The organism is Shimia sp. R9_2 (assembly GCF_017743735.1).
Lineage (GTDB): Bacteria > Pseudomonadota > Alphaproteobacteria > Rhodobacterales > Rhodobacteraceae > Shimia.
The window spans coordinates 1-54,913 of record NZ_JAGHRO010000012.1 but is presented as its reverse complement, the minus strand read 5'-3'; the positions used below and the strand labels follow the sequence as shown (position 1 = coordinate 54,913).

The window sequence follows — 54,913 nt, the reverse complement described above, 5'->3', positions numbered from 1 at the left end:
GGCAAACAGCGCATTGGCCACCGGCTGCAGCGCCAGCGCCACGCGCAGCTTCTGCACCATGTCCGCTTCGCTTGAGAAATCGAGGTTCACCTGCACAGTACAAGTGCGATACATCATGACCTTGCCCATGGTGCCCACACGGTCCATGTAATCGGTCATCAGCTTGTAACGCCCTTTGGGCATCACCGGCATCTCGTTATGGCTCCAGATCGGGGCCGAGCCCAACCCGATGAAGCCCACGCCAATCTTGTCGGCGATGTCTTTCACATCTTTGAGGTGCTGATTCACCTCGTCACAGGTCTGGTGGATGTTCTCCAAAGGCGCGCCGGACAGCTCCAGCTGCCCACCGGGCTCAAGGCTCACATTGGCGCCGTCTTTTTCCAGACCGATCAGCTTGCCGACCTCTTCCAGAGGGGCCCAGCCATGGCCGTCGCGCAGCCCTTCCAGCACCGCCAGAATGGAGCGTTCGCCCTCATATGGCAGGGGTTTCAGGCTGTCCTTGCAGTAGCCGAATTTCTCATGCTCGGTGCCGATCCGCCAGTCTTCGCGCGGCTTGCAGCCGGAGCTGAGGTATTCAGCCAACTGGTCATGATGCTCGATCGGGCCGCCGCCGGACTGGGGAATGGACATGGCGTTTGCTCTGCTCCTGAGACTGGTTTCAGGCGTCTGTGGTGGGGTTTTTTGCAGGCCGTGTCAATGCAGCCTGCGATCCTCTTTTGCCCAGATCACAACCGGGTGATCAGGCGCGGCCTTCAGCTGCGCCAGCATATGTTCGGTCTTGATGCCGTCCAGACTGGCAAAGGCATCAAACAGCGCGTCGCTCCCCGCCGCATTCACCGGGATGTGCAGCGGAGCCTGCCCGGGTTGGTAAAGCGCCCAGACCGGCGGCTGGCTGCGGCCATCCAGCACCACGCGGCTGAGGCTGCGCATCGCCACGCTGCCGCCGTTGAGCGGACCGAAATAGGCGACCTCACCCTCATCCACCTGCACCACGCCAGGCCCACCCTGCCCAATCCGAAACCGCGCTCGCTGAATGCCGCTGACGATCAGCACAGCCCCCACAGCCACAAGCCCGATGCCCAGCCATTTCAGAAGGCCAAAGCCGCTGGCCCACCACAGCCCAAGCAGCAAAACCGCCGCGCCTACCAAGGTCTCGCGCCACTGCACCAAAGCCGCCCGCGCCTCCGGTCGAAAGAAACTCATCGTGTACTCCTCATAGCCCTAGCCCGGCGGCACGCCGGGCAGCGCCCAACCGCCCCCATGGGCGGGCGCTTCGCTTCCCACCCGCGGCTGGGCCCTGCCCTCTCGATGGGAACGACTCAAATGAAACCTCACCCCGCATGCGCTTCCACATCCGCAAACAAAGCCATCGTAAACTGCCCGTTGAGTTCAAACCCTATGGCCTCATAAGCCCGCGCCGCAGCCGCACTGGCGGCAAACAGGATCGCCTGTGTCACGCCCTGCGCCTTGGCTTCCTCCAGATGCAACGCCACCGCCCGCCGCGCCAGCCCCTGCCCGCGCTGCTCCGGCGGCGTGTAGACACCGCCGATCTGCACCACATCCGGCAGGCTGGCGTTAAAGCCGGTCATCGCCACAGGCACGCCTTCACGCAACAGAATGCGGTGACTGTCGCGCGCCATATAGGCGGCAATATCCTGTTTTGCCGTCTGCTCCGCCGCCAATCGGCTCAGCCCCATCACCGCCGCGTTGTAATCCGCGCGCCAATCTTCGGCCAGATGCTGCAGATCCGGCGAGATCGGGCACAGCGCAAACCCGGCGCAATCCGGCATCCGCATAGCGCCCAGCGCCAGCCGGTATCCCGGTTCCGGTCGGCTGATCGTGGTGGGCCGCGTGCTCAGGCCCGACGCCTCAAGAAACAGCGCCGCCTGCTGCGTCTCACCAAGCACGCCCAAGACCGCACGGCCCTGCCACAACGGCTCCACTGCCTGCCAGTCAACCGCACCGGCATCAGGCGCCTGCAACAGAATCATGCCTTCATTGGTGCGCGCAAACAGCGCCGGCCCGCCCTCGGTGCGCGCCCAGATCTGCAACCCACGTGGCGCGGCGCTGCCAAGACCATAGTCGCGGAGATTGCCCAGAAAAAACATCGAGCTCTGGATGTGCTCTCTCAGGAAAGCTTCCACCCACGCAAGATCACTCTGGTCAATCTCCCGCCAGCTCATCCCCAGTCCCCCAAGGATTGCTGCCAGAGCGTCATTGCCGCCACCGCCGCTGTATCCGCGCGCAAGATCCGTGGCCCAAGGCTCACCACATGGGCAAAGGGCAGCGCCTTGAGCTTGGCCCGCTCCGCCTCGCTAAACCCGCCTTCTGGCCCAATCAGAATAGCCCAGGGTCCACCCTCTGAGGCCGCAAGGCGCTTTGCGCTGCCCACCTCAGCCTCATCACAAAACATCAGCTGCCGCCCATCAGGCCAATCGGCCAACAGCCGCTCGAGCTTGGTCAGCTCCGCAACCTCCGGCACATAGGTGCCGCCACATTGCTCTGCGGCCTCCACCGCATGGGCCTGAAGCCGGTCCTGCCGGATGCGTTCGCTGTTGGTGAAATCCGTGTTCACCGGCACAATGCGCGCCGCGCCCATCTCGGCGGCTTTTTCGACGATGAAATCTGTACGCGCCTTTTTGATAGGCGCAAAACACAGCCACAGGTCCGGGGGCATCTGCAACGGCTTGGTCTGCAACTCACACACCAACTCGCCGTTGCGCTTATTGGCCACGGTCACAACACAGCGCCACTCGCCGTCCCGCCCGTTAAACAGCAGCACCGGATCATCCACCGCCATCCGCATCACCCCGAAAAGATAATGCGCCTGCTCTTTGGTCAGAGGAATGGTTTGCCCTTCCCCCAGCCCCTGCTCTACATACAGTCTGACTTTTGCCTGTTTCATAGGAACCTACATATGGCCGACACGCCCGCGAAGGAAGAACCAAAAGGTCAGGTCTCTGACGCCGTGCGCGGCAATTGGGTCGACCATCTTGCGCCCGCGTGGTCCCGCCCCTACCTGCGGCTGTCCCGCGCCGACCGCCCGATTGGCACCTGGCTTTTGTTGCTGCCCTGCTGGATGTCCCTGCTGCTGGCCATGCTCTGGGACGGACAGGCCTCCTGGCACGATCTCTGGATCGCTGTTGGCTGCGCGCTTGGCGCCTTTCTGATGCGCGGCGCGGGCTGCACATGGAATGACATCACCGACCGCGAGTTTGACGCACAGGTGGCGCGCACCCGCTCCCGCCCGATCCCCTCCGGTCAGGTCAGCGCCAAAAAGGCTGCTGTCTGGATGGTGGCACAGGCCGGGATCGCCGCGCTCATTCTGTTCAGCTTCAACCTCACCGCCATTCTGCTGGGCATCGCCTCGCTGATTCCCGTCGCCATCTACCCTTTTGCCAAACGCTTCACATGGTGGCCGCAGGTGTTTCTGGGGCTGGCCTTCAACTGGGGTGCGCTGCTCGCTTGGACCGCCCACACCGGCACACTCAATGCCCCCGCCGTGGTGCTCTATCTGGCGGGCATCGCATGGACACTGTTTTATGACACGATCTATGCCCATCAAGACACCGAGGATGACGCGCTGATCGGCATCAAATCCACCGCGCGGCTCTTTGGCGAGAACAGCCCGCAGTGGCTGCAGGGTTTCCTGATCGCGACCGTGGCCCTGATGGGGCTGGCCGCGCTGATGGCAGCGCTGCCGCACTCCCCGCTGGCACTGGCCGTGGCCCTGATGGGGCCGGTGGCCATGGGCTGGCACATGCAATGGCAATTGCGGATGCTGCAGACCGATGACGCCGAACGGCTGGTCATGCTGTTCCGCTCAAACCGCGACGCGGGGCTGATCCCTCTGCTGTTTTTCGCCACCGCAATTTTCCTGTGATTGCAAGCGCGCGCGCAGCGTCGTATCACCTTGGCAACCAACGGCCGGACTGCACCTCTGAATGCGACTTTCTTCCTTACTGATCCTCTTTGTCACCTTCGCAACTGCGGCCCTTCTCAGCCTCGTCGCCGCCAGCCTCTCCGCCGATCTCATAGAAGAGACCTCAAGCACCGCCGTGGAGCGTGAGCTGGCCGAGAACAATATGGACTGGGCCGAGGTCTATGCCGAAGGGCTGCAGATCTTCCTCGCCGGTGTGGCCCCCACCGAGGCCGACCGCTTCCGCGCCGTGTCTGCCGCCAGCCGCATTGTCGACGCCTCCCGCGTGATCGACAACATGCAGGTCCCGGCCACCGCCGCCATCGCCCCGCCGCGCTTTTCCGTGGAAATCCTACGCAATGATGCGGGCATCTCCCTCATCGGCCTGATCCCCAAAAACGCCAACCGCACCCAGATCATCAACGATCTGAAAGAGGCCTCCGGCGCACAGAACGTGGCCGATTTTCTGGAAACCGCAGACTACGCCACCCCCGCTGGCTGGCGCCCCGCGGTGCGCTTCGCTCTGGGCGCGTTGGAAGAACTGCCCCGCGCCAAGATCTCTGTTGAGGCAGGCCGCGTGGATGTAACCGCCATGGCCGACAGCGCCGAGGCCCGCGCCGCATTGGAACACGACCTGATGCGCCGTGCCCCCAAAACCGTGGAGGTGAACCTCGCCATCTCCGCGCCCCGTCCGGTGATCACCCCCTTCACCCTGCGCTTTGTGCTCAATGAAGACGGCGCCCGCTTTGACGCCTGCTCTGCCGACACCGAAGCCGCCCAGGCCCGCATCCTCAAAGCCGCCCGCGCCGCAGGCATGGAGGCTGAGAGCGAATGTGTGATCGGCCTCGGCGTGCCCTCCACCCGCTGGGCGGAAGCGGTGGAAGCCTCTCTCGCAGGCCTTGCCGAACTTGGCGGCGGCACGCTGACCATCTCTGATGCGGATGTGACCCTCACCGCGCCGCAGGGCACCGGTCAGTCCCTGTTTGACAAAGTCGCAGCCGAAACCGAAGCCGCTCTGCCCGAAGCCTTCGCCCTGCTCGCCATCCTGCCACCTGCCCCGCAGCAGGACGACGACGCCTCCCGCGCACAGGAGTTCACCGCAACGCTCAGCCCCGAAGGCCTGTTGCAACTGCGTGGCCGCCTGCCCAATGAAATCGCGCGTGACACAACAGAAAGCTATGCCCGCGCCCGCTTCAGCAGCGACACCGTGCATATGGCGACCCGTCTGGACGAAACCCTGCCGCGCACCTGGCCCTTCCGTGTGATGGCTGGCCTTGATGCACTCTCGCTGCTCCACAACGGCGTGCTGCAGATCACCCCTGAGGCTGTCTCTGTCTCCGGCAACACCGGCAGCACCGAGGCCAACGCCCGCATCGCCCAGCTTCTGGCGGACAAGCTCAGCCAGACAGACCACTTCGCCATCAACGTGACCTATCTAGAGGCGCTTGACCCGCTGGCCGGCATCCCCACCGCCGAGGAATGCATGGCCAATATTCAGGCGCTTCAAAACGAGACCAAGATCGCCTTTGAGCCGGGCAAAGGCACGCTCGACGCCAGCGCCGATCCGATCATCGACGAGCTGGCCCGTCAGCTCGAAGCCTGCCCCGACCTACGCATCGAAATTCAAGGCCACACCGACAGTCAGGGCCGCGAGTCCATGAACCAAGCGCTCAGCCAGACCCGCGCCCAGGCCGTTCTGACCGCGCTGCAGGACCGCCGCGTGCTCACCTCCGGCTTTGTCGCCGTGGGCCATGGCGAAAGCCAGCCCATCGCCGACAACGGCACAGAGGCTGGCCGCGAAGCCAACCGCCGCATCGAATTTGTCCGCATCCTGCCCGAAGGCGCGGAAACTGCTGAGGCCGCTGACGCAGAGGGTGAGGCAAACGAAGCTGAAGGCGCAGAGGCAACCCCGTCCGAGGCCACTTCTGAGGCAGCCACCGACGCAGCAACCGAGGCCGCGCCGGAAGCGAGCACCGAAGAAACCGCCGAACAGACAACCGAAGAATCCGAAGTTGAGGGCCAGCCAGAGGCAGCAGCAGAGGCCCCATCCACCGAAAACGCCGCGCAGAACGACGGCGAGGAGACAGAAGAGCAATGACGCGTATTGAGTTCATCCTGACCACAGCCGTGATCCTGTTTGTGGCCTTTTGCATGGGGTGGTTTGCCAATTGGCTGGTGCACCGTTTCACCCGCGTGGCCCAGTCGGATGTGGACCAGCTGGAACGCATGAGCCAGGAGCTGCACGAAGCCGAGGAAACCCGCGATCAGGCGATCACCTATCTGCAGCAGCGCGAGGCGGAGCTGACCAACCAGCTCACCCAGACCGAAGCCGAACTCTCCGCCGCCATGGACGGCCTGCGCGACGCCCGCCAAGAAGCCGAAGAGCTCCGCGGCCAGCTCGGGCGGTAAGTCCGAGGCATCAGGCCAAATAACAGATGTTGGTCGCCAAGGCGGTCTCCAAAGGCAGTTCGCCCCTTACAACCCGCATTGCTTTAAAATGATGTCGGCCCGCGCCGTCACCGACATCTTGGGCAGCACATATTGCTCATAGCCGAGCTCATCCAATGACCACGCTATGCGCATGTACTCTTGGACCGCTGCCTCAAAACTGTGCTGGCGTTCCGCGTCGTTGACAAACAGCGCCCGCCACGGCGGCGCAACGAAGACACGCCTTGCATAGGGCAGCACCTCGCCAAATGTGTCGCGCGCCTTGCGGCCACCACAATGCTCCAAGGCGACAGCTGCGTCGATCAGACCGCGATCAAAGAAGACAGGCCCCTCAAGCTTCTGGGCGGCCGCAAGGTCAGACCGCGCCACCTCGATGGCCCGACGTGCGAAAGCTTCCATATCGACCCAAGGCAACGCTTTGCCTCCGCCTGCCACTTGCTCTGCGATGATACGTCGGCCCGGCTCTGGGACGGTCGCACAACCGCGCGCGGCCAAGGCACTCAGCAGGGTCGATTTGCCTCCGCCCGAACATCCAGTCAGCAGAATAAACCTTTCAGCCATAACTCCCACTCCAACTCCCAAGAGAACGAATGCAGTGTGACAGCCATTGAACCGCCTACAATCAACCAGTCCCCCGCCGACGATCATGAGCCCAAACCCAGAAAGCAACGTTCGCCTCGTTCTCGATTTGGAAAACACACGGCTTGTGGCGCGCAATACTGTTGCCGCACGTCCCGTTGCGCAGCACGGTCAGGTCACACTTGCCCATTTGGCCGACACGGAATTTTGCACCGACGCAATACCGTAGGGATACCGACGCGATACCGACGTGCGGTTTTGGCAGAATTTTTTGGTTAACGGCCCGACAATCCGCTGTGCTCAGTGAAGGTCACCAGCGGCTCAGCGCGTCCTCATCCGCATCTTTCGCGGCCACCCATTCGGCCCCGTCTGCGGTGTATTCTTTCTTCCAGAACGGCGCGCGGGACTTCAGGTAATCCATTAGGAATTCCGCTGCCTCAAAGGCATCCACACGATGGCGCGCCGCGGTGGCCACCATCATGATCATATCGCCCTGACGCAGCTCACCATGGCGATGGATGACCAGAGCATCGCCGAGATTCCAACGGCTGACCGCCTCTTCGGCGATGGTCTCCAGCGCCTTCTGGGTCATGCCGGGATAGTGCTCAATCACCATGCGATCCATGCCGCCCTTGTCGGCATCGCGCACCACACCGGTGAAGGTGACAATGGCGCCCATATTGCTGTGGCCGCTGGCAAAATCCTGCGCTTCCTTGCCAAAGTCAAACGGCGCTTCCTGCACAACAACCCGCATGGCCTGCTCCTCTTAACCGCCTGTCATTGGTGGGAAAAATGCCACTTCACGCACGCCTTCGATGGAGGCATCAAAGTCGGTCAGCTCCTGATCCACAGCCACCCGCAGGGCACTCAGATCGGAGAAGGCCACCGCATAGCGCTCTTCGCGTGCCTTGAGTTCTTCAACCAGCTCCGCCACGGTCTTGGCTGTGGTCTCCACCTTTTCCTTGGGGATCCCGATCCGTTCACGCACCCATGCGAAATAGAGAACATCCATAGCGATCAATCCTTTAGATGCGGCTTGGCCTTGTTGAAGTAGTCAATCCCAGTGATAGCGGTCAGCGCCGCCGCAATCCAGAGCAACCAAAGTCCCATCCAGCCGGACCAGACCATGCCCGCATGTTTCCAGCGCAGCCCCTGCAGGTCTTCGATCTCGCCCAGCATGATCTGATCGACCATCGCCTGATCCATGCCCCAGGCCGACATGCCAAGGTAGTGCTCAAACACGCCCTGGCCAAAAAGGAAAGCAATCGCAACCATTTGCGTCGCTGTTTTCCACTTCGCCAGCTTGGTCACCTTCAGTGTTCCGGCCACATCGCCAAGGAACTCGCGCAGGCCGGACACAAAGACTTCGCGGAACAAGATCACGGTGGCAGGCAGCACCAGCCAGGGCGACATGGAGGAATACCCCACGATCACCATCAGCGCGATCACCACCATGGCTTTGTCCGCAATCGGGTCGATCATCGCGCCCAGCCGCGTCTCCTGCTTCCAGAGCCGCGCCAGATAGCCGTCAAACCAATCGGTGACCGAAGCCACAAGAAACAGCATCAGCGCAAACCAATCCGCATAGGGCCGTTCAAAATAGAGAAACATCACCGCAATCATGGGCGCGGCGATCAGGCGGAGAACGGAGAGAATATTGGGAATGTTCCAAGTCATAGCCACTTCCTAAGCACTTTTCTCCGCAATCAAAAGCCCTCACCTTGCACCTGCGGCAGCAAGAGCACGCCTTGCGGCGCAACACACACCGCGCGGCCGCTTCATCCCCGTTCGTGAAAAAAGTCGTAAATTGTCTCAGCCAGCTTGTCAGAGACGCCATCAACGGCTTTCAAATCCGCCAGATTGGCGCGAGAGACCGCCTTTGCGCTGCCAAAATGTGCCAACAGCGCCCGTTTTCGCGTCGCGCCGACGCCGGGCACATCGTCCAGAGGGGTCGCGCCCACGGCTTTGGCACGTTTTGCGCGGTGAGTGCCGATCGCAAATCTATGCGCCTCATCGCGCAGGCGCTGAACAAAATAGAGCACCGGATCATTGCGTCTGAGCGCCATCGGGCGTTTGCCGATCCGGTAGAATTCTTCCTTGCCGTGGTCCCGGTCAACACCCTTGGCCACGCCCACCATGGGGATGTCCTCCACGCCATATTCTTCCATGATCTCATGCACCGCACTCACCTGACCGGCTCCGCCGTCAATCAACAGCAAGTCAGGCCACATGCCTTGATCGCGATCTGGGTCTTCCTTCAGCAGCCGCTTAAACCGCCGCGTGAGCACCTCTTTCATCATGCCAAAGTCATCACCCGGCGTCAGGTCATCCCCTTTGATGTTGAACTTGCGATAGCTGTTTTTCATAAAGCCTTCCGGCCCCGCCACGATCATGCCGCCAACGGCATTGGTGCCTTGGATGTGGCTGTTATCGTAGACTTCGATGCGTTGCGGCGGCCCGTCCAGATCAAAGGCTTCCGCCATGCCCGAAAGCAGCTTGGCCTGCGTTGCGGTCTCGCTCATCTTGCGCGCAAGGCTCTCGCGGGCATTGCGCGCCGCTCCGGCCACAAGCTCTGCCTTCTCGCCCCGCTGCGGCACAAGGATCTCCACCTTACGCCCCGCTTTCGTGGCCAAGGCCTCTGCCATAAGCTCTTCATTTTCAATGGGATGAGACAGGATCAACTGACGTGGAGGTTCCTTGCCGTCATAGAACTGCCCGATAAAGGCTTCCAGCACTTCAGCCGCATCAATCTCATTGCCCACCCGCGGATAGAAATCGCGGTTGCCCCAGTTCTGATGTGCACGAATGAAAAACACCTGCACACAGGCCTGCCCGTTCTCAAGATGCAGGGCGATCACATCCGCCTCTGTCACCCCGCGCGGGTTGATCCCCTGCGCCGATTGCACGGTCGTCAACGCCCGGATCCGATCCCGCAGCGCAGCGGCCTTTTCAAACTCCATCGCATCAGAGGCTTCCTGCATCTGCGCTGCCAGCGCCTCTTGGATCTGGGTCGAGCGCCCCGACAAGAACCGCTCCGCATCCCGCACGCTCTCCGCATAATCCGCCTCACTGATCCGCCCCACACACGGCCCAGAGCAGCGCTTGATCTGATACAGCAAGCAGGGCCGCGAGCGGCTTTCAAACATCGCATCCGAGCAGTTGCGCAACAGAAAGACCTTCTGCAGCTGGCTCAACGTCCGATTGACCGCCCCGGCGCTGGCAAACGGGCCGTAGTAGCTGCCCTTCTCTTTCTTGGCGCCCCGGTGCTTTTTGATCTGGGGGAACCCATGGGCGCGGCTGACCAGAATATTGGGAAAGCTTTTGTCATCGCGCAGCAGCACATTGTATTTGGGTTTGAGCTGCTTGATCAGGTTCTGCTCCAGCAGCAGCGCCTCGGTCTCTGTCTTTGTGGTCAGAAACATCATCGACGCGGTCTCGGAAATCATCCGCGCGATCCGCCCCGAATGCCCACTGGGCCGCGCATAGTTAGACACCCGCGCCCGCAAATTCCGCGCCTTTCCAACATAGAGCACCCGCGCCTGCGCATCGAGCATCCGGTACACACCGGGGGAACCATCCAAGGTTTTGAGATAGCTCTGAATACAAGCGTGACCGGTCGGGCCGGCAGAGGGAATTTCGATGTCAGACGTCATGACCGACAAATATGATTCTTTTGGTCGGCCTGCAATCTTAAGCCCCGCGGGGCAAGAAGAATTACATCCACGGAAACTGTGGATAACTCTGGAGATATCTTTCTCAGCCGTAAAGAAATCCCTTATTTTTAACGCAACTTGTTACCGTGCCTATTTTTTAAGCATATATGCAAGCGGTTGATTTTACTTGTTTTTATTTTCTGCGATGCACAAATTATTGAAATCATTAACAAAAAGTAACGAAAACATGACAGCTCTGTGAACAGTGCACAACTCGCGCGGCTCAGAACCATTCTAAGCTACGAATGTCTTCAAAGGTGCTTTCCTAAAGTATGATCGGCTCTGCGCGCCAAAGCGTCATTCGCTGGCAAAAACATCCGGCGTCTGCCAGGCCAGATGCTGGCCGCCATCCACACAGATCAACTGCCCGGTCACGGCTTTTGCATCCAGCAGGTACCCCAGCGCGGCGCATATGTCAGACGCATCAGCCCCGCGTTGAAGAACGGTGCTCGCGCGTTGCGCAGCAAAGTCCGCCTCAGATTGCCGGCTGCCCTGCAATGTGGGTCCCGGACCAATGGCATTCACCCGCACATGAGGCGCAGCGCTTTGTGCCGCTGTCTGGGTCAGCGCCCAAAGCCCCATCTTGGCAATGGTGTAGGACGCAAACTCCGGTGTGAGCTTGCGCACGCGTTGGTCGAGCATGTTTACAATCAGACCAGCCGCGACCGGCTCTCCGGCCTCATCTGAGGCCGCTGTGAGGCCTTGCGCCACCATAGCCTGTGACAGCACAAATGGCGCCCTCAGGTTGCTTTCGATGTGGCGGTCCCAGCTTTCGCGCGTGGCGTCCTGCAGGCTGTCCTGCTCAAAAATCGAAGCGTTGTTGATCAGACAAGTAATCGGCCCACCCAGCGCCTCAGAGGCCTGCGGCAAGAGTGCTTGCGTTTGGGTCTCGTCCAGCAGGTCGGCCTGCAGCGTGACGCCGCGCCGCCCAGCTTTCACAATGGCTTCAACGGTCTCCAGCGCGCCGACACGAGAGCTGGCATAATGCACAGCCACATCATAGCCGCGCTCCGCCAGATAGACTGCCATGGCTTGTCCCAGTCGCGCCCCAGCGCCTGTCACCAATGCCCGCACTGTGCTCTCCCGCCTTAAGTCAACGTCACCGCGATGTAGATCAGATAGAGCGCGGTAAAGACAACACCCCAAATACGTGTGAGATCCTGTCGTAGGAACACAAACGGTATCAAGAGCAGCGAAGACGCCAGCATCACCCAGAAATCAAACTCAAAGAAGTCAGGATCCACGCGGATCGGATGGATGAGCGAGGTCACACCAATGATGGCCAGAAGGTTGAAGAGGTTTGAGCCGATCACATTGCCCAAAGCCACATCCGCCTGACGGCGCAGCGCGGCCATGACTGTGGTTGCAAGCTCCGGCAATGAGGTGCCAAGCGCGATCAAGGTCAGGCCGATCACAGTGTCACTCACGCCATAGCGGCGGGCGATGACTTCGGCGTTATCCACCATCAGATCCGCGCCAAGCGGCAAGCCGATCAGGCCAAGGATCAGGAACACAAAGATGCGCCACCAGGGCATATCCGGGTCTGCGCCCTCGACCTCTTCCTCGTCTTCCATTGCGCAGGCCGCCTCGGCCTTGCGGTGACAGCGGGCCTGATAAAACGCACTGCCCAAAGCGATGGTCAGGCCAGCGAGCAGGATCAAACCGCTGGTGAATGTGAAGAAGCCTGCGCTCGCCACGCCGATAAACAGGACCGTGGCGGCAATCATCAGCACATAGTTGCGCCGCGAGTTGCAATGGCTGGTCTGGATCGGCGCGAGCAGCGCCGGGATGCCCAGCACCAGCAGCACGTTGGCGATATTGGAGCCAACCACATTGCCCAGTGCGATGCCCGGTGCGTTTTTCAACGCTGCTTCAATTGAGATCAGAAGCTCAGGGGCAGAGGTGCCAAACGCCACAATCGTCAGCGAAACGATCAGCGCCGGGATCCCGATCCGCAAGGACACATTCACCGCGCCACGTACCAGCGCATCGCCTGCCAAAAGCAGGATCACGAGCCCAAGCCCAACCAGCAGCCATTCCATGTGTTACCCCATGTTCTTTCGGCAGGGGCACGGCCCTTTGCCAATTTGGAAGCGCCCGCACTTGGGGCATTTTTTTGACTGCAACCGCTTCTTTCCCAAGAGCTTCTGCCCCGGCAAGCGCAGCTTGCCAAACATGGCCAGAACCGCCATGCCGATCAGGAAAAAGGAAACGATCTTTACCAGCATTCTATAATCCGAAGCGCGCGAATTCCGCGCGTTCTTCGATCCCGGCCAGCGCATCCTGCGCCAGCGTCGCGCCGAAGCGCTGTAGAACTGAACGCTTCACGCCGTAGCGGCGGAATTTCACCTTCTCGCCAAATCGCGCCTTCAGCACCGGCACCAAATGACCGATCTCATCAATCAGGCCAACCTCTTTGGCTTTGCGGCCAATCCAGATCTCTCCGGTGTAGAGCTCCGGCTCATCCGCCAGCTTGCTGCCACGCCGCGTTTTTACATGCTCAATGAAGTTCTCGTGGATCTGCTCGAGCATTTGCTTCAGCCGCGCCACATCTTCGGGCTTCTCCGGGCGAAACGGATCCATCATCGACTTGCTTTTGCCCGCCGTATGCACACGACGTTCAAAGCCCTGGCGGGACAGGAACACACTCGCGCCAAATCCTGCGGAAATCACCCCGATTGAGCCCACCACGGAGCTGTCATCCGCGTAGATTTCATCCGCTGCGGCCGCGAGCCAATAGCCGCCGGAGGCGGCAACATCCTCGACAAAGGCGATCACGGGGATGCCCTTTTCCTCCGCCAGGCGGCGAATGCGGCTGCCAATCAACGCGCTTTGCACCGGGCTGCCACCGGGCGAGTTGATCTCAAGCGCCACAGCCGCTGGCTTGCCTTTGCTAAAGGCTTTCTCGATCACTGGCGCCAGCGTGGCATCATTCAGTTGCCCGCGCGTACCCGCAGCGATGGCGCCTTGCAGACGGATCACGGCGACCACAGGCGGTTTTTTGGCAAAAGGGTTCAAGCGTTTCATCTGATCGGATGTAGAACGCGCATCTGCCTTTCACAAGGCAAGCCCCCAAGGAAAGCGCTGTTTGATGCCAAAAAACTTACCCGCCTGCACAGCGCCGTGGCGTCAATTGCGAATGCGCCAGCCGGTTTTGAAGATCCACCAGATCGCGGCCAGACAGACCGCCGTAAACCCGCCAATCGCCAACAGGCTCAGGCCGATCGGCACATCTGCGGTGCCAAAGAACGACCAGCGGAAGCCCGAGATCAGATAGACCACCGGATTGAACAGCGTGATCTTCTGCCAGATCGGGGGCAGCATCGAAATCGAGTAGAAAGATCCGCCAAGGAACACCAATGGCGTCACCACCAGCAGCGGGATCAATTGCAACTGCTCAAAGTTTCCGGCCCAGATGCCGATGATAAAGCCAAACAGCGAGAAGCTCAGGCATGTCAGCACTAGGAACAGGATCATCGCGCCGGGGTGCTGGATCGGCACATCGACAAACAGCATGGCCGTGGCAAGGATCACCACACCGATGAAAAGCGCTTTGGTTGCCGCCGCGCCGACATAGCCAAGCACGATCTCCAGAAAATTCACCGGCGCGCTCAGCAACTCATAGATGGTGCCGATGAATTTTGGAAAATAGATGCCAAAGGAGGCGTTGGAGAGAGATTGCGTCATCACCGACAGCATGATCAGCCCCGGCACAATAAACGCGCCGTAGCTCACACCTTCCACCTGATCAATCCGGCTGCCAATGGCTGCGCCAAACACCACAAAATAGAGCGATGTGGAAATCACCGGCGAAATGAAGCTTTGCGCAATGGTGCGGAAAAACCGTGTCATTTCCGCGTAGTACATCGCCCAGACTGCTGCCCAATTCATGCTGCGCCCTCCGACACCAGACCCACAAAAATATCTTCAAGACTGGACTGCTGGGTCTGCAGATCCCGTAAGGACAACCCGGCAGCGGACAAATCACTCAAAAACCGTGTGATCCCCGTGCTCTCCCCGCGCGTGTCATAGGTGTAGCGCAACGCTGCACCACCTTCGACCAGCTCAAGCTGATAGCTCGCCAACGCCTCAGGCACCGCAGCAACCGCCTCCTGCAAGTCGACCTGCAAGGTTTTCTGCCCCAACCGCGCCATCAGCGCGTCTTTCTCTTCAACCAACAACAGTTCGCCGCCGTTGATCACACCCACACGGTCGGCAATCGCCTCGGCCTCTTCGATGTAATGCGTCGTCAGGATGATGGTGACACCCTGCGCCTTCAGGCCAGCCACGATGTCCCACATATCTTTGCGCAGCTCTACATCGACGCCCGCCGTTGGTTCATCCAGAAACAGCACATCCGGCTCATGGCTCAGCGCCTTTGCGATCAGCACCCGCCGCTTCATGCCGCCGGAGAGCTCCATCACACGGGAGTTGCGCTTGTCCCATAGTGACAGCTGCTTCAGGATCGCTTCGATTTTGGCCGGATCACGCGGCTTGCCAAACAGGCCGCGCGTATAGGTCACCGTATCGATCACTTTGTTGAAGGGTTCCAGATTGATCTCTTGGGGCACCAGACCAATCATCGCGCGCGCCTGACGGTAGTTGGTCACCACATCATGCCCGCCAACTCGGACATGCCCCGCCCCCGGCATAGTGATCCCGCAAATCGTGGAAATCAGAGTGGTCTTGCCCGCCCCGTTTGGTCCCAGAAGCGCCAGGATCTCTCCGCGCTCAATGCTGAGGGTGATGCCCTTGAGGGCCTCAAAACCGCCAGCATAGGTTTTGCGCAGGTCTTCAATCTCTACAATCACAATCGCGGCCCCCTCTCCATTGAAGGCCACAACCTAACAGGCGGTGCCGTCAGGCCAAGTGCAATTTCACGAGACTGTGATGTGCATCGGCGCACAGACTTTCTGCACCGATGCGGTTGAAATCAATGAGACGCGCGCTTAGCCGCCGGTCAATCGCTTGAACAGACCTTTCTTTTCACCGGTCTCCTCAGCAGCATCAGCACTGTCTTCTTCTGTCTCTGCCGGACCTTCCAACGCGCTCTGGAAGTTTGTGAAAAACTGGTCGGCCATCTTCTTGGCAAAACCGTCAATGAGACGGCTGCCAAGCTGTGCGAGCTTCCCGCCAACCTTTGCTTCAACCTCATAGGTCAGAAGCGTGCCAGTCTCGCTTTCCGCCAGTGTCACATCCGCGCCGCCTTTGGCAAAGCCCGCAGCGCCCCCCTTGCCCTCGCCGGTCAAGGTCAAGCTTTGCCCTTCCACCAGATTGGACAGCTCCACCTTGCCTTTGAAGGTCGCTTTCACCGGACCCACCTTCTGAACCACGGTGGCCTCAAAGCCCTCTTCCGCGTTTCCGGTCACTTCTTTGGCACCCGGCACACAGGCCAGAAGCGTATCCGCACTCAAAAGCGCAGCCCATACTTCGGCCACCGGTGCGGCAATCTCTCTCTGGTCACTCATATGCATGGCAGCGCTCCCCTTTGCCTCGGCCAACTGGCCCAACTTTCGGCCAACCTAGGCTCAGGCTCTCTGCGCCGCAAGCGCACGAAGGTCGTAAATACGGCTCAAATCCGACATGCCTCTGACCACCGCATAGCACCATTATTCCGCATTGTGGAATTTCTTTCTGCATATTGACAGACAGGGGCGAATCCCGTTTTCTGTTCACAAGCAAAATAAAATTCTGCATTGCAAAATTTAAGCGCCAACACAGAACTTTTGGCTCGGAGGCCCGTCACATGATTTCTCGCATTCTAAAACTCGAAGATGGCGTCGGCTGCGAATACGGTCTGTCCAAATGGATCCACATCGATCAGGCGATGATTGATGCCTTCGCCAAAGCCACAGGGGATGAGCAATATATTCACACCGATCCGGATGCTGCGCGGGACACGCCTTACGGCGGCACCGTGGCGCATGGGTTCCTGACCCTGTCCCTGCTATCTCAAATGATCGCGGATGCGGTGCCACGCACCGAAGCAGAAAGCACCGGCATCAATTACGGCTTTGACCGCGTGCGTTTTGTGGCGCCGGTCAAGGCAGGTGCGGACATTCGAGGCCGCTTCACGCTCGCCAAATACGCCGAGCCTCAGCCCGGTGTGATTGAAACCCAGTGGAATGTGACCGTCGAAATCAAGGGCGAGGACAAACCCGCACTTGTGGCACAATGGAAAAACCTGCGCTTTGAGAAAGACGCCACCAGCTTCAAGAAAGCCGGGTAAGAACGGCACCGCTCCGACGCACAACAAACGCGAAACAGCTGCGCCACAGACGCGCCCTCGCCCCTCAGTTTCAGGAATTCTTTCATGCGCGACGCACTCATTGTCTCCACCGCCCGCACGCCAATTGGCAAAGCCTACCGCGGCGCTTTCAACAACACGCAGGCTCAGGAGCTGATCGGCCACGCGGTCTCCCATGCGGTCTCCCGCGCGGGGCTTGAAGGCCATGAAGTCGAAGACTGCATCATCGGCGCTGCCCTGCAGCAGGGCTCAACCGGCTCCAACATCGGTCGTCAGGCCGTGGTGCGTGCCGGCCTGCCCGTGAACGTTGCTGGAATGTCGCTGGATCGGCAATGCGCCTCTGGCATGATGGCCATCGCCACAGCCGCCAAACAGGTCATCCATGACGGCATGGAAGTGGCCATCGGCGGCGGCGTGGAAAGTATTTCGCTGGTGCAAAACGAAAAAATGCGCCGCGACCGGCTGGCCGATCCCTGGATCAAAGAGCACAAACCGGCGCTGTATATGAGCATGCTGGAAACCGCTGAGATTGTCGCTGATCGTTATGGCGTCACACGCGAAGATCAGGACGCTTATGCGCTGCAATCCCAGCAGCGCACCGCTGCAGCACAGAACGCCGGAAAGTTTGACGATGAAATTGTACCCCTGACCTCCACAATGGGTGTTATGGACAAAGAGACCAAGGAGATCTCTTTCCGCGAAGTGACCCTTGAGAAGGATGAAGGCAACCGCCCCGGCACGACGCTTGAAAACCTGCAGGGCCTGAACCCGGTTTTCAAAGACGGTCAGCAAGTGGCAGAAGGCCAATTCATCACCGCAGGCAACGCCTCCCAACTGTCAGATGGCGCATCGGCCTCGGTCATCATGGAAGCAAAACTGGCGGAAAAGCAGGGGCTTGAGCCGCTCGGGCGCTATGTGGGCGTGATGGCTGCGGGGCTTGAGCCCGACGAAATGGGCATCGGCCCGATCTATGCGGTGCCAAAACTGTTGAAAGCGCATGGCTTGACCATGGATGACATCGGACTTTGGGAACTCAATGAAGCCTTCGCCTGCCAGGTCCTGCATTCCGCACGCGTGCTCGGCATTCCCAACGACATTCTGAACGTGAACGGCGGTGCCATTTCCATCGGCCACCCCTACGGCATGTCAGGAGCACGTATGGTGGGTCATGCGTTGATCGAAGGCAAACGTCGCGGTGCAAAATATGTGGTCTGCACCATGTGTGTGGGCGGCGGCATGGGCGCTGCGGGCCTGTTTGAGGTGCTATAAGCCCTCATCACCAAAGAAAAACGCGGCGCTTCATCACAAAGCGCCGCGTCTTTAAATTCAGATGATCAATCAGCTGCCAACTGTCTCTGCGACCATCGCATCGATGGTGCCATCGTCCAGCATGGATTGCACCGCAGCATCAAAGGCGTCCATGAATGCGGTGGCCTCAGCGCCCTGCCAGTCGCCGCGGAAGCCGACGTGTGCAGTCTCAGCGGAGGTGTCCAGCACGCGCTCTACGTTCTTCAGGCCTTTGTCGTTGATCACCATCTCTGCCGCGAGCTGCTCCTGCACGTAGCAATCGATCCGGCCACGGTCGAGCTTCATCAGGTTCTGCTCCGTGGTCTGCGCCTCTTGCAGCGAGATCAAACCACCCGACACCATGTCAAAGAACGCGTCGCCAGGTGTGCCAAACCCCGCATTGTTTCCGAAGGTCAAGCCTGAGAAGTCTTCTGGATAGCTCCAGCCAGCATCGGCCACGCCGTTGCGGCAATAGACGGACACTTTCTCGGTGATAGGCGCGGTGGAATAGGTGCCGATCCAAGGGCGGGATTCACGGCGCACATATGTCCCGATCAGACCGTGCGCTTGGCCGCTTTCCACCAGATTCACGGCGCGAGACCATGGCACAGCGTCGATCTCGACATCATACTGGCCTTCAATGCGGCTCAGCGCTTCGGTGATGACGTCCACCCAGATCCCGGTTGGCGCGCCATTTTCAACGCCCATGTAAGGCGCATAGGCTTCGTCCTGAACAAGGCGAATGGTTTCAGCGGAAGTGGCAGTGGCGAGGGACGCGCAGGCAAAAGCGGCGGCGCACAGAACTCGGTTCAACATTGCAAAAATCTCCAAGGTAAGGTCTCAAGTGGTCACCCCGCGACGCTGCAGCAGACATGTAAATGAAAGGTTCTCAAGCGGCAGAGTTTGGAGGGCAAAATTCGCAAAATATCCATGCATTGTTGGACAAATTGCGCTCAAATCCGATCCTTCAACCGGCGCGACAGCAGCGCCCGATTTGTTTCATCTAATAACAGTGGAGTGACGAGGTCTTCTGCTGCGGATTTCTCTGGATATCTAGAAATCATCAAAGGAGACATATTATGCTGACACGTCGCGCCGCTCTTGGCCTTTTCGCCGCCACACCTCTGGCCCTTGCACTTGCTCCCAATGCAGCCCTGGCCGCCAAGCCCTTGGTGTTCCAGAACCCGCTCGCCATCAACGGCATTGATCCGGTTGCCTATTTTACCAAGCAGAAGCCGGTGAAAGGGGACGCCGCCAACCGCGTTGATTGGAATGGCGCGACCTGGCATTTTTCCACCGCTCAGAACGCGGCAAAATTCGAGGCCAATCCTGAGGCCTATGCCCCGATCTTTGGCGGTTACTGCGCGTTTGCCGCATCCAAGGGCTACCTCGCCCCAACCATTCCGGAGGCCTGGACCATCTATGAAGGCAAACTCTATCTCAACGCCAACATGCGCGCGATGGAGCTGTGGCGTCAGGACATTCCGGGCAACATCAAGGCTGGTCTGGCCAACTGGCCCGGCATTCTCGGCTAATCCAAAATCAAGAGGGCACATCCACGGTAAGATGCGCCCTCTCCTCAATCTCAAACCGTCTTAGGCGGCATAGCCTTTCATCACTTGGCTCAGATGGTAATCCGTATCCCCAAGCTGGGCATCCAGCATGGTCAGCCGCTTGGCATAGTGGCTCACGGCATATTCCCAAGTCATCGCGATACCGCCATGCATCTGGATGCTCTCTTCCGCCACCAGACGCGCGGCGCGGCCAATCATATTTTTGGCCATCGAGGCATATTTTGAGGCCTCATCGCCCCCCAGTTCTGCCGCTGCCTTGATGGTGATCGAACGGGCCTGTTCGATTTCCGTCAGCATGTCCACCGCGCGGTGCTGCAGCACCTGAAACTTACCGATCGGCACACCAAACTGTTTGCGCTGTTTGAAGTAATCCACGGTGGTGGCATGGGCCACATCCATCGCGCCCACGGCTTCAGCACAGAGCGCCACAATGCCCGCGTTGATCGCGTCTTTCAGCGCCGCTTCTGCATCCGCCAATATCAGTGTCGCTGGCGTGTCATCCAACAGCACCTCGGCAGCGCCGCCGCCATCCATCATGCCATAGCCGGTGACGTTGGCGTCCTCCGCCTGCACGGCAAACACGCCCAGACCTGCACCGTGGCGCGCGGCCACCAGGATCACATCCGCCACCTGCCCGCCGTAAACCGTGGATTTGCGGCCTGAGAGCGTAAACCCGGCACCTGCCTCTTTGGCCTGCGTGGCAATCTGATCAAGCTCATAGGGCGCGTCGATTTCCGTGATGGCCACCGCATATGTTGTGGCACCGGTCAGCAAAGCCTCTTGATCCGCACCTGCTGCGGCCAGCAGACGCGACGCCATCAAAGCGCCTAGTAGTGGCTCAGGACAGAGCGCTTTGCCCATCGCCTCAAACACAACGGAGATGTCAAAGCCGGTGCCGCCCATGCCACCTGCGCTTTCAGGTGCCAGCGCATAGAGCGCGCCCAGCTCCACCATCTGCTCCCAAAGGGCGGGATCATGGTAAGGTGCCTCATAAGCCACCTTGATGCGGTGCTCGACAGGGTATTGATCCGCCAGAAAACGGCCCAGCGTATCGGCCAGCATCTGGCGATCTTCGGTCAGATTAAAGTCCATCTCTCAGAGCTCCAGCATGGTTTTGGTGACGATATTGCGCTGGATCTCATTGGATCCACCAAAGATCGAGGTTTTGCGGTTGTTAAAATACCGCGCCGCATTGTGTTCGGTATCTGCGGGGCCAAACATCAAGTTGCCTTCGGTCACATGGCCGGGGAATGGCGCGGCCGCAGGGCCCAGCGCGCGGCGTGCGAGGTCTTTGAGTTCCTGATTGATCACCGTGCCTTTGATTTTGAGCAAAGAGGTCTCTGGCCCCGGCGCGCCTTGTTCCTGAGCTTTGAACAACATCCGCAGATTGGTGATTTTCATCGCCTCAAGATCAATCTCAGCCTTCGCAATCCGGGCCGCAAACAGCGGATCTTCGATCAGAGGCCGCCCCCCGCGCATGGTCTTGCGCGCGATGGATTTCACCTCTTCCAGCGCCTGCATCGAGGAGCCAACCCCAGCAATCCCCGTGCGCTCGTGGGTCAGCAGGAATTTCGCAATGGTCCAGCCTTTGTTTTCTTCGCCCACAAGGTTGCCAATCGACACCCGCACGTCGGTGAAGAACACCTCATTCACCTCATAGCCGCCTTCGATCAGCTTGATCGGGCGTACCTCGATGCCCGGCGTGGCCATATCCACAAGGATAAAGCTGATGCCTTGCTGCTGTTTTGCATCCGGATCAGTCCGGCACAGGCAGAAGATCCAGTCGGCGTGCTGGCCCAGAGTGGTCCAGGTTTTCTGCCCATTGATGACCCATTCATCGCCATCCCGCTCCGCGCGGGTTTTGAGGCTTGCAAGGTCAGAGCCCGCCCCCGGTTCCGAGTAGCCCTGACACCACCAATCGGTGCCATCCAGAATGCGCGGCAGGTAGTGGTCCTGCTGTTCTTTGGAGCCAAACTTCTGCAGCACCGGACCCAGCATATTCAGCCCGAAGGGTACAATGCGCGGGGCATAGGCGCGACAGCATTCCTCATCAAAGATATGTTTCTGCACCGGGCTCCAACCGGGGCCGCCAAACTCCTTGGGCCAGATCGTCGCCAGCCAGCCGCGCGCATTCAGAATGGCGTGCCATTCCTCCATCATCGCTTTGGTCAGCTCACCGCCTGCGCGCACCGCATCCGAAATCTCTTTCGGCAGGTTATCGGCCAGAAAGCTGCGCACCTCATCGCGAAACGCGAGGTCGTCTTTGGAAAAACTCAGATCCATGGCGTCACTTCCCTTTGTTCAGATCAGCAAATGTGGAGCCGTCATCTGCCATCTTCTTCAGCAGCGCCGGCACCTGCCAGTAATACGCATCCTCGGCGGCATAGGTTTCAATGCGTTTCACCAGCTCTGCTGCACCGATGGTGTCCGCATAATGCAGCGGTCCGCCGCGGAACCGTGGGAAGCCGTAGCCCATCAGGAACACCACATCGACATCCACAGGCCGCAGCGCGATGCCGTCTTCGATCACCCGCACCGCTTCGGAGATCATCGCGGTCATATAGCGCTCCACGATCTCCTCATCGTCAAAGCTGCGTGGCGCGATCCCGGCCTTGGCGCGCTCTTCCTCAATGATGCCGTTGAGATCCGGATTCTCCTGCGTCTCGCGGCCCTCATAGACAAAATAGCCCTTGCCGGTCTTGCGCCCGTTCCAGCCATTTTCGCTCAGCCGGTCCGCAATGGCCCCGCCGTAGCGCTCCTCCGCAGGCCGCGTCGCCGCCAGCCGCTTGCGGGTCATATAACCGATGTCCAGCCCCGCCAGATCGCCAACACGATGCGGCCCCATGGCAAAGCCAAAGCCTTCCAGTGCCTTGTCCACCTGATCGGGATGCGCGCCATCCAAGACCAGATAGCTCGCCGCTTTCAGGTAATGCCCCAAGATCCGGTTGCCGATGAAACCGTCACAAACGCCCGCGCGCACGCCAACTTTGCGCATCTTCTTGGCCAGCGCGAAACCTGTCGCGACCACCTCTGGAGCGGTGTTTTCGCCAACCACCACCTCAAGCAGCTTCATGATGTGCGCGGGCGAGAAGAAATGCAGCCCCAGCACGTCACTTGGGCGGCTGGTCTGCGCCGCAATCTCATTGATATCCAGATAAGAGGTGTTGGAGGCCAGGATCGCCCCCTCTTTGCAGATGCCATCAAGCTTGCCAAAGATCTCTTTCTTGACGTCCATGTTTTCAAACACGGCCTCGATCACCAGATCCACATCGCCAAGGCTCTCAAGCGCGGTTGAAGCTGTCAGCATCGCCAGCGCGGCATCGCGTTTCTCGGCACTCATCTTGCCGCGTTTCACCGCGCCATCGAGATTACCTGTGATGGTTGCCACGCCTTTGTCGAGCGCCTCCTGCGTGACCTCGACCAAGGTCACGGGCAGCCCCGCCATCAGCGCAGATGTGGAAATGCCCGAGCCCATCGTGCCGCCACCGATCACGCCGAGTGAGGCCACATCGCGGGCCTGCGCTTTTTTCTCAGGGATATTCGCCACCGCGCGCTCGCCAAAGAAGGCGTGGATCAGCCCTTTGGATTGCGGCGAGGCCAAACAGGTCATGAAGGCCTCACGCTCGAGCGCCAGACCTTCCTTGAAATCACCCGTCGAGGCAGCAACAGCCTCCACACATTTCTGCGGCGAGATCAAATACGGATGCTTCTTTGCAATCATCGCCGCCGTGGCTTCAATCGCAGCCTCATCCGGCGTTGTGGTCAGATCACAGGTCCGCCGAGTCGCCAGCACTCCGCTCACCACATCACGCGCTGCCGCCAATACCACGTCCCGCGGCTCACCGTCATCAATGCGGTCAATTAACCCCATCTTGAGAGCTTCCGCTGCGGGCACATGACGGCCAGAGAGGATCAGATCAAGCGCATTGGGGATGCCAGCCAGACGTGGCGCACGCTGCGTGCCCCCAGCGCCTGGCAGAAGGCCAAGCAGCACCTCCGGCAGGCCCACTTTCGCGCTTGGCACAGCCACCCGTGCGTGACAGCCCATCGCGGTCTCAAGCCCCCCGCCCAGCGCGGTGCCATGAATGGCCGCCACTATTGGCGTCTCATTGGCTTCAAGAATATCGCAGACCTCAGGCAGGCCCGGTGCCATCGGCGGTTTGCCAAACTCGGTGATGTCGGCCCCCGCTACAAAAGTGCGCCCGGCGCAGTAAAGCCCAATCGCCTTGGCAGTTCCCGCCGCGCGGATCTCTTCCAGTGCATCCACAAGACCTTGGCGCACCGCAACCCCGCTGGCATTCACCGGCGGGTTGTCGATGCAAATCAAAGCCACATCATCCACAAATTCTACGCTGACTTTTTTATCGCTCATCAGGAGCCTCCCTCAATCTTCAACGCCGCCCACGCGGGGCGGCACATCTCAGCAAATGGTTTCACCGCCATCGGCAACAATCGTCTGTCCGGTGATATAGGCGCTGGCGCCTGTCGCCAGAAACAGCGCTGTCCCGGCAATGTCTTCCGGCTGGCCGATCCGGCGCAGCGGGTTTTGTCCTTCAACCTTGGCAAGCACTTCCGGGTTTTCCCAAAGCGCGCGGGCAAAATCGGTTTTCACAAGCCCCGGCGCGATGGCGTTCACACGGATGCCTTTCGGCCCCCACTCCACTGCCAGATTGCGCGCGAGCGCGGCGTCTGCCGCCTTGGAGACGCCATAGGCGCCAATCACAGGGTTGCCGCGAATACCTGCGATCGAGCTCAGGATGATCACATTGCCGCCACCCCGCTGGGCCATATCCGGCAATACCAGATTGCACAGCTGCAGAGGCGACAGCACATTTGCCGTCATGATCTTATGGAATGCCGCATCATCCAACGCCGACATGGGACCATAGACCGGGTTGATGGCCGCATTGGCCACCAAGACATCAATCTGCCCCCAGACCTCGTTGGTCTTCGCAACCAGCGCCTCGACCTCTTCGCGGTGGCTGACGTTGCACGGCACAACAAGCGCTTCGCCGCCCTGTGCCCGGATCGCTTCAGCCACCTCTTCGCAGGCCTCCGCCGTGCGGCTTGAGACCACAACACGCGCGCCGGCTTTAGCAAACATCTCGGCAATCGCGCGGCCGATGCCCCGGCTGGAACCGGTGATCAGCGCCACTTTCCCCGTCAAATCAAACATCGCGGCCTCCTCCTCGTTGGCAACAGTCTAGGGCCGCGCAGCCGCACCTGAAAATCGGTTTCGCTCAAAGCGCGTGATTTGCGACGCGACGTGACTTTGGGCAAAATCCTCATGACGCAGACCAAGTTGCCGCTAGGCTAACCCGCACCAATAACGCCCAACACGAGCTGACCGGACACGCCAATGCCACATCCCAACGCCCGCATCCCTGACTTTTGGCCAGCCGGAAAACGCTGGACGTTTGACCGCCCGGACCATCCTTTGGATGCAAACCTTGAGGCCAGCGTTGAGAAATGGGGGAACCGTATCGCGGTGACCTACAATGGCGCAGACTACACCTATGCCGACATCGCGGCGCGTGTGACAGCTTTTGCAGGGTATCTACATCACGAAGCCGGGCTGCAAAAGGGCGACAGAGTGCTGCTCTATACGCAGAACTGCCCGCAATACATCATTGCCTTTTACGGCATCCTGCGCGCGGGCGGCGCGGTGGTGCCCGTGAACCCAATGAACAAACAGGCCGAGATCGACTATCTCGTCGGCGATACCGGCGCCAAAGTCGCCGTCTGCGCGCTGGAGCTATCCGACCACATTCTCCCCGCCCTCAAACGCGGCGCGCTAACCACGCTGATCGGCGCACGCATGACCGATATGGGGCAAGAGGGCTTTGACCTTGTGCCCAAAAACCTCGCTGCGGCCATGTCAGAGGACGAGGCCGAAGCGCTCGGGATGGTCGGCTTTCAAAAGGCGCTAGACCAAGCGCACACGCCACGCCCTCGCGACACCACAAGCGATGACCTCGCTGTCATCCCCTACAGCTCCGGCACCACCGGCCAACCCAAAGGCTGTGTGCACACGCACCGCACCGTCATGGCCTCACTGGTCGCAGGGGTGATCTGGAACCCGATCCATGAAAACACCGTCCATCTGGGTGCCCTGCCCTTCTTTCATGTCACGGGCATGATGAACGGCATGCACGGGCCGATCCTCACCGGCGGGCGCAATGTCATCCTGCCACGCTGGTCCTCTGCGCTGGCTGCGGGACTGATTGAGCGCTATCGCATCACCCGCTGGCGGTCGATCTCCACTATGGCCATTGATCTGGTGAACGACCCGAAATTTGACAGCTATGACCTCTCAAGCCTTGAGATGGTCGGCGGCGGCGGCGCGGCCATGCCCGAAGCCATTGCCAAAAAGCTCTATGACATGACAGGCTTGGACTATGTCGAAGGGTACGGCCTCTCTGAAACCATGGCCGCCACCCATGTGAACCCGATTGACGCTCCCAAACGCCAATGTCTGGGACAGCCGATTTTTGAGGTCGACAGTCGCGTGCTGGAGATTGGCGGCGACACTGAACTGCCCCATGGCGAGGTTGGCGAAATTGTCATGCACGCCCCGCAAAACTTCATCGGCTATTGGCAACGCCCTGACGAAACCGAAGAGGCCTTTGTCGAGATTGATGGCGTGCCTTTCTTCCGCTCAGGCGACATTGGGTACCGCGACGCCGATGGCTATTTCTTTATGGTCGACCGGGTCAAACGCATGGTCAATGCCGCCGGTTTCAAAGTCTGGCCCGCCGAGATTGAAATGCTGATGCTGCACCACCCGGATATCGCCGAGGCCTGCGTGATTGGCGCCAAAGACGAGCGGCGCGGCGAATGCGTGAAAGCCGTGGTGGTCGCCCTGCCAGAGACACGCGGCACGCTGACCGAGGAAAGCGTGATCGCATGGTGCAAAACCCAAATGAGCGCCTACAAATGCCCCTCTATCGTGGAATTTGTGGACGCGTTGCCCAAATCAGGCGCAGGCAAGGTCTTGTGGAAAGACCTGACATGACGCATAGAAAATTCCACAATGCGGAAATAGGCCCCTTTGCATGAGAAAACGTTCCTTAGCGACCAGCGACACCAGCCAAGCGCCCGAGGCCGACCGCCAGTTTGTCACCGCCCTCTCCAGAGGGTTGGAGGTGCTGCGCTGCTTCCGCCCGCGCGACCGCATGGGGCTGTCCAACCGAGAGCTGGCCGAGCGCACCGGCCTGCCCAACTCCACAGTCTCCCGCCTGACCTACACGCTGCTGCAAACCGGCTATCTGCTTTATGATGAGCAAACCGGGCGCTACCGTATCGGGGTGCCTGCGCTCAGCCTCGGATTTGCCTGCCTTGGCAGCATGCCCATCCGCGATGCCGCCAAAGAGCATATGCAGCGGCTCGCCGACTACGCTGGTGACGGGGTGCAGGTGGCGCTGGGTGCGCGCGACGAGCACACGGTGACCTATCTGGCCTGCGCTCGCGCGGAAAAAGGGATGATGTCCCTGCAACTCGGCGTCGGCTCGCGTATCTCTCTTGCCCGCTCCGCCATGGGCCGCGCCTATATTGCGGGATGCCAGCCCGAAGAACGCGCCGAAATTCTGGAAACACTGGCCATCCACCATGGTCCCGAACGCTGGCCGTCGATCCTTGAGGGCATCAAAGACGCGGAACGCCAGATTGCCGAGAAAGGGTTTTACGGAAACTATGGTGACTGGCACGAGGGCGTGCATTCCATTGCCGTGCCCTTCCCGGTGCAAAGCGATGCCTCTCCGGATCTGGCCCTCAACTTGGGTGGCCCCGCGCCCTTCCTGACACGAGAGCGGATGGAGAAAGATCTGGCCCCGCGTCTGATGGAAATTGCGCAGTCTCTGCGCCTGCACGCCACCCAGATCTGAAATCCGCTTGACCCTTCTGAGCGCCTGCACCACCGTGCGGGCGCAAGACTACCAGGAGGCCCCTATGGCAGAGATCACCCAATCCGACATCGACACTTTTCAGACCGACGGTGTCGTGCTGATCAGAGGGCTGTTTGCCGATCATGTAGAGGCATTGCGCGCAGGCGTGGCCCGCAATATGGACGCCCCCGGCCCCTTTGCTTCCAACAATGAGAAAGCCGGAGAAACCGGTCGTTTCTTTGATGATTATTGCAACTGGCGGCGCATTCCGGAATTTCAGGAGGTCATCGAAACCTCCCAGGCCGCCGAGATCGCCGCACAGTTGATGCAGTCACAGACCGTGCAGATGTTTCACGACCACGTGCTTGTGAAAGAACCCGGCACCTCCATGGCGACCCCATGGCACACTGACGGGCCTTACTATTTTGTCGAGGGCAGCCAGACCATCAGCTTCTGGTCGCCGCTGGATCCGGTGAAAGACGCCACCCTGCGCATGGTAGCAGGTAGCCACAAATGGGAGAAGCCGGTCCTGCCCACCCGCTGGGTCTCTGAGGAAAGCTTTTTCCCCAATGAAGACGACTATATGCCGATCCCCGATCCGGATGCCGAAGGCATGCGCGTGCTGGAATGGGAAATGGAGCCGGGCGATGCGGTGGCGTTCAACTACCACATCCTGCATGGCGCGCGTGGCAACACCGCCACCTCCCGTCGCCGCGCCTTTTCGCTCCGTCTGTTGGGGGATGATGCGCGCTATGTCGAGCGTCCGGGCCGCACCTCACCGCCGTTTCCGGGCCACGAGATGCAAGAAGGCCAGAAACTCCGGGAAGACTGGTTCCCGATGCTCTGGCCTCGCAGCTAAGCCAATCTGACTTAGCGAAACAGTTTACAGGGATCAGCTGTTGCTCAGCTGGTCCTTCACTCTTGGGCCCGCTTTGCCAAAATCCATCTGGCCGGTGTATTTGGCCTTCAAGGCGCCCATGACTTTGCCCATGTCACGGATCGACTCAGCGCCCACTTCGGACATTGCAGCCGTGATCGCCGCGGTGATCTCGTCATCGCTGAGCTGTTTGGGAAGGAACTCTTCGATCACCGGGATTTCGCCCAGTTCCCGCTCTGCCAGATCCAGACGCCCGCCTTCTTCATAGGTGCGCGCGCTTTCCTGACGCTGTTTGACCATTTTGACCAGGATCGACAGGATTTCCCCGTCGCCCACACCGGCGCTGTCGTCACCTTCGCCCCGCGTTGCAATGTCACGATCTTTGATCGCTGCCATGATCAGGCGCAATGTCGAAAGCCGGTCAGCGGCTCGGTCGCGCATCGCTTGTTTCAATGCGCTATTGATGTCGTCTCTGAGTGCCATTCATCTTGCCAATTGCTGTCAAACACAAGCCTGCGACCTTACAGAAACGTAAACTGACTCGCAACAGCGGGAATTTTTTGTCCAAACCCCTTAAAACAAGGGCTTCGCTTCGCCATAGAATTGCTTGACGCCCGCCGTGCGGCGACATATGCATCGGCCAATTTGCCAGCCGGAGACTCGCCCATGACCGCATCGACCCCCGATCACCCGACCGCCTGCCTCGCGCTTGCTGATGGCACTCTGTTTTACGGACGTGGCTTTGGGGCCACCGGCGAAACTGTCGCGGAGCTCTGCTTTAACACCGCGATGACCGGCTATCAGGAAATCATGACTGACCCCTCTTATGCGGGCCAGGTTGTCACCTTCACCTTCCCCCACATCGGCAACACCGGTGTGAACCCGGAAGATGATGAAACCGGGGATCCTGTGGCCGAAGGCATGGTTGTGAAATGGGACCCGACCGCGCCTTCCAACTGGCGCTCTGTTGAAACCCTCTCCGACTGGCTCACCGCACGCAGCCGCATCGCGATTGGCGGCATCGACACCCGCCGCCTGACCCGCGCAATCCGCCAACAAGGCGCGCCACATGTGGCACTCGCCCATGACCCGGATGGCAACTTTGACACCGAGGCCCTGATCGCCAAGGCACGCGCCTTCTCCGGTCTTGAAGGGCTCGACCTCGCCAAAGAAGTGACCTGCGCACAAAGCTACCGCTGGGACGAAATGCGGTGGGCATGGCCAGACGGCTACCCGACCCAGACTGCGCCCAAGCACAAAGTGGTTGCCGTGGACTTTGGTGCCAAACGCAACATCCTGCGTTGCCTCGCCTCTGTGGGCTGTGACGTCACCGTCCTACCCGCCACCGCAACCGCCGAAGAAGTGCTGGCCCATGGCCCGGACGGTGTGTTCCTGTCCAACGGCCCGGGTGACCCGGCCGCCACAGGGGAATATGCCGTTCCGATGATCCAGGACGTTCTGAAAGCAGACATCCCGGTCTTTGGCATTTGCCTTGGCCACCAGATGCTCGCCCTCGCGCTCGGTGCCAAGACCGTGAAAATGAACCACGGCCACCACGGCGCAAACCACCCGGTGAAGGATCATGACACCGGTAAGGTGGAAATCACCTCCATGAACCACGGCTTTGCTGTCGACGGCCAAACCCTGCCCGAAGGCGTGGTGGAATCCCACGTATCGCTGTTTGACGGCTCAAACTGTGGCATCCGCATGGCCGACCGTCCGGTCTTCTCGGTGCAGCACCACCCAGAAGCCAGCCCCGGCCCGCAGGACAGCTTCTATCTGTTTGAGAACTTTGCAGCAGCCATGGCGGCCCGCGCCTGACCTCGCCCCCAAAGCTCTTAAAAACATTCAAACCCGATCTGCACCGCAGGTCGGGTTTTTTAACTTTTTGCCCGTCAAAGACGATCTCGTTAACCACCTGTTAACCATAAAGGCGCAGCCTGAAACTGCGAAACAAAGCAGGTGGGCGACATGGCAGCCGCACGACTGCAAAAACTTTCGGCACCACCGCTCACGCGACAGAGCGCGCGCCTTCCCCTGGCGCGTGCTCTGATCGAGCGGAATACGGTGACACCGTGGCAGGTGTTTTACGCGCTGCAACACGAAGCCCAGTGGGACGCCTCCCTCCCCGAAATATTGACAGCACGCGGCTGGATTTCAGAGCCGGACATGCGCGCCCTGTTGGCCGAACGCCATGATTTGCGGCAGGTCGATCTCAGTCGAACGCCGCCCGCTGCGGAGCTGGCCACGCTCCTACCTCCGGAATTTTGTCTGCAGCACAGCGTGTTGCCATGGGCGCGGCTTGGCGAAACGGTGATCCTTCTGACAGGCCGCCCGCAAGCGCTGGAAACACTGCGCGCCGCCCTGCCCGATCCTCTGAAATCCGCGCTCTTTGCTGTTGCGGGCCGTCGCGACATTGAACATCACATCGCACTCTTTCATCGCAAATCTCTGACCCATCGTGCAGAAACCAGCGTGGCGGAGGCAGACAGTTGCCGCACGCTCGGGCATGCACGCAAAGGCAAAACAGCGATCTTGCTGGCGATCCTGACGTTGATCGTCGCGCTCGCGGCGGCATTCCCGTCACTTCTGCGCGACACGCTGCTCTTTTGGACATTGCTCACCCTGATGGGCGCGATTTTTCTGCGCCTTGCAGCCCTCTACCAAGCGGCCGTCTCTGCGCGCGACCCGACCGCTGAAAACGCGCTCCCCGAAACCGCCCCGCCAACCGCGATCCCGCAACCTCTCCCCCGCATTTCTGTGCTGGTGCCGCTGTTTGATGAGCCGGAAATCGCATCCGCCCTGATCCAAAGGCTCACCCATCTCACCTACCCCCGTGCGCTGCTGGAAATCGTGCTGGTGCTGGAAGAGCAAGACACCCAAACCCGCGCCGCCATTGCCAAAACCCAATTGCCCCGTTGGATGCGCGTTGTCGAAGTCCCGGCAGGTTCCGGCATCACCACCAAACCCCGCGCGCTGAACTACGCGCTCCCGTTTTGTCGCGGCGACATCATTGGTGTCTGGGACGCCGAGGATGCCCCGGCCAGTGATCAACTGGAAAAAGTCGCGGCCCACTTCGCGCACGCGGCCCCGGATGTGGCCTGCCTGCAAGGCACGCTGGACTACTACAACCCCTACACCAACTGGCTCTCGCGCTGCTTTACCATCGAATATGCAGCCTGGTTCCGGCTGGTGTTGCCCGGCCTTTCAAAGTTGGGGTTTGCGATCCCTCTGGGCGGCACCACGCTGTTTTTCCGGCGCGCCATTCTCGATGACCTCGGCGGCTGGGACAGCCACAATGTGACCGAAGACGCAGACCTCGGCATCCGCCTTGCCCGCCACGGCTACCGCACCGAGCTGCTCGATAGCGTCACCCAGGAAGAAGCCAATTGCGCGCCCATCGCATGGATTCGCCAGCGGTCCCGCTGGCTCAAGGGCTATGCGGCCACCTACATTGTCCACATGCGCCAGCCCCGGCAGCTTTTGCAGTCCTTGGGGCTACTAGGCTTTATAGGTTTCCAGCTGATCTTCCTGTGCAGCCTCAGCCAATTTTTGCTGGCCCCGCTGCTCTGGCTCCTCTGGGGGGCGGCCTTTGGCCTGCCTGCGCCGCTGATCGACCATCTGCCCGCCAGCATGCAAACTGCCATCACAGCGCTTTTGCTGACCGCCGCCGCAACCAATGGTGCCATCTGGGTCGCTGCTGTTGCCAAAACCAAACGGCCACGGCTCTACAAATGGATATTCGCGATGCTGATCTATTTCCCGCTCGCCACACTGGCGGCGTTCAAAGGCATGATCGAAATCGCCGTGGCGCCGTTTTATTGGGATAAAACCCGCCATGGCCGCACCGCGGAAGGCATCTCCCACGGGGTCGAGACACCGGCCCAGGGCACAGACACAGCGGAGATCTAAATCAGCTCTCGTTTTCCTGTTTCAGGCGCGTGACAAAAGCCGTTGAGATATGCGCGCGCAGCGCTTCATCTGCCGCGTCCCCGTCACCCGCTGTGATCGCATCCACAATGGCCTGATGCTCCACAATCGTGTCTTCACCCCGCCCTTCTACGGCAATGGAGGTGGTCGCCATCAAAGCCATAGAGCGATGCACAAGGTCGAGCTGCTGCACCAAATACCGGTTGTGGCTGGCCAGATGGATCTGCTTGTGAAACCGCCGGTTGGATCGCGCCAAGGCAGAGGGGTCATCCACCCGCGCCTGATCGGCCTCCACCATGTCTCGCAACACGCGCACCTCTTCTTGGGTGGCGTGACGCGCCGCCAGACGGGCCGCCAGCCCCTCAAGCTCGCTGCGCACCACATAAAGCTCCGCCATCTGGTTGTGATCCAGTGAGTTCACAATCAGGCTGCGCCCATCGCGCGCCAGAAGAGACTGGGTCTCCAGCCGCTGCAGCGCCTCACGGATCGGGGTGCGCGACATGCCAAACTTCTCGGCCAGATCGCTTTCCACCAGCCGGTCCCCCGGTTTGTAGACCCCCACATCAATGGCCTCCAGAATAAGCGTGTAGGCGTCCTTATTCGGGCGAGCGCTTTGGGACATATCGGGCAGCTTCCTTTGCTTCGTTGTGCGGGCCAGCATCGCGCAGCCCCCAAGGTGATGCAACCCCGCCAAAGGCGACAAACGCTCCCCCATTGCACAGAGGACGTCCCGCGCGTATCACGCCTTTATGCCTAAAGATGCTTTTTCCCATGTCACCACCTGGGTGTTTGATCTCGACAACACCCTCTATCCGCCTCAGGCGCGCCTGTTTGATCAGATCGAAGTGCGCATGACCGACTATGTCATGACGACGCTAGGGGTGGATCGCAGCACCGCCGACCGGATGCGCAAAGAGTATTGGGCGCGCTATGGCACAACGCTCACAGGCCTGATGCGCGAGCATGACGTGGACCCTGCGCCTTATCTTGTGGATGTTCACGACATCTCACTGGACCATCTGGAGCCGGACGCGGCGTTGGCCTCCCATATCAAGGCGCTGCCGGGCCGTTGCATCGTCTACACCAATGGCACCGCGCCTTATGCCGAGCGCGTGCTTGCCGCCCGTGGCCTTGAGGGGCACTTTGATGCCATCTACGGCGTGGAGCATGCCGACTTTCTGCCCAAGCCCGAGCGCGCGGCGTTTGAGACAATTTTCAGCAAAGATGGCCTCACAACACATGACGCTGCGATGTTTGAAGACGACCCGCGAAACCTGCGGGCGCCTCATGACATGGGCATGCGCACCGTGCATGTAGCCCCTGATTCTTTGGAAGAATCTCATATTCACTTCCACACGGACGACCTCACCGCCTTCCTTGCAAAGCTGCTCTGAGCGCTTCACCTGCGACACTCTGACCGCTTTCGTCCGATCCCGGGATGCATATGTCAGACGGCGCGACAGGACAGATTCCCGGACAGATTTCCAGACTTTGGAAAGATGCCTGCTGTTTCGCAGCAATCGCTGCCGTTTTTGCGGCGCACCTCCTCCAATTTATCTGCCGCCTGCGGCAGTCGTGAACAGGACACTTCCATGAGCCTTGCAGATGCCTCCGATCTGACCACCCACTCCCATGCCGACGACCACGGTGCCGAAATCACCGGTGCGGGCTGGGTCTATACCATTGTTGCGCTGCTGGTTGTGCTTTGGGGCACCTCCATCGCCCTGTTCGGCATTCCGGGCCTCTACATCCCGGCCGTGGGTGCGGTTCCAGTGATTTTCCTGGCGCTGGTTCTGATCTCCAGAGGGTGACAACCCGCCCACTTGGAACCCGCTCCGCGCGAGCGTATGGTGCGCGCCAGGAGGCGCAGCCATGACCAACAACACCCAAGTGGACATTCTTATTTCCGGTGGCGGCATCGCCGGGCTGACCGCAGCCGCCGCCTTTGGCAGCGCCGGGTTCTCCGTGCAATGTGTGGACCCGACGCCCCCGATCACAGAACGGGATGCGGCTGGTGCCGACATGCGCAGCACAGCCTTTTTGCAGCCGGCGCGCAGCCTTCTGGATGAAGCCGGCCTTTGGGCGCGGCTGGAAGATCACGCCGCCCCGCTTCAGGTCATGCGAATCGTGGATGCAGGTGGCGAGGTTGCCGAGCCGCGTATCGTCAAAGACTTTGACGCCTCAGACCTGTCTGATCTGCCCTTTGGCTGGAACCTGCCAAACTGGCTGCTGCGCCGCGAGATGCTCGCCCGCCTGCAAGACCTCGAAAATGTCGATCTGCGCCTTGGCTGTGGCACCAAGAGCCTCTTCACCCGCACGAATGAAGCGCGCGTCGGCCTGACCGATGGCAGCCAGACCCGTGCCAAACTGGTGATTGCTGCAGACGGGCGCAATTCGCCCATGCGCAAGGCCGCGGGCATTGATGTGAAAACCATCCGCTACGGCCAGAAAGCGCTGGCTCTGGCGGTGACACATCCGATCCCCCACGCCAATGTCTCCACCGAAATTCACCGCTCCGGCGGCCCGTTCACCCTGGTGCCGCTGCCGGACTACAACGGCATGCCCTCTTCCGCCCTCGTCTGGATGGAGCGCGGCCCGCGCGCTGATGCTCTGCTGACCATGGAGAAAGCGGCTTTTGAAGCGGAGATGACCGAGCGCAGCTGTGGCCTCTTTGGCCCGCTCACGCTGGCATCAAACCGCACCATCTGGCCGATCATCTCCCAATCCGCAGAACGTCTGGACGGCGAACGTCTGGCACTTGTGGCCGAAGCCGCGCATGTGGTGCCGCCCATCGGCGCTCAGGGGCTGAACATGAGCCTTGGGGACATGCGTGTCTTGCTTGATCTGGCCAAATCCGATCCTGCGAATCTCGGCAGCGCCGCGATGCTGGCAAGCTATCACCGCAAGCGCCACACGGAGATCAAGCTGCGGGTGCAGGGCATTGACCTTTTGAACCGCGCCTCCATGGCCGAGGCACAGCCCCTGCGCAATGCCCGCGCCATGGGCCTGAACGCGCTCTATGCGATGGGTCCGGTCCGTAAAACGCTTATGCAGATGGGTCTCGGCGCACGCTGAGGCCTCCCGCCCGCGGCAAGCGGCTCAGAGGGGTGCGCAGGCCAGTGCAGCCTCAAAGGACTTAGGACCTTTGAAAGCACCGATGGCGCGGGTCTGAAGGCTCGCACCGATGAGCTGCGTTGCCATAACCTTGCGCCATGTGGCGTCGGCGGTGACTAACTCAACTCCTTCGCCGCAGTCCCTGACACCACCGGAGATAAAGTCCTCCCCGATGCGGTGATTGGTCAGCTCTGACAGCGTGGCAACCTCGGTCAATTGATTATCCTGAAACCGCCACACGCGCAGCGTTTTGGCCAGATGCGGGCGATCGATGTAGGCGATTTCCACATGCCCGTCCCCATCAAGATCGGCAGCGCCAATCGGGGCCAGCCAGCGGTTACGTGTGCCAATATGCGGAGTGACAGCTATGCGCCCCGTAGCATCATAGATCGCCAGCCGCGCGCCTTTGGTCTGGCTGCTCTCCACCACGATGACTTCGCGGCTGCCATCTCCATCCACATCCACCAGTCGCGGTGCAATGTCTTCAAAAACGAGATGTTCAGGCAGCGTGATGCGCAGGGTTTTCTGCGCGTCCGTGACCATCTCAAGGGCGCCATACTCAATGGCATCCCCCAGAACACCATGCGCGTAACGCGTGGTCTCATCTGTGTAACGTGCCGAGGTGATGTCCGCCGCAGCGCTGCCCGCGCCGATCAGTGTTGCCACCAAGCTCAGAGAGCCGCAGAGCGCGCGCCAAGAGGGCTTTTGCCCCCTCTGTGCCGCGACAGACATCACAGCAGACATCAGATCTGTTTTTCCGGCATTTTGACCACAAGGCCATCCAGCGCATCGGTCACCTTGATCTGGCAGGTCAGACGGGAGGTGGTTGGGTTTGGCTCAAAGGCAAAATCCAGCATGTCTTCTTCCATGTCGTCTTTCGCGGGGAGCTTCTCAACCCAAGCGTCGTCAATATAGACATGGCAGGTCGAACAGGCGCAGGCACCACCACAGTCTGCCTCAATGCCCGGAATATTGTTGTCGCGTGCGCCTTCCATCACGGTCAGGCCATTGGCGACCTCAACCACGTGTTCGGTTCCATTATGCTCGACATAGGTAATTTTTGCCATGTCTGGCGGCTCCTCTCAAAAACTGTTCGCATCCCTAGTTAGTCAACGGCGGGCGCTGCTTCTAGCCCCTTTCGCGCCATAAAATGCATGCCTTTGAGGCATATCATGCATTTTGCTCATCTGTTTGCGCGCGAAATGCCACAGGGCCGCGCCTATGCGCCGCAGGACAGAGTTTCGCTAAGCCGCAAAACAGGTTACAAAGGGGGCAAACAAAGAGGCCCGAGCATGCCCGTTTTCACAACTCTCAGACCTGTCGCCCTGGCGACAGCCCTCAGCGCGCTGATGTTTCACGGCGGCTGCGATCCGAGTGCTGTGGACTCGCCTTACCTCGCAGCCCGCAGCGCGCCGGAGATCATTCGCGCCGGAGAAAGCGGCACACCGCCCAGTGCACGGGCCGGAAGTTGCTGGGGGCGTGATGTCACCCCGGCGGTCGTGGAAACGGTCAGCAATCAGATCATGGTGCAACCGCCCGAGGTGCTTGCCGATGGCACCGTCTTGGCCCCCGGCATTTTCCGCACCGAAACCCAACAGCGTATCGTGCGCGAGCGGCGCGAGCTTTGGTTTGAAACGCCCTGCCCTGAAGTCTGGACCGAAGAATTCACCGCCTCTGTTCAGCGCGCGCTGAAAGTGCGCGGGCTCTATTTTGGCGGCATCAGCGGGACCCCTGACGGGCGCACCCGCGCCGCGATCCAGCGCTACCAAAAGGCCGGAGGGCTCGACAGCGCCATCCTCTCCATTGAGAGCGCTCGGCGGCTTGGCTTGATCGCGGTACCGCGCGAGACGCTTGAAGCGTCCTAGCAACAAAAAAGGGCGCCGCAGCGGGCGCCCTTTAGCTTTTTGTGAGTTGCGTTAGTCCTGAATGTTGAGCGCAACGAAACGTGGCTCACCCGCGCGACGCACCAACAGCAGCAGAGATTTGCGCCCGGCGTCTTTCGCCTCTTGGATGCGATCTTCCAGATCATCAATGGAACGCAGTTTCTGCTGGCCAGCCTCGGTCAGCACATCGCCAGACCGCAGCCCTTTTTCAAAGGCTTTGGAGGTCTCATCCACATTGGTCACAACCAAGCCCTCGGTGCTGTCAGACAGCTCCATCTCGGTGCGCATCTCATCGGTCAGCGTAGTCACGGTGAGGCCAAGGATTTCTTTTTCCTTCGGCTCCTCAGACGGGGCAGGCTGGCTCGCGGGCACCGCGCCTTCGGCTTCCTCACGACGCCCCAGAGTGACCGCAAGCGTCACCTCAGAGCCATCGCGCAGCACCACAACGTCTACGGTTTTGCCAACATTGGTGTTGCCAACGCTGCGCACCAGACCGCGCACATCAGCCACCTCATCGCCATCAAAGCTCAGGATCACGTCACCGGACTGCATCCCTGCTTCCAGCGCCGGACCTTCCGGCACATCCGTGACCATCGCACCGGCTGCGTTTTTCAGGCCTTCAACCGCATCAACCATGTCTTCGGTCACATCCTGAATGCGCACACCAAGCCAGCCGCGGCGGGTTTCGCCAAATTCCTGCAGCTGATCCACCACACGGGTCACAACGTTGGACGCCATGGAAAAGCCGATGCCGATCGAGCCGCCATTGGGGGACAAAATCGCGGTGTTCACGCCAATCACTTCGCCATCCATGTTGAACAGCGGGCCACCGGAGTTGCCGCGGTTGATTGCTGCGTCGGTCTGAATGTAGTCGTCATAAGCGCCGGACAATGCACGGCCACGCTGCGACACGATGCCAGCCGACACAGAGAAGCCCTGCCCCAGCGGGTTGCCCATGGCCATAACCCAATCGCCAATGCGGGCCGCGTCACTGTTGCCGAATTCCACAAATTCCAGCGGCTCGTCAGAGTCGACCTTCAACAGCGCAATGTCGGTGTTGCGGTCGGTGCCGATCACTTTGGCGGGCAGCTCCTCGCCGGAGTAGAACTCTACAAGGATTTCATCTGCGCCTTCGATCACGTGGTTGTTTGTCACCACAAAGCCGTCTTCAGAGATCACAAACCCCGAACCCAATGCAGAGCTGCGGCGCGGACGGTCGCCCTGCCCCTGCTGGCGATCCTGAAACTCGCGGAAGAAGTCTTCAAACGGGGAGCCCTCAGGCACGATGCCCTGCGGGCCTGTGCGCCCAGCCACCACAGTGGAGGTGGTGATGTTCACCACAGAAGGGCTGATCTGTTCGGCAAGCTCTGCAAAGCTGACGGGACGGTCGTTCTGAGCCAGCGCAGTGAGAGATTGCGCCACATAGAGCGCAGCAGCCAGAAGCATCAACCAGGTCATACGCCAAAAGGCGTGAGTCGGACGTGTGTCCGTGAGTGTGTCAGAAAACACGGTCGGTTCTCCTTTGGTGTTTCATAACCAGACAGGCCAAGCCTGTCGTCTGTACAAAGCATGTGCTCTTCGGGGGCAGGATTCAACCACCTGACCGCCGCGTTGGCACAATTGCCCGTGAACCGGCGTGATATTTTAGGAAGGGCGAAGGGCTGAGCCCTTCGACATCAGTGCAAAGTGTGAGAGGCAGCCGCTTGCGTCTCTGCCTTCAGCGAAGGCCGTTTGGGCACAGGGCGTCGCTTTGGCTTGGGCACGGCCCGTGTGAACGCAGCCAGCGCAATGCCAAACTCTGCGGCAAGTCCCGAAAAACAAAGGGCCATATCCGGGCGCACGATCAGCGACGCCAGCAGCGCAGCATCTTCGTTTTCTCCGTTTGACGCGGCCTCGATCAGATGCGCAAACACCGCCTCATCGGCCCCCAGACAGTTGCAATAGAGCCCGTGACGGCACAGAGGACGACGGCCAAACTGGTGACCAACCTGCATCAAATCAGCAAACACACCGCTCACATTGCGGGCGCGCTCCGGCCCCAGAGCCATACCCAAACTGTTCTGCAAAGCGGCCTGCCCCTCGGGATCACGCTCCCAATGGCGCAACCACCGCACGGCCAATCGCTCTACATCGTTGAGATCTTCGAGCAACCCGACGCGCTGCGCTCCGCGTGTCATCGCGCCGCTCATTTGGTCAGAATCAATTTTCCTGCGCGGGTGATGCGCAGCGTATAGAGCTGGTCATTCAGGCGAATGTGCGCCAGGCCGTTTTCCCCGGTCAGGATACGCGCATCGTGCACTGGCATCGCATTTGTGTAGTCGGTGGTCTGAGTTTGCATGGTCATGGGACGCTCCATCAATTGCGGTGTTCGGCTTCCCATCGGGTGGCTGACCTCTTTCTGACTATTTTAGTCGGAATTGTCAATGCTTCAAAATTAAACCCTGCCACCCAAACAAAACAGCGCCCCGAAAGGCGCTGTGAAACGTGTGTCTTGCTTGAAAGTTTGGCGCTTCGCTTACCAGATCCGCGAACAGCTCTTCAGCTGCTGCTGGTAGCGCGCCGAGCGGCTGGCCACGTCATCGGCAATCCGCGTAAGCCAAGGCTTATTGCGATAGTTGCCGCGCGCGTAGCCGGTATGACCTTCGTGATAGTTCAGGTACTGCGCACGCGCGTCATGCAGAGACACGCCGTTGCGGTCGCGCGATTCATTCATGTACCAGCCCATAAAATCAGTGGCATCGCGAATGTCATCGCGCCGCGCGCCCCGGCTGCGGGTCTCGCGCTTATACTCATCCCACGTGCCATCCAGCGCCTGCGCATAACCATAGGCGCTGCTCTGACGGCCCATCGGCAGCACACCCAGCGCATATTTATGCGGTGTCCGCGCATTGCCGATGAATTTGCTCTCCTGATACAGCACAGCCATCTGCACATGCACCGGAACCCCCCACTTGCGTTGGGTGGTGGTGAACGCGCGCTTGAAGTGCGGCCGTTCTTTCAGAATCGCACAAGCGTTTTCCAAGTTGCTGGGCGCGCGGGTATCGGTGCTGCTACACGCAGCCACAAAGCCCAAAAGCACCAGCGCGAAGAGAAGTCTGCTCATCTGCCTCTCGCTATTTCATATTGTCTTTTTTGTCAGTCTACCGGATTTCCAGTGCGGCGGTAAATCACAATTGGACGTTATAACAACAAGGTTAACAGGAGCGGCAGCCCAATCACCGACGCCACAGTGGAAACCACCACAAAGCCCGCAACCGCATCCGCATCCGCCTCATATTTCTCCGCCAGAAGATAGCTGCTGACCCCCACAGGCATCGCCATCTGCAGCACCAGAACGCCCAGCAAAAGGCCCGACAGTCCGAACAGCGAGGCGATTCCCCAACCGATCGCAGCACAGGCCAGAAACTTCACAACCGACAGGCAGACCGCAATCATGACCCGCCCGGGTGTCAGCCGCGCCACGGCAACCCCAAGTGTCAGCAGCATAAGCGGGATGGCCATCTGCCCGATCAAATCAAGCGTGTTGGTCATAACGTCGGGCGTTTCCCAGCCCATGTAGAGAAACAGCGCGCCCAACAAAGTGGCCCAGATCATCGGCTCCTGCACCATTTTGCCCAATGCCCCCTCACCCGCCACAATCCAGATGCCCCAGGTGAAGGACAAGAGCGCCGTGACCGCCAAAAGCACGACTGAGGCTTCAAGCCCGGCCTGCCCAAAGGCAAAGAGCGCAAGCGGCACACCAAGGTTGCCCGTATTGCCAAAAATGAAGGGTGCAAGATAGGTGCGCAGGTCCAATCCGGCCAGCTTCAGGAGCAGCCAACCGAGCGCGCCGGTCGCAAAATATCCCGCAAATCCAGCCGCTGTCAGGCGCGCCAAATCGCCAAGATCCGCCTCCGTTTTCATCAGCGCCGTGAAGATCAGACAGGGCACCGCCAAATTCACGCCAAGGCGCGTAACGAATTGAATTCTATATTCAAAACCCGCCTTGACCCAGGCAAATCCAACCCCCGCAACCAGGAACACCGGCGCGACAATTTCCAACACTGTTAAGATTAGGTTCACAGACTGTTTCCCGCTAAAATTCGGCTAAAGTTGGACAAAGCCCCCTTGCAGGGTCTAACTTTGAGGAGTAGGGCCTGCAACACATGTTAAAAACACGCGCGAAATATTACCTTGGCCAAGTGGTCCGTCACCGCAAGCATCCTTTCCGGGGTGTGGTGTTTGATGTTGATCCTGAATTTGCCAACACCGAAGAGTGGTACGAAGCCATTCCCGAGGACAGCCGCCCTGCGAAAGAGCAACCTTTCTATCATCTGCTGGCTGAAAACGAACAAAGCTACTATGTGGCCTATGTGTCAGAGCAGAACCTGATTGCGGACTACTCCGGCGAGCCTGTGACCCATCCGGATCTGGATGAGATGTTCGGCCCGTTTGAAGATGGCTCCTACCCGCTGCACTTCGCGCTGAACTGAAATCTGCCAAACGCACATGAAGCGACGCCGGGCCACCAGACCCGGCGCTTTTGTTTACTCGGTGACAATCGGCGCGCCGCGTTTCTTCCATGCGCCAAAGCCGCCTTCCATTTCTGCGATATTCTCGACACCCATGTCCTGCAGTGCCTTCACCGTCAGCGCAGAGCGCCAGGCGCTGGCACAATACAGGATCGGTGTCTTGTCGGTTGCCAGCTCCTCTTTGTGGTAAGGGCTGTCTGGCGCAATCCAGAATTCCAACATACCGCGCGGTGCATGAAAGGCGCCCTCAATGCGTCCATCGCGCGCCAGCTCACGCGGATCTCTGATATCAACAAACAGCGCCTCGCCTGCGGCCACCATCTCGGCGGCCTCTTCTTGCGACAGCGTCCGAATGTCCGCTTTGGCGTTCTCCACAAGTGTTTTGATTGGTGTGATGGCCATGATTAATACCCGATTGCTGCGCCGTCTTTGCGCGGATCAGACGCCCCCTCCAGAACGCCTGAAGCATGAATGCGAATGGCCTGCGCGCCCCCAATCGGCATCGCAGGCACCACCACATTGTGCCCCAGATCCGCGAGCCCTTGCTTCACCGCATCACTGTAACCACGCTCCAGTTTCAGCTCGCCATCTTCAGTGAAGGACCGTGGCGCATCCAGCGCGGCCTGCGGGTCCATGCCGAAATCTTCGATGTTGGACAGCACGCGCGCGTGCCCGTTGGGCTGATAATGGCCACCCATCACGCCAAAGGGCATTTCCACACGGCCGTCCCGCCGCACCATGCCCGGAATGATGGTATGCATCGGGCGTTTGCCACCCAGCATTTCGTTCGGGTGGCCTTCTTTCAGGGTAAAGCCCCCGCCCCGGTTCTGCATCAGGATCCCGAATTTGTCAGAGGCAATGCCCGATCCAAAGGCGTGGAAAATCGAATAGATCATCGACACCGCCATGCCGTCTTTATCCACAACCGTCAGATAAACCGTGTCCTTATGTACCGCCTCCGTCAGCGGCGCAGCAGCGGCCATCGCGCGCTTAGGATCAATCAACGTGGCAAGTTTTTCTGCGGTCTTCAGCGACAGCATATGTTCGGTGCGGGCTGTGGTGTCCGGATCGGCAATCAGGCGGTCGCGCGCATCATAGGCCAGCTTGGCGGCTTCTGCCTCAATATGCGTGCGCGCCACGCCAAAGGGATCCATCGACGCGATGTCAAAATGATTGAGGATATTGAGCATCAGGATCGCGGTTGCGCCCTGCCCGTTGGGCGGATGCTCCAGCAGCTCAGCGCCCTTGTAGGTGCCGCCAATCGGGGTTGTGTCATTTCCGGCGGTGGCCGCAAAATCCTCAAGCGTATGGGCACCACCCATCGCCTGCAGAGTCGCCACCATATCCTCGGCGATTTCCCCGGTGTAAAAAGCATCGCGCCCCTGTGCTGCCACGCGGCGCAAAACCTCTGCTTGTCCCGGCGCGCGGAAAATATCGCCTTTCACCAGCGGCTTGCCGTCTTTCAGGTAGTGCCGGCGCCCGTGCCCTTGCAGATTGCCTTGGGTCTGGTGCCAGTCAAAGGCCGACCGTGGCCCCACCGGAATGCCCTCTTCGGCATAGCGGATCACCGGTGCGAGGCTGTCGGCGATCCCAAGTTTGCCGTAGCGCTCAGACAATGTGCAAAACCCATCAATCGCACCGGGAATGGTCACGGCCTCCACACCAAAGATTGGCACCGCTTCAAGCCCCCGCCCGCGCAGATCGGCGGCATTGGCCCCGGCAGGCGCGCGGCCAGATCCGTTAAAGGCCAAAACATCATTGCTGCCCGCCGGTGAGACCAGCGCAAAACAATCGCCCCCAATCCCCGTTGACGCAGGCTCACAAATCCCCAGCAGCACAGATCCAGCGATGGCCGCATCCATCGCGTTGCCTCCTTTGCGCAGGATGTCGACCGCCACCTCTGCCGCCAGAGGCGTGGACGTCGCGCACATGCCGTTGGTCGCCATGACAGCGGACCGGCCCGGAAAATGAAAATCTCTCATGAACTCTCCCTCACTTGTTAACGGATGTTAGGGAGCGTGACGCGCTTTGCAACCGCCTCACCAAAAAGTGGCGCGTGATTTTGATCAAAGATGGGAGTGTGCGTGAAAGCTGCGCGCTTAGTCGGGCACGCGGAAGCGCAAAGCGTTGTGACCGGACGCTCGGCGTTTGTAATCAATGTCTTCGGCGAGCGTGCGCACCAGCCCCCAGCCAAAGCCACCTTCCGGCAGCTCTTCCATGGCACCGTCCACATCGGGCATCACGCCCGCTGGCAACTGCCCATCCGGCATCGCCGCGCCATTGTCACGCACTTCGACGTTCCAGCACTGCTCAACATAGTTACAGGTGATCACGATCTGGCCATCTTCGCGTCCGGCCAGCGCATGTTCGACCACATTGTTCAGCACTTCAGCCAGCACCAATTCCAACACGCCCGCATTGCAGGCCGCAAACTCCTCAGCTGTCAGCTTCTGCCGCAGCGTCTCGAGCGCATTTCGCACCTCTTGCGGGGTGCCTGCGAGCTCGATGTGGATGTCTGATTGCGAATTGGTCACGCGTGTGAGTGCCCTACTTTGCAAAGATTTCTTATTCGGTGATGGCTTCTTCCAGCGTCGCGTGGATCCGGAACACCGTATCCATGCGGGTCAGACGAAATACCTTATCAACATTCTCATTGAGCCCGGCGAGCTCCAGCGGGTTTTCACCGCCCAGTTGCTTCATGGCCGCGACAATCGCGCCCAGACCGCTCGAATCGATGAAGTCTACTTCGGACAAATTTAGCACCACGCGCCCTTCAGCATTCTCGGTTTCTTCCCGCATACGATCCTTGAACTGAATCGCAACAGACGCATCAATGCGCGCTTCGTGAACTGACACCACAAGTGCTCCGCCCTCTGCCTTACTCGACAGATTCATAAGACGTCTCCTTCAACATTCGTCCTCAGGAAACACTATTCGGAATTCGTTACCAAGTTATGAGCGGAGGCCGGTCCAAATTGTTTATCGGCGTGCCTTTTCAGACTCATCATCCTGAAACATCCTTGCAAAGATTACCCGTCAAAGCCAAGCACATAGTGAAAGACATCACGGAGGAGGAGCGAAGGGATGCGGAGAGTAGTGATTGCAGGCGCCGCGCGCACGCCAATGGGAGGGTTTCAAGGGGCTTTTGACGGTGTGGAGGCGGCCGAACTGGGCGGCACCGCGATCAAAGCGGCCCTGAAAGACGCCGGGACAGAGACTGCCGAAGAGGTGCTCATGGGCTGCGTTTTGCCTGCGGGCCAGGGTCAGGCTCCGGCACGGCAGGCGGGCTTCAAGGCCGGGCTGGGCGAAGAGGTGCCCGCCACCACACTGAACAAGATGTGCGGCTCAGGCATGAAAGCCGCGATGATGGCGTTTGACACCGTCGCCTTGGGAGACCGCGACATCATGATCGCGGGCGGCATGGAGAGCATGACCAACGCACCTTATGTGCTGCCCAAAATGCGGGGTGGCGCGCGCATTGGCCATCAGCAGGTCGTGGATCACATGTTCCTCGACGGGCTTGAGGATGCCTATGACAAGGGCCGCCTGATGGGCACCTTTGCCGAAGATTGCGCGGAGAGCTTTCAGTTCACCCGCGAGGCGCAGGATGAATACGCGCTGCAATCGCTCTCCAACGCATTGGAGGCGCAAAAGTCAGGCGCTTTTGACGGCGAGATTGCCCCGGTCACCCTGAGCACGCGCAAAGGCACCGTAGAAATCAGCGAAGATGAACAACCGGGCAACGCGCGCCCCGACAAAATTCCGCAGCTGAAACCGGCCTTCCGCAAAGACGGCACGGTTACGCCCGCAAACAGCTCTTCGATTTCGGATGGCGCTGCCGCACTGGTGATTGCTTCAGAGGACGCTGCAGAAGCGCAGGGCCTCAAGGTGCGCGCCCATATCGTCGGGCACGCCAGCCACGCTCAGGCGCCCGGCCTGTTCACCACAGCTCCGGTGCCTGCGGCTCAGAAGCTTTTGAAGAAAATCGGCTGGCAGAAAGAAGACGTTGAGCTGTGGGAGGTCAACGAAGCCTTTGCCGTGGTGCCGATGGCCTTCATGCAGGAGATGGGGCTGAGCCGCGACATTGTGAATGTAAACGGTGGAGCCTGCGCGCTTGGTCACCCGATCGGGGCCAGCGGCGCGCGCATCATGGTCACGCTCTTGAATGCCATGGAAAAACGCGGCCTGAAGCGCGGCGTCGCGGCGATCTGCATCGGCGGCGGCGAAGGCACGGCAATCGCCATCGAACGCCCCTGAGACATCACCCCAAAAATCACAAAGGCCGCGAGACATTCTCGCGGCCTTTTGCGTTTCAGTTTACCGGCTCACGCGCCCAGCGCTTTGGCCAGCCAGACCAACAACAGCCCAAGGGCCATTGCCGCAAGCCCCATATAGCGGCGCTGCGTCTCGGGGATCGCGCGCAGCATCGCAAGCAGGTCTTCGACAATCGAAGGGGCCAGCGCGTACACCAGCCCCTCCACAATCAACACAAGCCCGAAGGCCAGAAGCGCAACGCCCAGCATCAGCGGCCTTGCGCGTCCTTGAAGTAGTTGAAGAATTCACTCTCAGGCGACAACACCATGGTGGAGTTGTTGGACTGCAGCGCCGCACGGTACGCATTGAGCGAGCGGTAGAATTCAAAGAATTCCGGATCTTCACCAAAGGACTGCGCAAAAATCGCGTTCCGCTCCGCATCCGCTTCACCGCGTGTGATCTCAGACTGACGCTGCGCATCAGACACAAGCTCCACCACGGTACGATCCGCCTGCGCGCGCTTACGCTGTGCAGCCTCTTCACCGCGGGCAATCTCGTCCGCCGCTTCCCGTTCACGTTCTGCACGCATCCGTGCAAAGGTCGCTTCAAGGTTGGCTGGCGGCAGGTCGGTGCGCTTCAGACGCACGTCGATCACTTCCAGACCCAGCGAACGTGCCTCAGAGATCGCATTGTCGCGAATGCGGTTCATCAGGCTTTCACGCTCAGTAGACAGCACCTGATCAGACCGCACAGAACCGAGCACCTCACGGGTCTGCGCCCGCAGGATGTTGTCCAGACGCTGCTCCGCCAGCGCTTCACCACCGGCACCAACGGCCAGGCGGAACTGGGTGACATCCGCAATCCGGAAACGCGCAAACGCATCCACGATCAGACGACGGTCATCCAGCGGGGTGACTTCCAGCGGGCCAACTTCACGGCTCAGGATACGGTCATCATAGCGCACAACCTCTTGAATCAGAGGAATTTTAAACGCCAGACCCGGATCCTCTTTCACAGAGACCACACGGCCAAACTGCAGCACCAGCGCCTTTTGGCGTTCATCCACGATGAACAGGGAGGACAGAATGCCGGCAATGACGATCACCAGAACAGGCAGAAGATATGTTGTCTTTTTCATATCAGTTGTTCCCCTTGCGCAGTTCGTTCAGCGGCAGGTAAGGCACCACGCCCTGATCCCCGGTGTTTTCATCGATGATCACTTTATCGATGCCACCCAGAACCTCTTCCATGGTCTCAAGATAAAGACGCTTGCGGGTCACATCAGGCGCTTTGGCGTATTCTTCCAGAACAGCGGAGAAGCGGCTCGCCTCACCCTGTGCCTGGTTCACAACCTGCGCACGGTACGCTTCAGCCTCTTCCAGAATCTGCGCGGCTTCACCACGCGCCCCGGCGGTCACACGGTTGGAGTAAGCGTCTGCCTGTTTCTCAAGACGGTCGCGCTCCTGACTTGCCGATTGCACTTCGCGGAAAGCGTCTTTCACTTCTTCGGGCGGATCGGCACCGTCAAAGTTCACCCGCACGATGTTCACACCGGAGTTATAGGTGTCCAGCGTGGTTTGGATGCTCTCCTGTAGACGGTCCGTGATGATACCACGGTCACGGTTCAGCACCGGCGCCAGCTCAGATTGCGCGATGATTTCACGCATCGCAGATTCAGACACGGCGCGGATGGTTTCCTGCGGGTCACGCAGGTTGAACAGATACTGCGCCGGATCAGAGATGTTCCAGACCACCTGGAAATCAATGTCGACGATGTTCTCGTCCCCGGTCAGCATCAGCCCATCCGTGCGGCTGCCACGGGTCGGGATGTCTTCGGTCTGTTCGTTGGTGACCGGAAGAACCTCGGCAGTGACCAGCGGCCAGGGGGCAAAGTTCAGACCCGGATTGCCGGTTGCGGAATACTCACCAAGAAACAGCTCAACGGACTTTTCTTCGGGCTTTACGGTGTAAAAGCTCGCCATCGCCCAGAGACCGGCAGCGACCAGCGCACCAATCGCAACGGTGCCTTTGGTCAGACCGGGGCCGCCTTGGCCTCCGGCACCACCGCCATTGCGCTGGCCTCCGCCACCGCCACGGCCGCCCATCAGAACGCGCAGCTGATCCTGACCCTTTTTCATCAGGTCATCTATGTCCGGGATCTGCGGCCCGTCACCCTGCGGCGGACGTTGGCCGTTTCCATTGTTGTTGCCGCGATTTCCGCCGCCGCCTTGGTTATTGCCGCCCCCTCCCCAGGGGCCGCCATTGTTACCTGCCATACGGGATCTTCCCTCTCTACGTATCGTCATTGGCGCACCCTCTAAACCTGAGGGCTGCGCCGAAAAAATCAACCCATCCGCCGCTTAGGTGCTGCGGCTGGGCACCTTCATCGTCACAAGTTCCTCTGACATGGTCGGGTGCACAGCCACCGTCCGGTCAAAGTCCTCTTTGGTTGCGCCCATTTTTACGGCGATGCCGGCAAGCTGGATCATCTCACCTGCCCCCGGCGCCACGATGTGACAGCCAAGCACCTTGCGGTTGGCCTTGCTGACAATCAGCTTCATCAGCACACGCTCCGCGCGCCCGGCAAAGGCCTGCTGCATCGGCTTAAAGCTCGCAGTATAGACCTCAATCGGCTCCTGCGCTGCCGCTTCTTCCTCGCTCAGCCCCACGGTGCCCATTTCAGGCTGTGTGAAAATGGCGGTCGGGATCAGCTCGTGATCCACCTCGGTGGGGTTGCCTTTGAACACAGTTTCCACAAAGGCCATGCCTTCGCGGATCGCCACAGGGGTCAGGTTCACGCGGTCGGTCACATCGCCCACCGCATAGACCGACGGCACGCCGGTCTGACTGTAGCTGTCCACTTCCACTTCGCCTTTGCGGCCAAGCTTCACGCCGATCTCTGCCAGCCCCATGTTCTCGGTGTTGGGCGCACGCCCTGTGGCAAACATGACCTGATCAAACAGATGGGTCTTGCCGTGGGTGTCGGTGACAGCGATCTGCTCCCCCTCTTTGCGCATCTCAGCCACGTTGGTGTTGAGCTGCACGTCAATGCCGCGCTGCACCATCTCCTCAGAGACCATGGTGCGGGCTTCGTCATCAAACCCACGCAGGATCTGCGGGCCGCGATAGAACTGGGTGGTTTTCACACCAAGACCGTTCATGATACCGGCAAATTCAGAGGCGATATAGCCGCCGCCCACAATCAGGATGCTTTCCGGCAGCTTCTCCAGATGGAAAATCTCGTTGGAGCTGATGCCCAGCTCCGCCCCCGGCAGGTCCGGCCATACCGGACGGCCACCCATGGCGAGCAGCACATGTTTGGCGGTTTTGCGGGTGCCATCGGCCAGCTCAACAGTGTGGGCATCCACCATCTTGGCGCGCTGGTCAAAGCTCTCCACACCGCTGTTCTTCAGCAGATTGCGGTAGATGCCTTCCAGACGGTCCAGCTCCGCATGCAGCTTCACCTTGAACGCATCCCAGCTGAAATCACCGAGTTGGATGTCCCAGCCATAGGCCTGCGCATCTCCCACCATTCCGGAATATTCGGAGGCGAACACCATCAGCTTTTTGGGCACACAGCCCCGGATCACACAGGTGCCCCCGTAGCGGTCCTCTTCGGCCAGGGCGACCTTCACACCTTCGGCTGCCGCCACACGCGCAGCCCGTACACCACCGGAGCCACCGCCGATGACAAAGAGATCGTAATCAAATGACATGATTGGCCTTTTTGTTAGTCCACAAGATCCGTGAACAGGTTGTCTGTTTCTGCGAAATCCAGCATCGCTTCTTCGATTGTGCCGGCATTGATGTCACGCACTTCCACGCGACCGTCGCCATAGCCGACCACAACAGCATCACAGATATCGATGAAGAGTCCGTTTTCAACCACGCCCGGCATCTGGTTGATTGCCAGCGCAAGCTGGCGTGCATCGCCGATCCGGTTGAGGTGCAAATCGAGGATGTGATTGCCCTCATCGGTCACAAAAGGCGCAGCGCCATTCATCCGCAATGTGCTTGTCCGGCCAAGCACATCCATGCTCACGAGGGTCTCTTCAATCAACGCCTGTGTGGTCTGCCAGCCAAAGGGCACGACCTCCAGCGGCAAAGGGAACGTGCCCAGCGTCTCGACCTCTTTGCCCACATCAGCAATCACAACCATTTGATCAGAGGCGGTGGCCACGATCTTCTCCTGCAACAGCGCGCCACCGCCGCCTTTGATCAGATTGAGATCCGCATCAAACTCATCCGCGCCGTCAATGGTCACATCCAGCCACTTGGCTTCATCAAGGCTGATCACCTCGATGCCCACTTCCCGCGCCAGCTCGGCAGTGCGGGTGGAGGTTGGCACGCCTTTGATCCGCAGACCCTGATCGCGCACCATTTCGCCAAGGCACCGCACCAGCCAGGCCGCGGTTGATCCGGTCCCCAGCCCCACGCGCATGCCATCCTCGACATAGTCCGTGGCGCGTTTGGCGGCGACAAATTTGGCCTTGTCGATGGGCGACAATTCTCCGGTCATTGCGGCAACTCCCTGCATACTTTGCAGCTTTATAGAAAAGATGGCCGCCGGGGGCGAGAGCCGATTGCTCTAAATTCCGTGCAATACGGTGCTTTTGGCGATTTCAGCGCCCAAAATCTGCTCCGGGTGTCGCCACTGACATTGACCTTGGCGATGCTGCGTGTTTCCCATCGGAAACGTCGCTTTTGCGCCGCACCTCCCCCGCCCGCACGGATAAAACAGAGATATGATAGAGACCTTTCGCCTGCACTATGCCCCAGACAATGCCTCGCTGATCATTCGGCTGGCACTGGAGGAGCTTGGCCTGTCGTATGAGACACTGCTCGTGGACCGGCGCAACAAGGCGCAATGCTCTCCCGCTTATCTGGCGTTGAACCCCAATGGCACCATTCCGGTTCTGGAAACCTCAGACGGCGTTCTGTTTGAAACCGCTGCCATTCTGATGTGGCTTTCTGAGACTACTGGAAAACTGGCGCCGCCAACCGGCTCCCCGCTGCGCGCGCCCTTTCTCAAGTGGATGTTCTGGTGCTCAAACACCTTCCAGATTGACCTGCGGCATTTCTTCTATCCTGAAAAATTCATCGGCCACGATCCCGAGCATCAGGCCCAGCTGCGCAAAATTTTCCGCCAACGTCTGGAGCAGGACCTGCAGATTCTAGAAGACGGCCTCACTCAGACGCCCGATCTCGCAGGCGCAGAGGCCCCCACTTTGCTGGATATCTATGTGCCCTGCCTGCTGCGCTGGACCAAACTCTACGCCGATCTGCCCGATCACCGCTGGTTTGACATCAACCGCTACCCCACGCTCCTGCGCATTTGCACCCGCGCCGAAGCGCGGGCCAGCACCCATGCCGCTCAGATCGCCGAAGGTCTGGGCCCGACACCCTTTACCAACCCCGCTCTAGCTGCACCGCCAGAAGGATCTGCCACCTAATGTTTCTCTCTGTCTTTGATATGTTCAAAGTGGGCGTTGGCCCCTCCTCTTCCCACACCATGGGCCCCATGGTTGCGGCCGCGCGCTTTCTTGATGTGCTGCGCGCCTCCCCCTTTGACGCCCACGGCCTGCGCGCAAGCCTGCATGGCTCTCTCGCCTTCACCGGCGTCGGCCACGCGACCGACCGCGCCACCATTCTGGGCCTCGCAGGCTTTCTGCCAGACAGCTATGACCACGAAAAAGCGGAAGTCACGCTGGAACAGATCCGCACCACCGGCCAGGTCCACCCAGAAGGCCTGCACCCGCTCGCCTTTGAGCCGCGCGAAGATCTCAAATTTGACTTCGGCCCCAACCTGCCGGGCCACGCCAACGGTATGATCCTCATGGCCACCGATGCGCAGGGCGACGTGATCCTGCAGGAAACCTACTACTCCATTGGCGGTGGCTTTGTGCTGACAGAAGCAGAGCTGGAAAGCGGCGCAGCCACCGACGAAGGCGCGCCAATCCCCTATCCCTTCAAATCCGCAGCAGAAATGCTGGAGATGGCCGAACACTCCGGCAAATCCATTGCCCAGATGAAGCGCTCCAACGAAATCGCACGCGGCTGCACCGAAAGCCTTGCCAAGGGTTGCGCCCGGATCTGGCAAGTCATGAACGACTGCATTGAGCGCGGCCTGACCACAGATGGCACCCTGCCCGGTGGGCTGAATGTGCGCCGCCGCGCCAAAGGCATCCATGACGCGCTGCTGGCCGAACGCGGTATGAACCTCAACGCGCCCCACACAATCAACGACTGGATGAGCGCTTATGCCATGGCGGTGAACGAAGAAAACGCCGCTGGCGGGCAGGTTGTGACCGCCCCCACCAATGGCGCGGCTGGTGTGATGCCTGCGGTGATCCGCTACTGGCTCGATCATGTGCCAGGTGCAAGCGCCAGCCGGGTCGAAGAATTCCTGCTGACCGCCGCCGCCATCGGCGGACTGGTGAAGTTCAACGCCTCAATCTCCGGTGCAGAGGCAGGCTGTCAGGCCGAAGTCGGCTCAGCCTCCGCCATGGCCGCCGCAGGCCTCTGCGCCGTGATGGGCGGCACGCCGGAACAGGTGGAAAACGCCGCCGAAATCGCGCTTGAGCACCACTTGGGCATGACCTGCGACCCGGTCAAAGGCCTGGTGCAGGTGCCCTGCATCGAGCGCAACGGCCTTGGCGCGATCAAGGCCGTATCTGCCGCCTCCCTAGCCCTACGCGGAGATGGCCAGCACTTTGTGCCGCTGGATTCCGTCATCGAAACCATGCGCCAGACCGGTGCGGACATGCACGAGAAGTACAAAGAGACCTCTCTGGGTGGTCTGGCCGTCAACGTGCCAAACTGCTGACGCAGCACCAAACGGCCCGTTTCTCACGGCTCAAACATCAGCTTACCGGCGCCGCCTCAGAGTGGCGCCGTTAAGGTTTCACAAAAACACACCCATCCGAAATCAACTCAGGCGGCGTGATGCACAACGCCCGCGCCACCTCAAAGGCCGCGAGCACTTTGGGCACATACGCGCGCGTCTCGGGAAATGGCGGCACCCCGCCGTGGGTCGCGATGGAGTTTTCCCCCGCGTTATAGCCCGCCAGCACCAAAATCGGATCGCCTGAGAATTTCTCCATCAGAAAATCCAGATACCGAATGCCGCCGCCGATATTGTCCGCCCCGTCAAAAGCGTCCGCCACCTCAAAGCGCGCAGCGGTGTCCGGCATCAGCTGCATCAGCCCCTGCGCTCCGGCCTTGCTGACCGCATCCGCCTGCCCCGCGCTCTCCACCGCAATCACCGCCAATGCCAATGCGGGTGAAACAGTGGTGCCGATTGAGGCGAGCAAAATATCTGTGCCGTGATTTGCCGTAATCGCTTGCAGCGTCGCCAACCGCGGCGTCGCCAGCCGCCCACCTTCCGGCGGATTGGAGAGCCGCTGCAGCGCAGGCTCAAGCCGTCCAGGACCACTCGCGGTCACATCAGGTGAAATATCCTGCCAAAACCACGCCATGGTCTGTACCGCTGGCGCGGCGATCGGCGCATCTCCCTCGGCCTCTTGCGCCGCAAGCGCCGGTTCTGCAGGCGTGATTTGAACGGTAATGCGCTTGCTCTGCCCCGGAGTTGGCGGCTTCACCCTTTTGGCGGAAAAATCAGGAAAGGGCTTGGGGGCCTCCGCCGCCAGACCGGTTGCAAATCCCACACAACACATCAGTGCGCAGCACCTTACCCACCTAAAATCAACCATTTATCAATCCTGCTCGGCGTATTTTCTTTCAGTCTCGCAAATTTCACAGCTGCGGACCAGTTTTAGACAGCCGATTCCGCCCAAATCGACGCGGATTCGCGCCCTCAACCAGCGAACCAAAGATTTATCCAAGCTGCTGGTTAATTTTTTTAACGTTTAAAAACATAAACTTAATTCTGAAAATTCAACATTTTCCAGATGATCCAAAATCGAGCCACTTGCGCCCAATTCCCGCCCCATTCGACGCGGATATTGCATCCATACCAAGTCGGGACGGCACAGGAGAGAGCTGCCACCATCCCCGACAAGGTGGCACAAATTCTTAGATCCTTTGGAGGGACACACCATGATCAAGTTCATCAAGAACTTCCGCAAAGACGAAGCTGGCGCAGTCACCGTAGACTGGGTTGTTCTGACTGCAGCCGTTGTTGGCCTCGCAGTTGCAGCATTCACTGCAATCGAAACCACAACTTCCGGCCTGACCACTGAAGCAGCCGCGGCTCTGACCTCTGCTGACGCAACAACCAGCGCCATCGCAACAACCAGCAGCTCCAACTAATCCCTGAGAGCTTCTCATAGGAGCAGGACAGCCTAAAGGGCCTCGCCCTGCTCTATTGCCCCCCTTTACTGGAGAAATCCCATGATCAAGTTCATCAAAAACTTCCGCAAAGACGAAGCTGGCGCAGTTACCGTAGACTGGGTTGTTCTGACCGCTGCCGTTGTTGGCCTGGCCGTTGCAGCATTCACTGCAATCGAAACCACAACTTCCGGCCTGACCACTGAAGCAGCCGCGGCACTGACCTCTGCTGACGCAACAACCAGCACCATCGCAACAACCAGCAGCTCCAACTAAAACCTGAGAGCTTCTCATAGGAGCAGGACAGCCTAAAGGGCCTCGCCCTGCTCTATTGCCCCCCTTTACTGGAGAAATCCCATGATCAAGTTCATCAAAAACTTCCGCAAAGACGAAGCTGGCGCAGTC

Annotated in this window: 61 protein-coding genes (1 of these 61 cut by a window edge); 21 read left to right on the top strand and 40 right to left on the bottom strand. The window is 59.9% G+C overall.

The genetic code is table 11. From position 1 onward, the window contains the following. From J7400_RS19900 to J7400_RS19885, 4 genes are all read right to left on the bottom strand, one after another. Positions 1–630 carry the 5' end (the start) of a glutamate--cysteine ligase gene (locus tag J7400_RS19900; protein WP_209065854.1) on the bottom strand. It extends 741 nt beyond the left edge of the window, so only the first 630 of its 1,371 coding nucleotides appear in the window; it begins with the start codon at positions 628–630; its stop codon lies off the left edge, out of view. A gap of 63 nt (positions 631–693) precedes the next feature. Further along, positions 694–1,203 (bottom strand): hypothetical protein, encoded by a 510-nt coding sequence (locus J7400_RS19895; RefSeq protein ID WP_209065853.1) that lies wholly within the window; start codon positions 1,201–1,203, stop codon positions 694–696. 128 nt (positions 1,204–1,331) lie between these two features. Then, a complete protein-coding gene (locus tag J7400_RS19890) occupies positions 1,332–2,183 on the bottom strand; it encodes a GNAT family N-acetyltransferase (RefSeq protein WP_209065852.1) in 852 nt (283 codons plus the stop codon). After that, positions 2,180–2,905 carry a 16S rRNA (uracil(1498)-N(3))-methyltransferase gene (locus tag J7400_RS19885; protein ID WP_209065851.1) on the bottom strand — a complete coding sequence of 242 codons (726 nt, stop codon included), beginning with the start codon at positions 2,903–2,905 and terminating at the stop codon, positions 2,180–2,182. Before J7400_RS19885 ends, J7400_RS19890 begins: the two co-directional genes overlap by 4 nt. A gap of 12 nt (positions 2,906–2,917) precedes the next feature. Here J7400_RS19885 and ubiA point away from each other — a divergent pair, with 12 nt between their 5' ends. The 3 genes from ubiA (at position 2,918) to J7400_RS19870 (ending at position 6,328) form a co-directional block, all read left to right on the top strand. After that, positions 2,918–3,883 (top strand): 4-hydroxybenzoate octaprenyltransferase, encoded by a 966-nt coding sequence (ubiA, locus tag J7400_RS19880; RefSeq protein WP_247738938.1) that lies wholly within the window; start codon positions 2,918–2,920, stop codon positions 3,881–3,883. A 61-nt stretch (positions 3,884–3,944) separates the two neighbouring features. Continuing rightward, the gene (locus J7400_RS19875; protein WP_209065849.1) at positions 3,945–6,017 is read left to right on the top strand and encodes an OmpA family protein; all 2,073 of its coding nucleotides are present in this window, start codon (positions 3,945–3,947) and stop codon (positions 6,015–6,017) included. Further along, the gene (locus J7400_RS19870; protein WP_209065848.1) at positions 6,014–6,328 is read left to right on the top strand and encodes a hypothetical protein; all 315 of its coding nucleotides are present in this window, start codon (positions 6,014–6,016) and stop codon (positions 6,326–6,328) included. Before J7400_RS19875 ends, J7400_RS19870 begins: the two co-directional genes overlap by 4 nt. Before the next feature lie 66 nt (positions 6,329–6,394). On the opposite strand, the gene J7400_RS19865 is transcribed toward J7400_RS19870, so the two are convergent. From J7400_RS19865 to J7400_RS19815, 12 genes are all read right to left on the bottom strand, one after another. Further along, positions 6,395–6,928 (bottom strand): AAA family ATPase, encoded by a 534-nt coding sequence (locus tag J7400_RS19865; RefSeq protein WP_209065847.1) that lies wholly within the window; start codon positions 6,926–6,928, stop codon positions 6,395–6,397. A 328-nt stretch (positions 6,929–7,256) separates the two neighbouring features. Beyond that, positions 7,257–7,700: a molybdenum cofactor biosynthesis protein MoaE gene (locus J7400_RS19860; RefSeq protein ID WP_209065846.1), complete on the bottom strand. Its 444-nt coding sequence runs from the start codon at positions 7,698–7,700 to the stop codon at positions 7,257–7,259. A gap of 12 nt (positions 7,701–7,712) precedes the next feature. Continuing rightward, positions 7,713–7,958, bottom strand: coding sequence for a molybdopterin converting factor subunit 1 (gene moaD / locus J7400_RS19855; RefSeq protein ID WP_209065845.1), 246 nt, complete (start codon positions 7,956–7,958; stop codon positions 7,713–7,715). A gap of 5 nt (positions 7,959–7,963) precedes the next feature. Then, on the bottom strand, positions 7,964–8,623 hold the full coding sequence (pgsA, locus tag J7400_RS19850; protein ID WP_209065844.1) for a CDP-diacylglycerol--glycerol-3-phosphate 3-phosphatidyltransferase: 660 nt from the start codon (positions 8,621–8,623) through the stop codon (positions 7,964–7,966). Positions 8,624–8,724: 101 nt separating this feature from the next. Continuing rightward, positions 8,725–10,599, bottom strand: coding sequence for an excinuclease ABC subunit UvrC (gene uvrC / locus J7400_RS19845; protein ID WP_209065843.1), 1,875 nt, complete (start codon positions 10,597–10,599; stop codon positions 8,725–8,727). A 357-nt stretch (positions 10,600–10,956) separates the two neighbouring features. Continuing rightward, a complete protein-coding gene (locus tag J7400_RS19840) occupies positions 10,957–11,805 on the bottom strand; it encodes an SDR family oxidoreductase (protein ID WP_280638035.1) in 849 nt (282 codons plus the stop codon). Continuing rightward, complete coding sequence (locus tag J7400_RS19835; RefSeq protein WP_209065841.1) at positions 11,748–12,701, bottom strand: calcium/sodium antiporter; 954 nt, start codon at positions 12,699–12,701, stop codon at positions 11,748–11,750. The genes J7400_RS19840 and J7400_RS19835 overlap by 58 nt, the downstream gene beginning before the upstream one ends. 3 nt (positions 12,702–12,704) lie before the next feature. Continuing rightward, complete coding sequence (locus J7400_RS21285; protein WP_247738937.1) at positions 12,705–12,887, bottom strand: hypothetical protein; 183 nt, start codon at positions 12,885–12,887, stop codon at positions 12,705–12,707. 1 nt (position 12,888) lies between these two features. Next, positions 12,889–13,686: a S49 family peptidase gene (locus J7400_RS19830; RefSeq protein WP_209065840.1), complete on the bottom strand. Its 798-nt coding sequence runs from the start codon at positions 13,684–13,686 to the stop codon at positions 12,889–12,891. A 102-nt stretch (positions 13,687–13,788) separates the two neighbouring features. Then, the gene (locus J7400_RS19825; protein WP_209065839.1) at positions 13,789–14,550 is read right to left on the bottom strand and encodes an ABC transporter permease; all 762 of its coding nucleotides are present in this window, start codon (positions 14,548–14,550) and stop codon (positions 13,789–13,791) included. After that, positions 14,547–15,470, bottom strand: a complete 924-nt coding sequence (locus J7400_RS19820; RefSeq protein ID WP_348540217.1) for an ABC transporter ATP-binding protein — start codon at positions 15,468–15,470, stop codon at positions 14,547–14,549. The genes J7400_RS19825 and J7400_RS19820 overlap by 4 nt, the downstream gene beginning before the upstream one ends. Positions 15,471–15,608: 138 nt before the next feature. Then, the gene (locus J7400_RS19815; protein ID WP_209065838.1) at positions 15,609–16,133 is read right to left on the bottom strand and encodes a carbon monoxide dehydrogenase subunit G; all 525 of its coding nucleotides are present in this window, start codon (positions 16,131–16,133) and stop codon (positions 15,609–15,611) included. Between the two features lie 272 nt (positions 16,134–16,405). Between J7400_RS19815 and J7400_RS19810 the strand changes: the two genes are divergently transcribed. Further along, positions 16,406–16,888: a MaoC family dehydratase gene (locus J7400_RS19810; RefSeq protein ID WP_209065837.1), complete on the top strand. Its 483-nt coding sequence runs from the start codon at positions 16,406–16,408 to the stop codon at positions 16,886–16,888. Between the two features lie 84 nt (positions 16,889–16,972). Then, entirely contained in the window at positions 16,973–18,175 is a 1,203-nt protein-coding gene (locus J7400_RS19805) for an acetyl-CoA C-acyltransferase (protein ID WP_209065836.1), read from the top strand. A 69-nt stretch (positions 18,176–18,244) separates the two neighbouring features. On the opposite strand, the gene J7400_RS19800 is transcribed toward J7400_RS19805, so the two are convergent. Beyond that, complete coding sequence (locus J7400_RS19800; protein ID WP_209065835.1) at positions 18,245–19,009, bottom strand: transporter substrate-binding domain-containing protein; 765 nt, start codon at positions 19,007–19,009, stop codon at positions 18,245–18,247. A gap of 263 nt (positions 19,010–19,272) precedes the next feature. Here J7400_RS19800 and J7400_RS19795 point away from each other — a divergent pair, with 263 nt between their 5' ends. Continuing rightward, a complete protein-coding gene (locus J7400_RS19795; protein WP_209065834.1) occupies positions 19,273–19,728 on the top strand; it encodes a YHS domain-containing (seleno)protein in 456 nt (151 codons plus the stop codon). 60 nt (positions 19,729–19,788) lie between these two features. Here J7400_RS19795 and J7400_RS19790 read toward each other — a convergent pair whose 3' ends face one another. Genes J7400_RS19790 through J7400_RS19775 form a run of 4 tightly spaced genes read right to left on the bottom strand, consistent with a single transcriptional unit; the run spans position 19,789 to position 24,943 of the window. Beyond that, positions 19,789–20,859: an acyl-CoA dehydrogenase family protein gene (locus J7400_RS19790; RefSeq protein WP_209065833.1), complete on the bottom strand. Its 1,071-nt coding sequence runs from the start codon at positions 20,857–20,859 to the stop codon at positions 19,789–19,791. 3 nt (positions 20,860–20,862) lie between these two features. Then, complete coding sequence (locus tag J7400_RS19785) at positions 20,863–22,050, bottom strand: acyl-CoA dehydrogenase family protein (RefSeq protein WP_209065832.1); 1,188 nt, start codon at positions 22,048–22,050, stop codon at positions 20,863–20,865. A 4-nt stretch (positions 22,051–22,054) separates the two neighbouring features. After that, the gene (locus tag J7400_RS19780; protein WP_209065831.1) at positions 22,055–24,139 is read right to left on the bottom strand and encodes a 3-hydroxyacyl-CoA dehydrogenase NAD-binding domain-containing protein; all 2,085 of its coding nucleotides are present in this window, start codon (positions 24,137–24,139) and stop codon (positions 22,055–22,057) included. A 48-nt stretch (positions 24,140–24,187) separates the two neighbouring features. Beyond that, complete coding sequence (locus J7400_RS19775; protein ID WP_209065830.1) at positions 24,188–24,943, bottom strand: SDR family oxidoreductase; 756 nt, start codon at positions 24,941–24,943, stop codon at positions 24,188–24,190. Between the two features lie 183 nt (positions 24,944–25,126). Between J7400_RS19775 and J7400_RS19770 the strand changes: the two genes are divergently transcribed. From J7400_RS19770 to J7400_RS19760, 3 genes are all read left to right on the top strand, one after another. Continuing rightward, complete coding sequence (locus tag J7400_RS19770) at positions 25,127–26,782, top strand: long-chain-fatty-acid--CoA ligase (RefSeq protein WP_209065829.1); 1,656 nt, start codon at positions 25,127–25,129, stop codon at positions 26,780–26,782. Between the two features lie 40 nt (positions 26,783–26,822). Further along, positions 26,823–27,650 carry an IclR family transcriptional regulator gene (locus tag J7400_RS19765; RefSeq protein WP_209065828.1) on the top strand — a complete coding sequence of 276 codons (828 nt, stop codon included), beginning with the start codon at positions 26,823–26,825 and terminating at the stop codon, positions 27,648–27,650. Between the two features lie 64 nt (positions 27,651–27,714). Continuing rightward, the gene (locus J7400_RS19760; RefSeq protein WP_209065827.1) at positions 27,715–28,509 is read left to right on the top strand and encodes a phytanoyl-CoA dioxygenase family protein; all 795 of its coding nucleotides are present in this window, start codon (positions 27,715–27,717) and stop codon (positions 28,507–28,509) included. Between the two features lie 33 nt (positions 28,510–28,542). On the opposite strand, the gene J7400_RS19755 is transcribed toward J7400_RS19760, so the two are convergent. Next, on the bottom strand, positions 28,543–29,010 hold the full coding sequence (locus J7400_RS19755) for a GatB/YqeY domain-containing protein (protein ID WP_209065826.1): 468 nt from the start codon (positions 29,008–29,010) through the stop codon (positions 28,543–28,545). 183 nt (positions 29,011–29,193) lie between these two features. On the opposite strand from J7400_RS19755, the gene carA reads away from it, so the two are divergent. Beyond that, positions 29,194–30,348, top strand: coding sequence for a glutamine-hydrolyzing carbamoyl-phosphate synthase small subunit (gene carA / locus J7400_RS19750; protein ID WP_209065825.1), 1,155 nt, complete (start codon positions 29,194–29,196; stop codon positions 30,346–30,348). A 150-nt stretch (positions 30,349–30,498) separates the two neighbouring features. After that, positions 30,499–32,439, top strand: coding sequence for a glycosyltransferase family 2 protein (locus tag J7400_RS19745; RefSeq protein ID WP_209065824.1), 1,941 nt, complete (start codon positions 30,499–30,501; stop codon positions 32,437–32,439). Position 32,440: 1 nt separating this feature from the next. Here J7400_RS19745 and J7400_RS19740 read toward each other — a convergent pair whose 3' ends face one another. Beyond that, positions 32,441–33,079 (bottom strand): GntR family transcriptional regulator, encoded by a 639-nt coding sequence (locus J7400_RS19740; RefSeq protein ID WP_209065823.1) that lies wholly within the window; start codon positions 33,077–33,079, stop codon positions 32,441–32,443. A 127-nt stretch (positions 33,080–33,206) separates the two neighbouring features. On the opposite strand from J7400_RS19740, the gene J7400_RS19735 reads away from it, so the two are divergent. The 3 genes from J7400_RS19735 (at position 33,207) to J7400_RS19725 (ending at position 35,532) form a co-directional block, all read left to right on the top strand. After that, on the top strand, positions 33,207–33,851 hold the full coding sequence (locus J7400_RS19735; protein WP_209065822.1) for a pyrimidine 5'-nucleotidase: 645 nt from the start codon (positions 33,207–33,209) through the stop codon (positions 33,849–33,851). Between the two features lie 198 nt (positions 33,852–34,049). Next, positions 34,050–34,268 (top strand): hypothetical protein, encoded by a 219-nt coding sequence (locus J7400_RS19730; RefSeq protein WP_209065821.1) that lies wholly within the window; start codon positions 34,050–34,052, stop codon positions 34,266–34,268. A gap of 61 nt (positions 34,269–34,329) precedes the next feature. After that, positions 34,330–35,532 (top strand): UbiH/UbiF family hydroxylase, encoded by a 1,203-nt coding sequence (locus tag J7400_RS19725; RefSeq protein WP_209065820.1) that lies wholly within the window; start codon positions 34,330–34,332, stop codon positions 35,530–35,532. Between the two features lie 24 nt (positions 35,533–35,556). Here J7400_RS19725 and J7400_RS19720 read toward each other — a convergent pair whose 3' ends face one another. Continuing rightward, positions 35,557–36,315, bottom strand: coding sequence for a VCBS repeat-containing protein (locus tag J7400_RS19720; RefSeq protein WP_247738936.1), 759 nt, complete (start codon positions 36,313–36,315; stop codon positions 35,557–35,559). After that, on the bottom strand, positions 36,315–36,638 hold the full coding sequence (locus J7400_RS19715; protein WP_209065819.1) for a 2Fe-2S iron-sulfur cluster-binding protein: 324 nt from the start codon (positions 36,636–36,638) through the stop codon (positions 36,315–36,317). The genes J7400_RS19720 and J7400_RS19715 overlap by 1 nt, the downstream gene beginning before the upstream one ends. 225 nt (positions 36,639–36,863) lie before the next feature. Here J7400_RS19715 and J7400_RS19710 point away from each other — a divergent pair, with 225 nt between their 5' ends. Then, a complete protein-coding gene (locus J7400_RS19710; protein ID WP_247738935.1) occupies positions 36,864–37,436 on the top strand; it encodes a peptidoglycan-binding domain-containing protein in 573 nt (190 codons plus the stop codon). A gap of 51 nt (positions 37,437–37,487) precedes the next feature. On the opposite strand, the gene J7400_RS19705 is transcribed toward J7400_RS19710, so the two are convergent. From J7400_RS19705 to J7400_RS19685, 5 genes are all read right to left on the bottom strand, one after another. Then, complete coding sequence (locus J7400_RS19705; protein WP_209065897.1) at positions 37,488–38,912, bottom strand: Do family serine endopeptidase; 1,425 nt, start codon at positions 38,910–38,912, stop codon at positions 37,488–37,490. A 218-nt stretch (positions 38,913–39,130) separates the two neighbouring features. Continuing rightward, positions 39,131–39,631, bottom strand: coding sequence for a hypothetical protein (locus tag J7400_RS19700; RefSeq protein WP_209065818.1), 501 nt, complete (start codon positions 39,629–39,631; stop codon positions 39,131–39,133). An 8-nt stretch (positions 39,632–39,639) separates the two neighbouring features. Then, the gene (gene hemP / locus J7400_RS19695; RefSeq protein ID WP_247738944.1) at positions 39,640–39,759 is read right to left on the bottom strand and encodes a hemin uptake protein HemP; all 120 of its coding nucleotides are present in this window, start codon (positions 39,757–39,759) and stop codon (positions 39,640–39,642) included. A gap of 210 nt (positions 39,760–39,969) precedes the next feature. Further along, positions 39,970–40,557, bottom strand: coding sequence for a lytic transglycosylase (locus J7400_RS19690; protein ID WP_209065816.1), 588 nt, complete (start codon positions 40,555–40,557; stop codon positions 39,970–39,972). Between the two features lie 77 nt (positions 40,558–40,634). Then, entirely contained in the window at positions 40,635–41,516 is an 882-nt protein-coding gene (locus J7400_RS19685) for an AEC family transporter (RefSeq protein WP_209065815.1), read from the bottom strand. Positions 41,517–41,599: 83 nt separating this feature from the next. Here J7400_RS19685 and hspQ point away from each other — a divergent pair, with 83 nt between their 5' ends. After that, a complete protein-coding gene (gene hspQ / locus J7400_RS19680) occupies positions 41,600–41,926 on the top strand; it encodes a heat shock protein HspQ (RefSeq protein WP_209065814.1) in 327 nt (108 codons plus the stop codon). Between the two features lie 54 nt (positions 41,927–41,980). On the opposite strand, the gene J7400_RS19675 is transcribed toward hspQ, so the two are convergent. The 4 genes from J7400_RS19675 to J7400_RS19660 form a co-directional block, all read right to left on the bottom strand. Then, the gene (locus J7400_RS19675; protein ID WP_209065813.1) at positions 41,981–42,367 is read right to left on the bottom strand and encodes a rhodanese-like domain-containing protein; all 387 of its coding nucleotides are present in this window, start codon (positions 42,365–42,367) and stop codon (positions 41,981–41,983) included. A 2-nt stretch (positions 42,368–42,369) separates the two neighbouring features. Next, positions 42,370–43,947 (bottom strand): gamma-glutamyltransferase family protein, encoded by a 1,578-nt coding sequence (locus J7400_RS19670; protein ID WP_209065812.1) that lies wholly within the window; start codon positions 43,945–43,947, stop codon positions 42,370–42,372. Between the two features lie 117 nt (positions 43,948–44,064). Continuing rightward, on the bottom strand, positions 44,065–44,499 hold the full coding sequence (locus J7400_RS19665; protein ID WP_209065811.1) for an ATP-binding protein: 435 nt from the start codon (positions 44,497–44,499) through the stop codon (positions 44,065–44,067). 31 nt (positions 44,500–44,530) lie between these two features. After that, entirely contained in the window at positions 44,531–44,860 is a 330-nt protein-coding gene (locus J7400_RS19660; RefSeq protein ID WP_209065810.1) for an STAS domain-containing protein, read from the bottom strand. Positions 44,861–45,049: 189 nt separating this feature from the next. On the opposite strand from J7400_RS19660, the gene J7400_RS19655 reads away from it, so the two are divergent. Next, positions 45,050–46,222: an acetyl-CoA C-acyltransferase gene (locus tag J7400_RS19655; protein WP_209065809.1), complete on the top strand. Its 1,173-nt coding sequence runs from the start codon at positions 45,050–45,052 to the stop codon at positions 46,220–46,222. Between the two features lie 68 nt (positions 46,223–46,290). On the opposite strand, the gene J7400_RS19650 is transcribed toward J7400_RS19655, so the two are convergent. The 5 genes from J7400_RS19650 to rpiA form a co-directional block, all read right to left on the bottom strand. Then, positions 46,291–46,488 (bottom strand): DUF2065 family protein, encoded by a 198-nt coding sequence (locus J7400_RS19650; RefSeq protein WP_209065808.1) that lies wholly within the window; start codon positions 46,486–46,488, stop codon positions 46,291–46,293. Then, entirely contained in the window at positions 46,488–47,357 is an 870-nt protein-coding gene (locus J7400_RS19645; protein ID WP_209065807.1) for a protease modulator HflC, read from the bottom strand. The genes J7400_RS19650 and J7400_RS19645 overlap by 1 nt, the downstream gene beginning before the upstream one ends. A gap of 1 nt (position 47,358) precedes the next feature. Then, on the bottom strand, positions 47,359–48,495 hold the full coding sequence (gene hflK / locus J7400_RS19640) for an FtsH protease activity modulator HflK (protein WP_209065806.1): 1,137 nt from the start codon (positions 48,493–48,495) through the stop codon (positions 47,359–47,361). Between the two features lie 84 nt (positions 48,496–48,579). Beyond that, positions 48,580–49,935, bottom strand: a complete 1,356-nt coding sequence (gene gor, locus J7400_RS19635; RefSeq protein ID WP_209065805.1) for a glutathione-disulfide reductase — start codon at positions 49,933–49,935, stop codon at positions 48,580–48,582. Positions 49,936–49,949: 14 nt separating this feature from the next. Beyond that, positions 49,950–50,738 (bottom strand): ribose-5-phosphate isomerase RpiA, encoded by a 789-nt coding sequence (gene rpiA, locus J7400_RS19630; protein WP_209065804.1) that lies wholly within the window; start codon positions 50,736–50,738, stop codon positions 49,950–49,952. 226 nt (positions 50,739–50,964) lie between these two features. Between rpiA and J7400_RS19625 the strand changes: the two genes are divergently transcribed. Together J7400_RS19625 and J7400_RS19620 are read left to right on the top strand one after the other, a co-directional pair. Then, on the top strand, positions 50,965–51,672 hold the full coding sequence (locus J7400_RS19625; protein WP_209065803.1) for a glutathione S-transferase family protein: 708 nt from the start codon (positions 50,965–50,967) through the stop codon (positions 51,670–51,672). Next, on the top strand, positions 51,672–53,045 hold the full coding sequence (locus tag J7400_RS19620) for an L-serine ammonia-lyase (protein WP_209065802.1): 1,374 nt from the start codon (positions 51,672–51,674) through the stop codon (positions 53,043–53,045). Before J7400_RS19625 ends, J7400_RS19620 begins: the two co-directional genes overlap by 1 nt. 70 nt (positions 53,046–53,115) lie before the next feature. Here the strand turns inward: J7400_RS19620 and J7400_RS19615 are convergent, their stop codons facing one another. Beyond that, positions 53,116–53,886 carry a lytic transglycosylase domain-containing protein gene (locus J7400_RS19615; RefSeq protein ID WP_348540216.1) on the bottom strand — a complete coding sequence of 257 codons (771 nt, stop codon included), beginning with the start codon at positions 53,884–53,886 and terminating at the stop codon, positions 53,116–53,118. Positions 53,887–54,277: 391 nt separating this feature from the next. Between J7400_RS19615 and J7400_RS19610 the strand changes: the two genes are divergently transcribed. Both J7400_RS19610 and J7400_RS19605 read left to right on the top strand, forming a co-directional pair. Beyond that, positions 54,278–54,490 carry a hypothetical protein gene (locus J7400_RS19610; protein ID WP_209065800.1) on the top strand — a complete coding sequence of 71 codons (213 nt, stop codon included), beginning with the start codon at positions 54,278–54,280 and terminating at the stop codon, positions 54,488–54,490. Positions 54,491–54,571: 81 nt separating this feature from the next. Continuing rightward, entirely contained in the window at positions 54,572–54,784 is a 213-nt protein-coding gene (locus J7400_RS19605) for a hypothetical protein (RefSeq protein ID WP_209064500.1), read from the top strand. Positions 54,785–54,913: the final 129 nt, after the last annotated feature.

Excerpts from the sequence above, each read along its gene's own strand:
- J7400_RS19895 (WP_209065853.1), bottom strand. The coding sequence starts at position 1,203 with ATGAGTTTCTTTCGACCGGAGGCGCGGGCGGCTTTGGTGCAGTGGCGC.
- J7400_RS19890 (WP_209065852.1), bottom strand. The coding sequence starts at position 2,183 with ATGAGCTGGCGGGAGATTGACCAGAGTGATCTTGCGTGGGTGGAAGCT.
- J7400_RS19885 (WP_209065851.1), bottom strand. The coding sequence starts at position 2,905 with ATGAAACAGGCAAAAGTCAGACTGTATGTAGAGCAGGGGCTGGGGGAA.
- ubiA (WP_247738938.1), top strand. The coding sequence starts at position 2,918 with ATGGCCGACACGCCCGCGAAGGAAGAACCAAAAGGTCAGGTCTCTGAC.
- J7400_RS19875 (WP_209065849.1), top strand. The coding sequence starts at position 3,945 with ATGCGACTTTCTTCCTTACTGATCCTCTTTGTCACCTTCGCAACTGCG.
- J7400_RS19870 (WP_209065848.1), top strand. The coding sequence starts at position 6,014 with ATGACGCGTATTGAGTTCATCCTGACCACAGCCGTGATCCTGTTTGTG.
- J7400_RS19865 (WP_209065847.1), bottom strand. The coding sequence starts at position 6,928 with ATGGCTGAAAGGTTTATTCTGCTGACTGGATGTTCGGGCGGAGGCAAA.
- J7400_RS19860 (WP_209065846.1), bottom strand. The coding sequence starts at position 7,700 with ATGCGGGTTGTTGTGCAGGAAGCGCCGTTTGACTTTGGCAAGGAAGCG.
- moaD (WP_209065845.1), bottom strand. The coding sequence starts at position 7,958 with ATGGATGTTCTCTATTTCGCATGGGTGCGTGAACGGATCGGGATCCCC.
- pgsA (WP_209065844.1), bottom strand. The coding sequence starts at position 8,623 with ATGACTTGGAACATTCCCAATATTCTCTCCGTTCTCCGCCTGATCGCC.
- uvrC (WP_209065843.1), bottom strand. The coding sequence starts at position 10,599 with ATGACGTCTGACATCGAAATTCCCTCTGCCGGCCCGACCGGTCACGCT.
- J7400_RS19835 (WP_209065841.1), bottom strand. The coding sequence starts at position 12,701 with ATGGAATGGCTGCTGGTTGGGCTTGGGCTCGTGATCCTGCTTTTGGCA.
- J7400_RS21285 (WP_247738937.1), bottom strand. The coding sequence starts at position 12,887 with ATGCTGGTAAAGATCGTTTCCTTTTTCCTGATCGGCATGGCGGTTCTG.
- J7400_RS19830 (WP_209065840.1), bottom strand. The coding sequence starts at position 13,686 with ATGAAACGCTTGAACCCTTTTGCCAAAAAACCGCCTGTGGTCGCCGTG.
- J7400_RS19825 (WP_209065839.1), bottom strand. The coding sequence starts at position 14,550 with ATGAATTGGGCAGCAGTCTGGGCGATGTACTACGCGGAAATGACACGG.
- J7400_RS19815 (WP_209065838.1), bottom strand. The coding sequence starts at position 16,133 with ATGCATATGAGTGACCAGAGAGAGATTGCCGCACCGGTGGCCGAAGTA.
- J7400_RS19810 (WP_209065837.1), top strand. The coding sequence starts at position 16,406 with ATGATTTCTCGCATTCTAAAACTCGAAGATGGCGTCGGCTGCGAATAC.
- J7400_RS19805 (WP_209065836.1), top strand. The coding sequence starts at position 16,973 with ATGCGCGACGCACTCATTGTCTCCACCGCCCGCACGCCAATTGGCAAA.
- J7400_RS19800 (WP_209065835.1), bottom strand. The coding sequence starts at position 19,009 with ATGTTGAACCGAGTTCTGTGCGCCGCCGCTTTTGCCTGCGCGTCCCTC.
- J7400_RS19795 (WP_209065834.1), top strand. The coding sequence starts at position 19,273 with ATGCTGACACGTCGCGCCGCTCTTGGCCTTTTCGCCGCCACACCTCTG.
- J7400_RS19790 (WP_209065833.1), bottom strand. The coding sequence starts at position 20,859 with ATGGACTTTAATCTGACCGAAGATCGCCAGATGCTGGCCGATACGCTG.
- J7400_RS19785 (WP_209065832.1), bottom strand. The coding sequence starts at position 22,050 with ATGGATCTGAGTTTTTCCAAAGACGACCTCGCGTTTCGCGATGAGGTG.
- J7400_RS19780 (WP_209065831.1), bottom strand. The coding sequence starts at position 24,139 with ATGAGCGATAAAAAAGTCAGCGTAGAATTTGTGGATGATGTGGCTTTG.
- J7400_RS19775 (WP_209065830.1), bottom strand. The coding sequence starts at position 24,943 with ATGTTTGATTTGACGGGGAAAGTGGCGCTGATCACCGGTTCCAGCCGG.
- J7400_RS19770 (WP_209065829.1), top strand. The coding sequence starts at position 25,127 with ATGCCACATCCCAACGCCCGCATCCCTGACTTTTGGCCAGCCGGAAAA.
- J7400_RS19765 (WP_209065828.1), top strand. The coding sequence starts at position 26,823 with ATGAGAAAACGTTCCTTAGCGACCAGCGACACCAGCCAAGCGCCCGAG.
- J7400_RS19760 (WP_209065827.1), top strand. The coding sequence starts at position 27,715 with ATGGCAGAGATCACCCAATCCGACATCGACACTTTTCAGACCGACGGT.
- J7400_RS19755 (WP_209065826.1), bottom strand. The coding sequence starts at position 29,010 with ATGGCACTCAGAGACGACATCAATAGCGCATTGAAACAAGCGATGCGC.
- carA (WP_209065825.1), top strand. The coding sequence starts at position 29,194 with ATGACCGCATCGACCCCCGATCACCCGACCGCCTGCCTCGCGCTTGCT.
- J7400_RS19745 (WP_209065824.1), top strand. The coding sequence starts at position 30,499 with ATGGCAGCCGCACGACTGCAAAAACTTTCGGCACCACCGCTCACGCGA.
- J7400_RS19740 (WP_209065823.1), bottom strand. The coding sequence starts at position 33,079 with ATGTCCCAAAGCGCTCGCCCGAATAAGGACGCCTACACGCTTATTCTG.
- J7400_RS19735 (WP_209065822.1), top strand. The coding sequence starts at position 33,207 with ATGCCTAAAGATGCTTTTTCCCATGTCACCACCTGGGTGTTTGATCTC.
- J7400_RS19730 (WP_209065821.1), top strand. The coding sequence starts at position 34,050 with ATGAGCCTTGCAGATGCCTCCGATCTGACCACCCACTCCCATGCCGAC.
- J7400_RS19725 (WP_209065820.1), top strand. The coding sequence starts at position 34,330 with ATGACCAACAACACCCAAGTGGACATTCTTATTTCCGGTGGCGGCATC.
- J7400_RS19720 (WP_247738936.1), bottom strand. The coding sequence starts at position 36,315 with ATGTCTGCTGTGATGTCTGTCGCGGCACAGAGGGGGCAAAAGCCCTCT.
- J7400_RS19715 (WP_209065819.1), bottom strand. The coding sequence starts at position 36,638 with ATGGCAAAAATTACCTATGTCGAGCATAATGGAACCGAACACGTGGTT.
- J7400_RS19710 (WP_247738935.1), top strand. The coding sequence starts at position 36,864 with ATGCCCGTTTTCACAACTCTCAGACCTGTCGCCCTGGCGACAGCCCTC.
- J7400_RS19705 (WP_209065897.1), bottom strand. The coding sequence starts at position 38,912 with ATGACCTGGTTGATGCTTCTGGCTGCTGCGCTCTATGTGGCGCAATCT.
- J7400_RS19700 (WP_209065818.1), bottom strand. The coding sequence starts at position 39,631 with ATGACACGCGGAGCGCAGCGCGTCGGGTTGCTCGAAGATCTCAACGAT.
- hemP (WP_247738944.1), bottom strand. The coding sequence starts at position 39,759 with ATGCCAGTGCACGATGCGCGTATCCTGACCGGGGAAAACGGCCTGGCG.
- J7400_RS19690 (WP_209065816.1), bottom strand. The coding sequence starts at position 40,557 with ATGAGCAGACTTCTCTTCGCGCTGGTGCTTTTGGGCTTTGTGGCTGCG.
- hspQ (WP_209065814.1), top strand. The coding sequence starts at position 41,600 with ATGTTAAAAACACGCGCGAAATATTACCTTGGCCAAGTGGTCCGTCAC.
- J7400_RS19675 (WP_209065813.1), bottom strand. The coding sequence starts at position 42,367 with ATGGCCATCACACCAATCAAAACACTTGTGGAGAACGCCAAAGCGGAC.
- J7400_RS19670 (WP_209065812.1), bottom strand. The coding sequence starts at position 43,947 with ATGAGAGATTTTCATTTTCCGGGCCGGTCCGCTGTCATGGCGACCAAC.
- J7400_RS19660 (WP_209065810.1), bottom strand. The coding sequence starts at position 44,860 with ATGAATCTGTCGAGTAAGGCAGAGGGCGGAGCACTTGTGGTGTCAGTT.
- J7400_RS19655 (WP_209065809.1), top strand. The coding sequence starts at position 45,050 with ATGCGGAGAGTAGTGATTGCAGGCGCCGCGCGCACGCCAATGGGAGGG.
- J7400_RS19650 (WP_209065808.1), bottom strand. The coding sequence starts at position 46,488 with ATGCTGGGCGTTGCGCTTCTGGCCTTCGGGCTTGTGTTGATTGTGGAG.
- J7400_RS19645 (WP_209065807.1), bottom strand. The coding sequence starts at position 47,357 with ATGAAAAAGACAACATATCTTCTGCCTGTTCTGGTGATCGTCATTGCC.
- hflK (WP_209065806.1), bottom strand. The coding sequence starts at position 48,495 with ATGGCAGGTAACAATGGCGGCCCCTGGGGAGGGGGCGGCAATAACCAA.
- gor (WP_209065805.1), bottom strand. The coding sequence starts at position 49,935 with ATGTCATTTGATTACGATCTCTTTGTCATCGGCGGTGGCTCCGGTGGT.
- rpiA (WP_209065804.1), bottom strand. The coding sequence starts at position 50,738 with ATGACCGGAGAATTGTCGCCCATCGACAAGGCCAAATTTGTCGCCGCC.
- J7400_RS19625 (WP_209065803.1), top strand. The coding sequence starts at position 50,965 with ATGATAGAGACCTTTCGCCTGCACTATGCCCCAGACAATGCCTCGCTG.
- J7400_RS19620 (WP_209065802.1), top strand. The coding sequence starts at position 51,672 with ATGTTTCTCTCTGTCTTTGATATGTTCAAAGTGGGCGTTGGCCCCTCC.
- J7400_RS19610 (WP_209065800.1), top strand. The coding sequence starts at position 54,278 with ATGATCAAGTTCATCAAGAACTTCCGCAAAGACGAAGCTGGCGCAGTC.
- J7400_RS19605 (WP_209064500.1), top strand. The coding sequence starts at position 54,572 with ATGATCAAGTTCATCAAAAACTTCCGCAAAGACGAAGCTGGCGCAGTT.